General features: G+C 70.8%; 48 protein-coding genes and 5 pseudogenes (2 of these 53 only partly in view). 23 read left to right on the top strand and 30 right to left on the bottom strand.

Annotated features, from left to right (window positions below; all coding sequences use genetic code 11):
- Positions 1-168 carry the start of an adenosylcobinamide-GDP ribazoletransferase gene (locus OHA30_RS07495; protein ID WP_328913011.1) on the bottom strand. Its footprint begins 636 nt before the window's first position, so the window shows 168 of its 804 coding nt (coding positions 1-168); its start codon is at positions 166-168; its stop codon lies beyond the left edge, outside the window.
- Positions 165-866: a hypothetical protein gene (locus OHA30_RS07490; protein WP_328913010.1), complete on the bottom strand. Its 702-nt coding sequence runs from the start codon at positions 864-866 to the stop codon at positions 165-167. The genes OHA30_RS07495 and OHA30_RS07490 overlap by 4 nt, the downstream gene beginning before the upstream one ends.
- 306 nt (positions 867-1,172) lie before the next feature.
- On the opposite strand from OHA30_RS07490, the gene OHA30_RS07485 reads away from it, so the two are divergent.
- Positions 1,173-1,394 (top strand): hypothetical protein, encoded by a 222-nt coding sequence (locus OHA30_RS07485; RefSeq protein ID WP_328913009.1) that lies wholly within the window; start codon positions 1,173-1,175, stop codon positions 1,392-1,394.
- 25 nt (positions 1,395-1,419) lie between these two features.
- Here OHA30_RS07485 and OHA30_RS07480 read toward each other — a convergent pair whose 3' ends face one another.
- Positions 1,420-2,490: a nicotinate-nucleotide--dimethylbenzimidazole phosphoribosyltransferase gene (locus OHA30_RS07480; protein ID WP_328913008.1), complete on the bottom strand. Its 1,071-nt coding sequence runs from the start codon at positions 2,488-2,490 to the stop codon at positions 1,420-1,422.
- A gap of 76 nt (positions 2,491-2,566) precedes the next feature.
- Positions 2,567-3,772, bottom strand: a complete 1,206-nt coding sequence (locus OHA30_RS07475) for a bifunctional adenosylcobinamide kinase/adenosylcobinamide-phosphate guanylyltransferase (RefSeq protein ID WP_328913007.1) — start codon at positions 3,770-3,772, stop codon at positions 2,567-2,569.
- A 161-nt stretch (positions 3,773-3,933) separates the two neighbouring features.
- On the opposite strand from OHA30_RS07475, the gene OHA30_RS07470 reads away from it, so the two are divergent.
- Complete coding sequence (locus OHA30_RS07470; protein ID WP_328913006.1) at positions 3,934-4,185, top strand: hypothetical protein; 252 nt, start codon at positions 3,934-3,936, stop codon at positions 4,183-4,185.
- A 169-nt stretch (positions 4,186-4,354) separates the two neighbouring features.
- Here OHA30_RS07470 and OHA30_RS07465 read toward each other — a convergent pair whose 3' ends face one another.
- Both OHA30_RS07465 and OHA30_RS07460 read right to left on the bottom strand, forming a co-directional pair.
- Positions 4,355-5,455, bottom strand: a complete 1,101-nt coding sequence (locus OHA30_RS07465) for a S1C family serine protease (protein ID WP_328913005.1) — start codon at positions 5,453-5,455, stop codon at positions 4,355-4,357.
- 78 nt (positions 5,456-5,533) lie between these two features.
- A complete protein-coding gene (locus tag OHA30_RS07460) occupies positions 5,534-6,163 on the bottom strand; it encodes an LUD domain-containing protein (protein WP_328913004.1) in 630 nt (209 codons plus the stop codon).
- A gap of 158 nt (positions 6,164-6,321) precedes the next feature.
- Here OHA30_RS07460 and sigJ point away from each other — a divergent pair, with 158 nt between their 5' ends.
- Positions 6,322-7,260, top strand: coding sequence for an RNA polymerase sigma factor SigJ (sigJ, locus tag OHA30_RS07455; RefSeq protein WP_328913003.1), 939 nt, complete (start codon positions 6,322-6,324; stop codon positions 7,258-7,260).
- Between the two features lie 605 nt (positions 7,261-7,865).
- Here the strand turns inward: sigJ and OHA30_RS07450 are convergent.
- Positions 7,866-8,639, bottom strand: coding sequence for a methyltransferase domain-containing protein (locus OHA30_RS07450; protein ID WP_328917772.1), 774 nt, complete (start codon positions 8,637-8,639; stop codon positions 7,866-7,868).
- 272 nt (positions 8,640-8,911) lie between these two features.
- The gene (locus tag OHA30_RS07445; protein WP_328913002.1) at positions 8,912-9,496 is read right to left on the bottom strand and encodes a DUF3043 domain-containing protein; all 585 of its coding nucleotides are present in this window, start codon (positions 9,494-9,496) and stop codon (positions 8,912-8,914) included.
- 194 nt (positions 9,497-9,690) lie between these two features.
- Here OHA30_RS07445 and OHA30_RS07440 point away from each other — a divergent pair, with 194 nt between their 5' ends.
- From OHA30_RS07440 to OHA30_RS07425, 4 genes are all read left to right on the top strand, one after another.
- Positions 9,691-10,491, top strand: a complete 801-nt coding sequence (locus tag OHA30_RS07440; protein ID WP_328913001.1) for a PspA/IM30 family protein — start codon at positions 9,691-9,693, stop codon at positions 10,489-10,491.
- A gap of 31 nt (positions 10,492-10,522) precedes the next feature.
- Complete coding sequence (pspAA, locus tag OHA30_RS07435; RefSeq protein ID WP_328913000.1) at positions 10,523-10,801, top strand: PspA-associated protein PspAA; 279 nt, start codon at positions 10,523-10,525, stop codon at positions 10,799-10,801.
- Between the two features lie 173 nt (positions 10,802-10,974).
- Positions 10,975-12,279, top strand: coding sequence for a sensor histidine kinase (locus tag OHA30_RS07430; protein WP_328912999.1), 1,305 nt, complete (start codon positions 10,975-10,977; stop codon positions 12,277-12,279).
- Positions 12,276-13,025, top strand: a complete 750-nt coding sequence (locus OHA30_RS07425; protein ID WP_328912998.1) for a response regulator transcription factor — start codon at positions 12,276-12,278, stop codon at positions 13,023-13,025. The genes OHA30_RS07430 and OHA30_RS07425 overlap by 4 nt, the downstream gene beginning before the upstream one ends.
- Before the next feature lie 78 nt (positions 13,026-13,103).
- On the opposite strand, the gene OHA30_RS07420 is transcribed toward OHA30_RS07425, so the two are convergent.
- From OHA30_RS07420 to OHA30_RS07410, 3 genes are read right to left on the bottom strand one after another with little or no spacing between them, the layout of a single operon-like run.
- The gene (locus OHA30_RS07420; RefSeq protein WP_328912997.1) at positions 13,104-13,499 is read right to left on the bottom strand and encodes a hypothetical protein; all 396 of its coding nucleotides are present in this window, start codon (positions 13,497-13,499) and stop codon (positions 13,104-13,106) included.
- Between the two features lie 8 nt (positions 13,500-13,507).
- A complete protein-coding gene (locus OHA30_RS07415; RefSeq protein ID WP_328912996.1) occupies positions 13,508-13,972 on the bottom strand; it encodes an ATP-binding protein in 465 nt (154 codons plus the stop codon).
- Between the two features lie 37 nt (positions 13,973-14,009).
- On the bottom strand, positions 14,010-14,414 hold the full coding sequence (locus tag OHA30_RS07410) for a hypothetical protein (protein WP_328912995.1): 405 nt from the start codon (positions 14,412-14,414) through the stop codon (positions 14,010-14,012).
- A 303-nt stretch (positions 14,415-14,717) separates the two neighbouring features.
- Here OHA30_RS07410 and OHA30_RS07405 point away from each other — a divergent pair, with 303 nt between their 5' ends.
- From OHA30_RS07405 to OHA30_RS07395, 3 genes are all read left to right on the top strand, one after another.
- Entirely contained in the window at positions 14,718-15,602 is an 885-nt protein-coding gene (locus tag OHA30_RS07405) for a helix-turn-helix domain-containing protein (RefSeq protein WP_328912994.1), read from the top strand.
- A gap of 5 nt (positions 15,603-15,607) precedes the next feature.
- Positions 15,608-15,826: a DUF397 domain-containing protein gene (locus tag OHA30_RS07400; RefSeq protein ID WP_328912993.1), complete on the top strand. Its 219-nt coding sequence runs from the start codon at positions 15,608-15,610 to the stop codon at positions 15,824-15,826.
- A 91-nt stretch (positions 15,827-15,917) separates the two neighbouring features.
- Entirely contained in the window at positions 15,918-16,265 is a 348-nt protein-coding gene (locus OHA30_RS07395; protein ID WP_328912992.1) for a DUF397 domain-containing protein, read from the top strand.
- Between the two features lie 141 nt (positions 16,266-16,406).
- Here the strand turns inward: OHA30_RS07395 and OHA30_RS07390 are convergent, their stop codons facing one another.
- Positions 16,407-17,681, bottom strand: coding sequence for an MFS transporter (locus OHA30_RS07390; RefSeq protein WP_328912991.1), 1,275 nt, complete (start codon positions 17,679-17,681; stop codon positions 16,407-16,409).
- Positions 17,682-17,804: 123 nt separating this feature from the next.
- Here OHA30_RS07390 and OHA30_RS07385 point away from each other — a divergent pair, with 123 nt between their 5' ends.
- Positions 17,805-18,890, top strand: a complete 1,086-nt coding sequence (locus tag OHA30_RS07385) for a DUF5937 family protein (protein WP_328912990.1) — start codon at positions 17,805-17,807, stop codon at positions 18,888-18,890.
- Between the two features lie 230 nt (positions 18,891-19,120).
- Here OHA30_RS07385 and OHA30_RS07380 read toward each other — a convergent pair whose 3' ends face one another.
- On the bottom strand, positions 19,121-19,489 hold the full coding sequence (locus OHA30_RS07380; protein WP_328912989.1) for a DUF4180 domain-containing protein: 369 nt from the start codon (positions 19,487-19,489) through the stop codon (positions 19,121-19,123).
- Positions 19,490-20,002: 513 nt separating this feature from the next.
- Between OHA30_RS07380 and OHA30_RS07375 the strand changes: the two genes are divergently transcribed.
- Both OHA30_RS07375 and tgmC read left to right on the top strand, forming a co-directional pair.
- A complete protein-coding gene (locus OHA30_RS07375; protein WP_328912988.1) occupies positions 20,003-21,151 on the top strand; it encodes a methyltransferase domain-containing protein in 1,149 nt (382 codons plus the stop codon).
- Entirely contained in the window at positions 21,148-22,290 is a 1,143-nt protein-coding gene (gene tgmC, locus OHA30_RS07370; RefSeq protein WP_328912987.1) for an ATP-grasp peptide maturase system methyltransferase, read from the top strand. Before OHA30_RS07375 ends, tgmC begins: the two co-directional genes overlap by 4 nt.
- 100 nt (positions 22,291-22,390) lie before the next feature.
- Here tgmC and OHA30_RS07365 read toward each other — a convergent pair whose 3' ends face one another.
- Positions 22,391-23,089: a tectonin domain-containing protein gene (locus OHA30_RS07365; RefSeq protein ID WP_328912986.1), complete on the bottom strand. Its 699-nt coding sequence runs from the start codon at positions 23,087-23,089 to the stop codon at positions 22,391-22,393.
- Between the two features lie 281 nt (positions 23,090-23,370).
- On the opposite strand from OHA30_RS07365, the gene OHA30_RS07360 reads away from it, so the two are divergent.
- Positions 23,371-24,003 carry an SMI1/KNR4 family protein gene (locus OHA30_RS07360; protein ID WP_328912985.1) on the top strand — a complete coding sequence of 211 codons (633 nt, stop codon included), beginning with the start codon at positions 23,371-23,373 and terminating at the stop codon, positions 24,001-24,003.
- Between the two features lie 372 nt (positions 24,004-24,375).
- Here the strand turns inward: OHA30_RS07360 and OHA30_RS07355 are convergent.
- Positions 24,376-24,765: pseudogene (locus tag OHA30_RS07355) on the bottom strand (transposase); the annotation flags it as partial.
- 18 nt (positions 24,766-24,783) lie between these two features.
- Here OHA30_RS07355 and OHA30_RS33915 point away from each other — a divergent pair.
- Positions 24,784-24,964, top strand: a pseudogene (locus OHA30_RS33915) (IS5/IS1182 family transposase); the annotation flags it as partial.
- Positions 24,965-25,069: 105 nt separating this feature from the next.
- Here OHA30_RS33915 and OHA30_RS07350 read toward each other — a convergent pair.
- The 9 genes and pseudogenes from OHA30_RS07350 to OHA30_RS07310 all read right to left on the bottom strand — a co-directional run bounded on the left by OHA30_RS07350 (position 25,070) and on the right by OHA30_RS07310 (position 40,550).
- Positions 25,070-25,516, bottom strand: a complete 447-nt coding sequence (locus OHA30_RS07350; RefSeq protein ID WP_328912984.1) for a hypothetical protein — start codon at positions 25,514-25,516, stop codon at positions 25,070-25,072.
- 52 nt (positions 25,517-25,568) lie between these two features.
- Positions 25,569-26,585 carry an RHS repeat-associated core domain-containing protein gene (locus OHA30_RS07345; protein ID WP_328912983.1) on the bottom strand — a complete coding sequence of 339 codons (1,017 nt, stop codon included), beginning with the start codon at positions 26,583-26,585 and terminating at the stop codon, positions 25,569-25,571.
- Positions 26,586-26,716: 131 nt separating this feature from the next.
- Positions 26,717-27,379 (bottom strand): ATP-binding protein, encoded by a 663-nt coding sequence (locus OHA30_RS07340; protein WP_328912982.1) that lies wholly within the window; start codon positions 27,377-27,379, stop codon positions 26,717-26,719.
- Positions 27,380-27,426: 47 nt separating this feature from the next.
- Positions 27,427-28,110, bottom strand: a pseudogene (locus OHA30_RS07335) (DUF6879 family protein); the annotation flags it as partial.
- A 344-nt stretch (positions 28,111-28,454) separates the two neighbouring features.
- Positions 28,455-28,777: pseudogene (locus OHA30_RS07330) on the bottom strand (helix-turn-helix domain-containing protein); the annotation flags it as partial.
- Between the two features lie 118 nt (positions 28,778-28,895).
- Entirely contained in the window at positions 28,896-29,396 is a 501-nt protein-coding gene (locus OHA30_RS07325; RefSeq protein ID WP_328912981.1) for a hypothetical protein, read from the bottom strand.
- A gap of 63 nt (positions 29,397-29,459) precedes the next feature.
- Positions 29,460-35,969 (bottom strand): RHS repeat domain-containing protein, encoded by a 6,510-nt coding sequence (locus OHA30_RS07320; protein ID WP_328912980.1) that lies wholly within the window; start codon positions 35,967-35,969, stop codon positions 29,460-29,462.
- A 146-nt stretch (positions 35,970-36,115) separates the two neighbouring features.
- Positions 36,116-39,727: a LamG domain-containing protein gene (locus OHA30_RS07315; RefSeq protein WP_328912979.1), complete on the bottom strand. Its 3,612-nt coding sequence runs from the start codon at positions 39,725-39,727 to the stop codon at positions 36,116-36,118.
- Between the two features lie 400 nt (positions 39,728-40,127).
- Positions 40,128-40,550, bottom strand: a complete 423-nt coding sequence (locus OHA30_RS07310; protein ID WP_328912978.1) for a VOC family protein — start codon at positions 40,548-40,550, stop codon at positions 40,128-40,130.
- A gap of 154 nt (positions 40,551-40,704) precedes the next feature.
- On the opposite strand from OHA30_RS07310, the pseudogene OHA30_RS07305 reads away from it, so the two are divergent.
- Together OHA30_RS07305 and OHA30_RS07300 are read left to right on the top strand one after the other, a co-directional pair.
- Positions 40,705-41,163 (top strand): annotated as a pseudogene (locus tag OHA30_RS07305) (helix-turn-helix transcriptional regulator); the annotation flags it as partial.
- A 219-nt stretch (positions 41,164-41,382) separates the two neighbouring features.
- Positions 41,383-41,916 carry an EF-hand domain-containing protein gene (locus OHA30_RS07300; protein ID WP_328912977.1) on the top strand — a complete coding sequence of 178 codons (534 nt, stop codon included), beginning with the start codon at positions 41,383-41,385 and terminating at the stop codon, positions 41,914-41,916.
- Between the two features lie 206 nt (positions 41,917-42,122).
- Here OHA30_RS07300 and OHA30_RS07295 read toward each other — a convergent pair whose 3' ends face one another.
- Complete coding sequence (locus OHA30_RS07295) at positions 42,123-42,992, bottom strand: methyltransferase domain-containing protein (RefSeq protein WP_328912976.1); 870 nt, start codon at positions 42,990-42,992, stop codon at positions 42,123-42,125.
- 406 nt (positions 42,993-43,398) lie between these two features.
- Between OHA30_RS07295 and OHA30_RS07290 the strand changes: the two genes are divergently transcribed.
- Positions 43,399-44,370, top strand: a complete 972-nt coding sequence (locus tag OHA30_RS07290; RefSeq protein WP_328912975.1) for a helix-turn-helix domain-containing protein — start codon at positions 43,399-43,401, stop codon at positions 44,368-44,370.
- Positions 44,371-44,404: 34 nt separating this feature from the next.
- On the opposite strand, the gene OHA30_RS07285 is transcribed toward OHA30_RS07290, so the two are convergent.
- The gene (locus tag OHA30_RS07285; RefSeq protein ID WP_328912974.1) at positions 44,405-45,718 is read right to left on the bottom strand and encodes an enolase C-terminal domain-like protein; all 1,314 of its coding nucleotides are present in this window, start codon (positions 45,716-45,718) and stop codon (positions 44,405-44,407) included.
- Between the two features lie 143 nt (positions 45,719-45,861).
- Between OHA30_RS07285 and OHA30_RS07280 the strand changes: the two genes are divergently transcribed.
- Positions 45,862-46,719, top strand: a complete 858-nt coding sequence (locus OHA30_RS07280; protein WP_328912973.1) for an NAD-dependent epimerase/dehydratase family protein — start codon at positions 45,862-45,864, stop codon at positions 46,717-46,719.
- Positions 46,720-46,795: 76 nt separating this feature from the next.
- On the opposite strand, the gene OHA30_RS07275 is transcribed toward OHA30_RS07280, so the two are convergent.
- Both OHA30_RS07275 and nadA read right to left on the bottom strand, forming a co-directional pair.
- Entirely contained in the window at positions 46,796-47,710 is a 915-nt protein-coding gene (locus OHA30_RS07275) for a GNAT family N-acetyltransferase (RefSeq protein WP_328912972.1), read from the bottom strand.
- Between the two features lie 141 nt (positions 47,711-47,851).
- Positions 47,852-49,051: a quinolinate synthase NadA gene (nadA, locus tag OHA30_RS07270; protein WP_328912971.1), complete on the bottom strand. Its 1,200-nt coding sequence runs from the start codon at positions 49,049-49,051 to the stop codon at positions 47,852-47,854.
- A gap of 246 nt (positions 49,052-49,297) precedes the next feature.
- Between nadA and OHA30_RS07265 the strand changes: the two genes are divergently transcribed.
- Positions 49,298-49,651, top strand: a complete 354-nt coding sequence (locus OHA30_RS07265; RefSeq protein ID WP_328912970.1) for a HesB/IscA family protein — start codon at positions 49,298-49,300, stop codon at positions 49,649-49,651.
- A 128-nt stretch (positions 49,652-49,779) separates the two neighbouring features.
- Here the strand turns inward: OHA30_RS07265 and OHA30_RS07260 are convergent, their stop codons facing one another.
- Both OHA30_RS07260 and OHA30_RS07255 read right to left on the bottom strand, forming a co-directional pair.
- Positions 49,780-51,543, bottom strand: coding sequence for a hypothetical protein (locus OHA30_RS07260; RefSeq protein WP_328912969.1), 1,764 nt, complete (start codon positions 51,541-51,543; stop codon positions 49,780-49,782).
- Between the two features lie 172 nt (positions 51,544-51,715).
- Positions 51,716-51,931, bottom strand: a complete 216-nt coding sequence (locus tag OHA30_RS07255) for a hypothetical protein (protein WP_328912968.1) — start codon at positions 51,929-51,931, stop codon at positions 51,716-51,718.
- A gap of 205 nt (positions 51,932-52,136) precedes the next feature.
- Between OHA30_RS07255 and OHA30_RS07250 the strand changes: the two genes are divergently transcribed.
- The 3 genes from OHA30_RS07250 to OHA30_RS07240 form a co-directional block, all read left to right on the top strand.
- Positions 52,137-53,114, top strand: a complete 978-nt coding sequence (locus OHA30_RS07250) for a carbohydrate kinase family protein (RefSeq protein WP_328912967.1) — start codon at positions 52,137-52,139, stop codon at positions 53,112-53,114.
- A gap of 1,914 nt (positions 53,115-55,028) precedes the next feature.
- The gene (locus OHA30_RS07245) at positions 55,029-56,795 is read left to right on the top strand and encodes a hypothetical protein (protein WP_328912966.1); all 1,767 of its coding nucleotides are present in this window, start codon (positions 55,029-55,031) and stop codon (positions 56,793-56,795) included.
- Positions 56,792-57,671 carry the start of an amino acid adenylation domain-containing protein gene (locus OHA30_RS07240; protein WP_328912965.1) on the top strand. Its footprint extends 2,792 nt past the window's final position, so 880 of the gene's 3,672 nt are visible here — the first part of the coding sequence; the start codon lies at positions 56,792-56,794; its stop codon lies off the right edge, out of view. Before OHA30_RS07245 ends, OHA30_RS07240 begins: the two co-directional genes overlap by 4 nt.

Below are 57,671 nucleotides of genomic sequence, written 5' to 3'. Positions count from 1 at the left end.
TATTGCCGCGAAAAGGCCGACGACCAGGCCGACCAGGGGTGCGAACGCCATTCCGCCGCGCGCGGCCGTCCGGTCCCAGCGGGTGACCTTCACCGGCAGCACGGTGAGCGTTCCGAAGGCGAACCGCAGGGCGTCGAGCGGGGAGAGCGGGGGAGCGGTTTCGTTCACCGCGCGAGGCTACCGGTACCTCCGGTCGAGGTCACCGGGCCGCCGTAGCCCCTGCGACGTACCGCCTCGGCCGTGCTCAGCGCCAGGACGGCCACGACCCCGGCCAGGTGCTCGTACCCGGCGAGATTCGTCACCCACACGACCTCCACGCCTATCGCCAGCGCGACCGCGCCCGCCGTCCACCACGCGCGGCGGAGGCAGGCGACGTACACCCCGAGCGCGACGACCGCCGCCGAGGGGCCGGTGTCGCGGACGAGGACGGCCTGCGCGGTCAGGTTCGGCAGGACGTGCGGCCCGGTCCACAGGGACCAGCGGGCCAGGCCCGTGCCCGCGACGGTGGCGAGCAGGGCGACGCCGAGCGTCCGGCGGGCGCCGAGCGTGGTCTCCGCGATGCCGAAGACCACCACGACCTGGAGCAGCAGGCCCCACACGGGCAACGACGGGTCCGGCACGAAGAGCGAGAGCGGGGTGCGCAGCAGCGCCTGCCACCAGGGCAGCGTGGCGTACACCCCGCCGAGGCGGTCCACCCAGTCGCTCGCGCCCTGGGCGTGCTGGACGAGTTGGAGCAGGCCGATGCCCGCGCACGACGCCAGCGTCAGCGGTACGGCCCGAGGCCCGGCGGTCCGCAGCCGCCGCCACACCTCAGGAAAGACGGCCCTCCACTCGACGGCCAGCCGCGCCCGCAACCCATCCCACATGGCGGGCAGCTTATAGGCTTATAGCTATATTTCCCCCCATGTCGGCACGCGCGCGGTGACCCGCACTCTCCGGGGGCCGCCCCCGCGGGTCCAGGCGCCTCGCCCGCGGCGGCGGGATGAATCGCCCCCACCGCCCACCCGCGCGCGAGGCCGGCGCGCCAACGGCTGCCCCGCCGCCCGGCGGTCAGTCGCCGCGCTGCGGCGCAGGTGGTCCGAGTCGCGGGGCGCCAGGGGCGGTTCGGCGCCCCGGGCCCCGGTGGGGCCGACGGGTACCGCGCCGGAGGCGGACGGCGGAGGATGACGGCCATGCCCTTCCGTGCCAAGCCCCTGTGGTTCTTCTTCCTGGCGTGCGCCGCGCTCTTCACGGTCTTCGGCGTGGCCGGCGTGTTCTTCTTCGCCGTGGTCGCCGGGTGGTGGGACATCGTGCCGCACAACGCGCCCGGGTTCCTGGAGCCCGGTGCGTTCACCGCCGCGGGGGTCACCGGGTACGAGTGGCTGCGGCGGAGGCGCGCGGCGCGCGCCTCCTGAGCCCCCCGGGCGGGGCGTTGCCGCGTCACGCCGAGGCAGGCGTGGACGCGGGCTCCGGGGCCGGGGCCAGTTCGGCGGAGAGCGCGGCCGCGCCCTGGAGCAGGGGGAGGGCCAGCACCGATGCCACGCCGCCGCCGACCTGGACGCCCTGGTCGAGCAGCGCCTGGAGCGACACCCGGTCCAGCGCCTTCTCCTGCCCGGCCTCGCCGGTCTTCGCCGCCGCCACCCACCAGTCGGGCGCCCGGAACGCCACCCGCTGCGCGACCAACGCGCAGGCCGCGCTCACCACTCCGTCGAGGACGACCGGCATCTTCCGTACCGCCGCCTGGAGCAGAAAGCCCGTCATGGCGGCGAAGTCCGCGCCCGTGACCGCCGTCAGCAGCGCGAGCTGGTCGCCGAGCACCGGCCGGGCCCGCCGCAGACCGTCGCGGATCGCCGCGCACTTCCGCATCCACGTCAGGTCGTCGATACCGGAACCGCGCCCGGTCACGACCGACGCGTCCGTCCCGCACAGCCCGGCGATCAGCACGCCCGCGACCGTCGTGCCGCCGACGCTGAGGTCGCCCAGCAGCACGAGGTCCGTACCGGAGTCGGCCTCCTCGTCGGCGAGCGCGATCCCCGTACGGAACGCCTGCTCGGCCTCCTCGGCGGTCAGCGCGTCCTCGATGTCGAGGCGGCCGGAACCGCGGCGCACCCGGTGGGCGGTGACGTCGGCGGGGAGGTCGGCGGGGTCGCAGTCCAGGGCCATGTCGATGACGCGGACCTCGGCGCCGTACTGCCGGGCGAGTACGTTCACCGGCGCGCTGCCCTCGATCGCCGCGCGGGCCAGCACACTGGCCGTTCCGGCGGGGCGGGCCGAGACGTCCAGTTCGGCGATGCCGTGGTCGGCGGCGAAGAGGAGGACGCGCGGGCGGGCGATCGGCCGCGCGGGGACCTGTCCCTGCACGGCGGAGAGCCAGTCGGCCAACTCGGCGGGCTTGCCGAGGCGGGCCCCGGGGCCGATCAGTTGTTCCCAGCGCTCCTGCGAGTCCCGCCGCGCCCCGGCGTCGGGTCGCTCCACCAGGGAGCCGAAGTCGTCCAGATCAATCCCGGTCACGGGGGAACCCTACCGGCTGCCCTCCCGGCGGGTCCCGTCAACGTCCCCCACCGGACATCGCGGCCGCGACCGCCCCTCACGGCCGCAGCCGCACCACGTTTCCCGCCACCACCAGCAGGACGACCTCCGACTCGGCGGAGATCCCCGCGTTCAACCGTCCCAACTCGTCGCGGAACCGCCTCCCCGAGACGGTCTCGGGCACCACGCCCGACCCCACCTCGTTCGAGACGGCCACCACCGTCCGCCGCGTGGCACGCCAGGTGGCGACCAACTCGTCCACCCGACCCCGCACCCGCGCGAGCGACAGGCCCGGCTCCGCGCCCCACGCCCCCTCCTCGTCCATCACCCGCGTCAGCCACAGCCCGAGGCAGTCGATGAGCAGCGGCGCCCCGCCCCCCTCGCGCAGCAGCGGCAGCAGTTCGTACGTCTCCTCCGTACGCCACCCCGCCGGCCGCCGGTCCCGGTGCAGCGCCACCCGCCGCGCCCAGTCCGTGTCACCCTCACGGGTGCCGCCGGTCGCCACGTACAGCACGTCGGGGAAGGCCGCGAGCCGCCGTTCCGCCTCGGCGGACTTGCCCGAACGCGCTCCGCCGAGCACCAGCGTGCGCCGCGGCACGTCCGGCACCTCCTGGTAGTCACCGGCCACCAGCGTCGTACCGTCCGCCACCGCCCGCGCGCCCAACGCCGCGAGCCGCCGCGCGAGTTCGGGCCGCGGGGGAGCGTCGTGGCCGAGGTGGACGGCGACCACGTCCGTCGTACCGGCCACCGCCCCGGCCGCCCGCAGCCGGGCAAGGGCGTCGGGGCGGTCGACCACGTCGAGCAGCACGAGGTCGTACGGCGCCTCCGCCCGCTCCGACGCGCCCAGGCCCGCGGGGGCGCACCCCGGCGGCAGATACAGGGCACGCGTACCGTCGGGCGACTCGATCTCGTATCCCGTGCCCGGCGCGTCCACGGCCACCGACCGCACCCGGTGGCCGGTGAGCAGCGGCAGCCGCTGCCCGTCGGCCACGCGCGCGGGCGCCGGGATACCGGGCGGGATCTCGACGGCCGGACCGTCGTGGGGGTGCGTGAGCAGCACCAGCCGTAGCCCGCCCAGGCTCTCCCCGGCGCGGGCCGCGGCGAGCGCGAGGCCGGGGGTGAGGTCGAGGAGTACGACACCGTCGACCAGGACCGAGGTCGCCGCGCGCGCACCGGCGCCCACGGCGAGCGCGCAGGCCGCGCAGGGGCAGTGCGGCAGGGGCAGGCCCTCGGGGCCGCCGGTGCCGAGGAGAGTCAGTTCCACCCGACGATCGTCTCGCGTCCCGAGGCGACCGGCCGCGCGGGGTCCGCCATGCGGAAGGCCCGCGCGGGGTCCGCCCTGCGGAAGATCGCCGGTACGCTGCCAGGACGCGCAGCACAGCTGAGATGATCTCCAGGACGATCTCCAGGACCGAGGAGAAACACATGGCGTGGACGTGGCGGTTCGAGAAGGCGGACGGCACCGAGGTGCCGCCGGCGGTGGAGCCCGAGGAGTTCCCCACACAGGGGGACGCGGAGTCCTGGGTGGGCGAGGTCTGGAAGGACCTCTCGGCGGGCGGCGCGGACCAGGTCGTCCTCTTCGAGGGAGACACGAAGATCTACGGCCCCATGAGCCTGCACCCCGAGGAGCCGGTCGCCGCCCCGGAGCCCACGGTCTCCGAGGACACGGAAGCGTAAGCCGCGCCCGGCCGCCGGGGTGCGGCCGCCCGGCCGGACGCGAACGGCCCCTGCCCGGGAGATCCCGGGCAGGGGCCGCGTCGTCTGTGCCCCCCGGCGGGTCTCCCGGCCGGGGGCCGGACCGCCTGCCCGGCCGCCTTGGGCCTGCGGGCGCCCGCCGAGGCCCGGGCTACAGCGAACCCAGCGTGACCTTCGTCGACTTGGCCGTGCCGTCCCGGTCGTAGGACACCTTCACGACCTGCCCCGGCTTGTACGCCGCCAGCGTCTCCGTCAGCGACTGGAGTGTCGTGATCCGCGTACTGCCCACCTTCATGATCACGTCACCCGCCTTGAGCCCGGCCTTGGCCGCCGCGCCGCCCTTGACGACGGACACGATCGCCACCCCGGCGGGCTGGAACGCACCGCCCACCACGCCCCGCACGGTCACGTCGAGCGCCGCGCGCCCGGAGTTCGTCACCTTGCCGTTCTTGATGATCTGGTCGGCGATCCGCTTCACCGTCGAGGAGGGGATCGCGAAACCGATCCCCGGCGCGGCCCCGCTGCCGAGCTGCGGGTCGGTCGCCGCCAGGGTGGGAATTCCGATCACCTGATTGTTCAGGTCGACCAGCGCGCCCCCGCTGTTGCCCGGGTTGATCGCCGCGGACGTCTGCACCATGTCGGGGATGGTCGCCCCGGCCCCGCCGCCCCCGCCGCTGTCGGACTTCCCCTCGCTGACCGTACGGCCGGTCGCCGACACGATGCCCTGTGTCACGCTGCTGGACAGCCCCAGCGGGTTACCCATCGCGAGCACGATCTCGCCGACGCCGACCTTCCCTGAATCGCCGAAACTCGCGGGTTTCAATCCGCTCGGCACAGAAGAGAGGCGAATCACCGCCAGGTCGTTCGCGGGGAAGGTGGACACCAGCTTCGCGGCGAGGGGCCTGCCGCCCGTGGCCAGCGACACCACGAACGACTTCGCGTTGCCGATGACATGCGCGTTCGTGACGATGTCGCCCTTGGCGTCGTAGATCACACCGGACCCGAGGTCCTGGTCGGTGTTGATCTGCACGACCGACGGCAGCACGTTCCTGACCGTGTTCTGATACGCGCTCTGGAGCGCGTCGCCCCCGTTGGAGGCCGTGACGGCGGCGGGGGCCTCGGCCCCCGGGGCCGTCGACGTCCGGGACGCCTCGGAGCCGGACGAGCTGCAACCGGCGACGAGCAGCGCGGCCGCGCACAGCACGGCCGCGGACGGCACCACACGCGTACGGGCGATAAGTGATCCACTCATGCCCGAATTGTCCCGTCCCCTCCGCCCCCGGGCCCGCCCAGACCGCCAATCGTGTCCCGGGCCCGGCTGGGGGGCGGTTCAGAATCCGATGGCTTCGCGGAGCAGCAGGACGGTGCCGCGTCCGGGTTGGTACTCCCCGTTGAGGACGAGAAGGCGGTTGACGGCGCTGGGCCACCCGTAGGCCTTCTGGGTGCGGACGTTCTCCAGCGGGAGGCAGTGTTCCTCGACCCGCCGCAGCGCGGTGTCCAGGTCGGGCACCACCTTCTGCGCCCCGACGATCCAGATCGCGCGGGCGGCGCCACCGGCGTAGGCGGGCAGCTGGCTTCCGCTGCCCGAGGCGACCACGAGGGAGCCGGTCTCGGTGACCGCGGCGACGCTGCCCACAACGACGTCGGGGCCGGCGAGCAGCCGCCGGATGTCGTCGGCGTCCTTGGCGCGGTCCATGGCCAGGACGCGCGGCTTGATGGCCTGGTACCGCCCGCCGGCGTTGATGTCCCCGTCGATGCCGGACAGACGGAGGGTCTCGCTGGCCCCGGTGAACACGCTCGCGCCCTCCGGGATCAGATCCCTGACACGGGTACGCGCGGCGGCGACGTCGTCGAGGATTTCCACGGTGAAACCGTGTGCGGCCAGTGCGGCGGCCGCCCGCTCCACGCGCTGCGCGGGCGCCGGGTCGGCGAACGGTGTGGTCGGCGTCGGGGTCGTCATGATGTCTCTGAACTTCCTGTCCGCTGGATGATGTGTTCGTCTCAGCGCTTCGACAACGCAGCCCCCCGGAATGTGAGGCGACGCACCGGCCTCACATTCCGGCGCGCTGTCCTGTCGAACCGCTGAGAGCGGATGCGACCGAGGGAGCTGTCGGCACCATGACCACCCGATCCGGGCCGGGACAGGGCCGGCCCGATCCGGGCCTGGACGCGATCATGAGCGAGCGGCGCCAGCTGATCAATGTCGCCTACCGGCTCCTGGGCTCCCTGGCCGAGGCCGAGGATGCCGTCCAGGAGACGTACGCCCGCTGGTACGCCATGTCCCCGCGGCAGCGGGACGCCATCGCATCCCCCGGCGCCTGGCTGACGACGGTCGCCAGCCGCATCTGCCTCAACCTGCTCGGCTCGGCACGGGCCCGGCGGGAGACCTACGTGGGCGAATGGATCCCCGAGCCGCTGCCCGAACGTACGGAGTGGATCGACGGGCGGCCGGGCGGAGCCACGGCCGACCCGGCCGACCGGGTCACCCTGGACGAGTCGGTCAACCTGGCGTTCCTGGTCGTACTCGAATCGATGACCCCGGCCGAACGCGTCGCGTTCATCCTCCACGACGTCTTCTGCCACTCCTTCGCCGAAGTGGCCGAGATCGTCGGCCGTACGCCGGCGGCCTGCCGCCAGCTGGCCTCCTCGGCCCGCCGCCGTATCCGGGCCTCGCGGCCCTCCTCGACTCCGGCGGCCCAGCGCGCCGGCATCGTCAGGGACTTCAAGCAGGCGTGGGAGGCCAAGGACATCGACGCCCTCATCGGCCTGCTCGACCCCGACGCCACGGCGACGGCCGACGGCGGCGGCCTCGCGACGACCTTCCTGCACCCCATCGAAGGCGGCGAGCGGATCGCCCACGCCTGGATCGAGATCGCCCGCCGGAAGCCCGTCGACATGACGTTCTTGGAACGCACGGTCAACGGCCAGCCCGGCCTGGTGGCCCAGCAGGACGGCGTCACCGTGACAGTCTTCGCGTTCGACATCGCGGCCCCCCGAATCACACACATCTGGGTGATCCGCAACCCCCAAAAACTCCACCCCTGGACCCCGCGCTAACCAGTAGGGGCGCGGGGAACTGCGCGCTCAGCCGAATTGCAGGCGCACCCGGCATCCAACCGCCCGTGGCGCGGCGGACCGCCGTCAGGGGCACCGGGGGAGTGGGTCCCGTAGGGGGCGCTGGGGGTACCCCCGGGCGGAGCCTGGGGGCGGAACTGCGCGACAAGCCACGACGCATGGCGCACCCGGCATCCAACCGCTACGGGCATGGCGGATCGCCGTCAGGGGCACCGGAGGAAGGAGGGCCCCATAGAGGCGCTGGGGGAGGAGGGCCCCGTTAGGGGCGCGGGGAACTGCGCGCTCAGCCCAATTGCAGGCGCACCCGGCATCCAACCGCCCGTGGCACGGCGGACCGCCGTCAGGGGCACCGGGGGAGAGGGTCCCGTAGGGGGCGCTGGGGGTACCCCCGGGCGGAGCCTGGGGGCGGAACTGCGCGACAAGCCCAAGACGGGCCGCGCCCGGCATACCACCCGCACCCCCGCGGCGGTGAGCCGCAAAGGCGACGAACGCCCACCCCGCATACACCCGCACCCCCGCGGCGGTGAGCCGCAAAGGCGACGGACGCGCCCCCGTCCACCCACCACAACCCCACCCGCGCGAAGCGATTAGCCCCGTACCCCACAAAGATGCAACAACGCCGCCACCCCCCGGTAGGGATCCGTCCGCCCCGCCCTCTCCTCCGCGTCGAGCAAGACGCCCAGCTCCCGCGAATCCCGCGGCGCCCGCGCCCGATCCGAAGCCGCGTCCGTAAAGACCCGCACCCCGTACCACGCCCGCAACGGCACCCCGATCCCGTCCAGCGTCGCCGTCAACGGCTCCCGCCGGTCCGCCCGCGTCGCCAGCCCCAGCCGGTTCGTGTACGCGTCCGAGCCGAACGCTTCCACCGCGCCCGCCCAGTCCCCGAGCAGCCCGGGCCGCATGGCGAGCGCGTCACCGTTCCGTACGAGCAGCGACAGCATCCCGCCGGGCGCGAGCACGCGCGCGAGCGCGGCCAGCATCGGTTCGGGATCGGGTACGTACATCAGCACGCCGTGGCAGAGCACGACGTCGAAGCAGGCGGGCCCGAAGTGCCGCCCGGTCTCGCGGCCGTCGCCCCGCAGGACGACAAAACGTTCGCGTACGTCCGCCGGCTCGACCGCCACCGCCGCCCGCAGGGCACTGAGCATGGCCGCGTCCGGTTCGAGTCCGGTCACCACATGGCCCGCGCGGGCCAGCCGCAGCGCCTGCGTGCCCTGGCCGGGGCCGATGTCGAGCACCCGCAGCCGCCGCCGGGCATGGGCACCGGCGGGCTGCGGGAAGTGGAGTGCGAGCTGTTCGTCGAGCTGCCGGGCGACCAGCTCCTGGCGGACGGTGTTCCGCAGCCCGCCGAGCTTCGCCAGCCACTGGTCGGCCCCGCCGGGGAACCCCGCGCCCCCGGGCACCAGCTCGGCCCCGGGTCCGCCCCCCGGCCCTGTCACGGGCCCGGCGAAACCCTCGCCAAAGGGACCAGCGCCAGAGGGACCGGCGCCGAAGGACTCGCCACCAAAAGGCGCACCCCCGAACCCGGCCGCGCCGAAGCCCCCCTCGGCGAACCCCGGTCCCCCGCCCGCCGTCCCGTAAAACTCACCCGACCCCGCAGGGCCGCCCGCCCCGAGGTCCCCGTACTCCCCGCTCAGAGCTTGGTGCCGCGCTCGACCTGCGGCTTCGGCAGCCGCAGCCTGCGCATCTGAAGCGTACGCATCAAGCCGTACGCGACCGCACCCTTCGTGTTCTTGCCCTCGAACCGCTTGTGCAGCTCCGACCGCAGCCGCAGCCCCGTCACGAGCGAGTCGACGACGATCGCCACGATCACGATCAGCCACAGCAGCAGCGACAGGCTCTGCATCGAGCCGATGATGCTCATGACCAGGATCAGTACGGCCAGCGGCAGGAAGAACTCGGCCACCCGGGCCCGGGAGTCCACGTAGTCGCGGGCGAACTTGCGCACCGGACCCTTGTCGCGAACGGGCAGGTGGCGCTCGTCGCCGTTGGCCAGGGCCTCGCGCTGCTTGGCCATCGCCAGCCGGCGGGTCTCACGGGCCTGCTTGCCGGCCGCCTTGCGGTCGGTCGGCGCGACCACGGCTTTGCGCCGCTGCGTCTGCGCCTCGTTGCGCTTGGGAGTGGGACGACCCTTGGGAGCCTGCGGGTCACGGGGCTGTTCGTCCAGGACCGCGGTGCTGGAGGAAGCCTGCTCATCTTCGGAACGACGTCGGAACACACCTCCAGGTTACGTGCTCCCGCGCCCGCACCCCAGCCCCTCACCTACTCCCTGGGCCGGAGGTCATCGAACCGTGATCGTCCTTGCGGATGAGCGCATCCGGGACCGAACAGTGCGGTAATGGAACCAGGGCCCGTAGGCTGGGGTCTGTAGAGGTGCTGGAGCATTTGCCGAGAAGGGGGCGCGCGAGGCCCATGAGCGGTGTCATGAAGCGGATGGGAATGATCTTCCGCGCGAAGGCCAACAAGGCCCTGGACAGGGCCGAGGACCCGCGCGAGACGCTCGACTACTCGTACCAGAAGCAGCTGGAGCTGCTGCAGAAGGTGCGCAGGGGCGTTGCGGACGTGGCCACGTCCCGCAAGCGGCTCGAATTGCAGCTCACCGAGTTGCAGAAGAAGTCGGCGACCTACGAGGACCAGGGCCGCAAGGCGCTCGCGCTCGGCCGGGAGGATCTGGCCCGCGAGGCGCTGTCGCGCCGTGCCGCGCTCCAGCAGCAGGTCACTGACCTGGAGACGCAGCACACCCAGCTCCAGGGCGAGGAGGAGAAGCTCACGCTCGCCTCCCAGCGCCTCCAGGCCAAGGTGGACGCCTTCCGTACGAAGAAGGAGACCATCAAGGCCACCTACACGGCGGCCCAGGCGCAGACCCAGATCGGCGAGGCCTTCTCCGGCATCTCGGAGGAGATGGGCGACGTCGGCATGGCGATCCAGCGGGCCGAGGACAAGACCGAGCAGCTGCGGGCCCGTGCGGGCGCGCTGGACGAGCTGATGGCGTCCGGTGCCCTGGACGACCCGAGCGGTCTGGCCAAGGACGACATCCAGGCGGAGCTGGACCGGCTCTCCGGCGGCAGCGACGTCGAGCTGGAGCTCCAGCGGATGAAGGCGGAGCTGGCCGGCGGCAGTGGCTCCCAGCAGGCCATCGAGGGCGGCCAGGGCCAGGGCGGCACGAAGGCCCAGGGCCAGCCGCAGGACACCCCCAGGTTCGACAAGCAGTAGGCGTCACGCCACCGGCTACGAGGAGGCCGTCATGATCGTACGGATCATGGGGGAGGGCCAGGTGAAGTTGGACGACGCCCACTTCACCGGGTTGAACACGCTGGACGACCAGTTGCTCGCGGAGGTCCAGGCCGGCGACGAGGAGGGCTTCCGGCGGACGCTGGGCGCCCTGCTGGACGAGGTGCGCAAGCTCGGCAGCCCGCTGCCGGACGACGCCCTGGAGCCGTCCGAGCTGATCCTCCCGTCCCCGGACGCGTCGCTCGACGAGGTCCGCGAGATGCTCACCGAAGCCGGCCTCATTCCCGGCTGATCTCGGGCTGATCTCCGGCCGACCCCGCCCGCCGCGCAGCCAAAGCCCCGCCCCGGCCAAAGCCCCGCCCGCCCCGGCCAGACCCTCGCGCGGCCGGGGCGGCGGGCCCGGGGGCGAGGTAGGGGGTGCCGGGGGTACGGGGTGGGGGCGCGCGTCCCTTACCGTTGGCTACCGTGCCGTATCCGTCCCGGACGTCCCCCAAGGCCCTCAGCGGCCCGCGCCAGTGGCTGCACGCCCACCAGGGCACCGCGGACGCCGGGCTGGCCGCCACCGCCTTCGGGCTGATCGTCCTCGGTACGGTCGCGGGCGTCCACACCTACCGGCTCGGCCCGGTCGACACCGTTCTCGTCGCGCTCGCCTGCGCGTCCCTGTGTCTGCGCCGCCGCCTGCCCTGGGCGGTGCTCGCCTTCACCTGCGTCCTGTCCGCGCTGTTCATCGCATTGCGCCCGGTCGACGGCCCGATCCCCGTGATCCTCGCCGCGGCCGTCGCGGTCTGCACGGTCGCGGCCCGTACCGACCGTCCCACCACCCGTGTCATCGGCCTCGCGGCCTGCGTCGGCCTCACCGCGCTCGCCATGATCTTCGGCCCGGGACCCTGGTACGGCCAGGTCAACTTCGCCGTCTTCGCCTGGACCGGCATGGCCGCGGCGGCCGGTGACGCCGTACGCAGCCGTCGCGCGTACGTCGCCGCCATCGAGGAACGCGCGGCCCGCGCCGAACGTACCCGCGAGGAAGAGGCCAAACGCCGGGTCGCCGAGGAACGGATGCGGATCGCCCGTGAGTTGCACGACGTCGTCGCCCATCACATCGCCCTGGTCAACGTCCAGGCGGGCGTGGCCGCCCACGTGATGGACAGCCGCCCCGACCAGGCCAAGCAGGCACTCGCCCACGTACGCGAGGCCAGCAGGTCCGCGCTGGACGAACTGCGCGCGACTGTCGGCCTGTTGCGGCAGCAGGGCGAACCCGAGGCGCCGATGGAACCCGCCCCCGGGCTCGACGTGCTCGACCAACTCCTCGACGGCTTCCGCCGCGCGGGCCTCCAGGTCACCGTCGAGGAACACGGCACCCACCCGGCCACGCCGCTGCCCGCGAGCGTCGATCTCACCGTGTACCGCGTGATCCAGGAGTCGTTGACGAACGTCCAGAAGCACGCGGGCCCCGACGCGGCCGTGGTCGTACGCATCAGGCGCGAGCCCGACGAGCTGCAAGTGGTCGTGGACGACGACGGCGTACGGGGCCCGCTGTCGGCCCCACCGTCCAACTCGGCCGTCCCGCCCGGGATTCCGAGCCCGACGCAGCCGACGGACGCGCCCTTCGGCGGCCACGGCCTGCTCGGCATGCACGAACGCGCCAGCGCGCTGGGCGGTGTCTGCCGTACCGGCGCCCGCCCCGGCGGCGGCTTCCGCGTCTGGGTACGCCTTCCTCTCTCCACCGCTCCCCGCTCCCACCCCAACCCGCCGGCGGAGCCCGTGACATGACCGACCCCGCTGTGTCCGTCGGCGCCGACGCGCGCGGTGGCACCGGGCCGCGCCCGCCTCGGATCGATGTCGTACTGGCCGACGACCAGGCCCTGTTGCGCGGCGCGCTGCGCGTCCTCGTCGAGTCCGAGGCCGACATGGCCGTCGTCGGCGAGGCCGCGGACGGCGCGGAGGCGGTGTTCCTGACCCGCGCCACCCGCCCCCATGTCGTCCTCATGGACATCCGCATGCCCGGCACCGACGGCATCGCGGCCACCCGTGAGATCACCGCCGACCCTGATCTGCGCGGCACCGCCGTCCTCGTCCTGACCACCTTCGAGGCCGACGAGTACGTCGTACGGGCCATCCTCGCCGGGGCCGCCGGCTTCCTCGGCAAGGGCGCGGAACCCGATGAACTCCTCTGCGCCATCAGGACCGTTGCCGCAGGCGAGGCCCTGTTGTCCCCGTCGGCGACGAAGAGCCTGATCGCCCGCTTCGTCGCCCAGCAGCAGGCGGCCGACGGCGGTCCCCGTACCGTCCCCGGCCTCGACACCCTCACCGTGCGCGAACGCGAAGTGCTGGTCGAGGTCGCGGGCGGCCTGTCCAACGCCCTCATCGCCGAGCGGCTGGGCGTCAGTCCACTTACCGTGAAGACCCACATCAACCACACGATGGCCAAGCTCGGCGCGCACGACCGCGCGCAACTCGTCGTCGCGGCCTACGAGTCGGGCCTCGTCCGCCCCCGCCCCGCCGCGCCTGCGGGCTGAGCGGTACGGCCGGGTCGTACGGGACCGTACGGCCGTGTGCGGTCCTGCGCGTTGTGCCGCTGCCCGCCCAAGGGCCCCTCACGGCAGCCGACTTATCCCCATCCGCAGCCGATCCGCCGCCGACGCCCGCGCCAGATAGGCGCCGACCTCCTTCGGCTCCGCCTCCCGCGCGAGCGGCGCCATCCCGACGATCACCGCCGCCGGCCCGCCCAGGAGAAGGAACCGCGACCAGTGCTCGCCCACCGGCACCTGCATCAGATGCGTCGCCCCGTCGAACCGCAGGGCCGCCCGCTCGGCCGACAGTACGGTCACCCGGTCGCCGATCTCCGGCAACCGCCGCCTCGGCTTCGCCAACCGCAGCGAACGCGCCAGCCAGTCACCCACCGCCGGGTCCGGATGGACCAGCAGCAGAAAGGCCGCGTGCCCGAACCCCGTGCGATCCAGCCACGACCACACCGCCGTCTCTCTGATCACCCCCGGCGTCATGCCCCGGCCTCCCACGTCAACTCGGCCCAGACGGCGGTCCCGTACGACGGGTCAGCCCCCGCGCAGCCGTGCCCCCAGCGGGCCGCCAGCGCGTCCACCAGGAACAGCCCGCGGCCGTTCTCGTCGTCGTCACCCGCCGTACCCGCCGTGGGCAACGGCCGGTAGGGCGTGCTGTCCGACACCGTGAGCGTCACCCCGCCCCCACCCGCGCGCATCCGTACCCGCACCCAAACCCACTGGGCGCAGCCGTACTTGACGCTGTTGGTGACCAGTTCGCTCGTGATGATCCGCGCCGCCTCGACGACGCACGGCGGCACCCGCAGCCCGATCAGCACCCCCGCGACGTAGTGCCGGGCCAGGCCGGGCGCGTGCGAGTCCCTGGTCAGTACGGTGCCCGAGTCCTCGACGCTCCCCGCGCCGGAAACGGTGTCGCGCTCTTGCCTTACGGCGGGCTGACGCATCGGCCCCACCTCCTTGCTGGGTTCGGTACGCGTGACGTCAGGCGAGGGCGTTGTGCCACGGGTCCTCCAACTGCCAGGTGTGTCCGCCGGGGTGCCCGGTGAACTCCTCGCACACGTCCTTCCCGTCCTCGGTCCGCCCGTCGCAGTCCGGTAGTACGACCACGGCCTCCGGCGCTTCGTCGGTCCGCCACCGTGTCCACACCGATCCGCTCTCCGCACCCGCCAGTTCCATCACGAACCCGTGGTGTGCCCCGTCGTGGTGCTTCTCCAACCCGCAACGCAGCTGCCGCTGCACGTCCTCGCGCCCGTACGTCCCCTCCGCGTGCGCGGCCAGCGCGAGCGGCACGAGGGCCGTCGGCAGATACGCCATGTTTCCGCAGGTGGGAGGGGTGTTGCCGCCCGCCGTCAACGGCGCCGGGCGCGTGGTGGGGGAGTCCGTCATCGTTCCGCTCTCCTGTCGTCCAAGGGGGGCGCGTGGCGCGCCGAAAGGGGCGCGCGCCAACGTCTTCACCACGCTCGGCGAGGAGTTGGCTGCGCAATGTGACCAACTGCATGTCATCATGGCAGCAGAACTACTAAGCTAGTAGCGGGCTCGGGAATTCTGCTCGCCAATCTTCTGCGGGACCTTCTATGCCCGGACGGTGGCCTCACGTGCCCCTGCGGCACCTCCCGTTCTGGCGCAGAAGGTTCCTTGCAGGGTTGGAACTCCGGCCCACACACTGGATGTTGCGCAAAGGAGAAGCGGATGCTCACAGACGTGGAGGCGGCGACGCCCGCCCTCTGCCGTCTGCAACTCGGCAGCGAGTTGCGCCAACTCCGGCTGTCAGCCGGAATCAAGGGCGCGCAGGTGGTCAAGAAGCTGATCTGGAGTCCGTCGAAGCTGACCCGGCTGGAGACCGGGGAGAACACGGTGGTCGAGCCCTCCGACGTTGTGGCGTTGTGCTCGATCTATCGCGCTGACCTGGAGACGACAGACCGTTTGCAGTCGTACGCGGCTGTAACCAAAACCAAGAAGGACTGGTGGCTGTCGCCCAACTATCGCCCGGTCATTGGCCCTGGTCTCAAGGCGTTCCTCGACCTGGAGGCGACGTCGGTGGCGGTTCAGACGTACCAGGCCGAATTCATCCCCGGCCTGTTGCAGACCGAGGCATACGTCCGGGTGGTCCACCGGTGGGCTCACGCGTCGCTCTCCGCCGATGATGTCGACCGGCATGTGGCCATTCGCATGATGCGGCAGGAGGTTCTCAGCCGCTCGATCTCGCCGCTAAGGTTCACAGCGATCATCAGCGAGGGGGTGCTGCGCCGACCTGTGGGGGAGTCGCCCATCATGCGGGACCAGCTCACCCACATTGTGGACCTCGTGGAGTCGCGCCCCAACGTACGAGTGCAGGTCCTGCCGTTCCGCGCTGGTGATCACGCGGGGATGGACGGGTCGTTCGTCATGCTTCAATTCCCCGAGAAAAGTGCACTGAAGCCGATGGTCTACCTGGAGAACCTGGCAGACGCATGGGTCAAACGGGCTGACCGTGATGTCGAGCGGTACGCGGACGCGGTCTCCGATCTGCAAGCCCTTGCTCCGGGACCACAGGAGTCCCTGAGCATGATCAAGGAAGCAATCAAGGAGCATTGATACCGATGACCATCAAGGCTGACGCCCTCACCGACGCCGACTGGTTCAAGTCGAGCTACAGCAACGGCCAGGGCGGCGAGTGCGTCGAGGGTGCCCGCCTTGAGGGCGGGGCAATGGCGGTCAGGGACTCGAAGGACCCCCACGGCCCCGCCCTGGTCTTCCCCGCCGACTCCTGGACCGCCTTCACCTCAGCAGTCAACGCAGGCCGTTTCCCCCTGGCCTGACCTCTCCCCGAAAGGGGCGACGCATCCTGGCGGCCGGGGCTGTACGAGCGCACACTCGTCCCAACAGCCCCGGCCCGAGGGAGTGTTGACCGTGAACAATGCACTGGCCGCCGCGAACTGGTTCAAGTCCAGTTACAGCAACGACCAAGGCGGCGCATGCGTGGAAGCCGCGCGCCTTGACGTCACCTGGTTCAAGTCGAGCTACAGCAATGGGCAGGGCGGCGAGTGTGTGGAGGCCGCCCACCTGGACGCCGAGTGGTTCAAGTCGAGCCACAGCAACGACCACGGCGGCGAGTGCGTCGAGGGTGCTCGTATGCCGGACGGAGCCATGGCCGTACGCGACTCCAAGGTGCCCGACGGCCCCGCCCTGCTCTTCCCCGCCGCCGCGTGGACCGCCTTCGCCTGGGCCGTCCGCGAGGGGACGTTCGTCGCGGGCTGAGCCGGCCGTAACGGATCTCTCCCGGGCCCTGCCGCACGGCAGGGTCCGGTCCGTACGGCCGGAAATGGTGGAACATGTGTCACGTGCGTACCGGGGCTTGAGGAACAAGTCCCGCCACAAGAAGCCGGAGAACGTCCGCCGCTACTTCAAGCCGTCGCCAGAGGCGATTGCCGAGCTCACGATCCTGCTGGCGCCCGGCGGCATCAACCGCTGAGCCGCGCCTTGATCCTTCTCGGTTGCGACGGCGAAGGCGGAGAGGAGCGTCGCAGCGGCGAGGCTGCCCCAGAGGGCGGCCGAGCCGTGGGGTGCGAGAGCGGTGATGACTGCCGGGGAGACGGCGAGGCCGAAGCCCGTGGAGAGCTGGAAGCGGGCGAGGGCGCGTCCCAGGACATGGGCCGGGGCGAGGGCGGTGACGAGCGCGGTGGCGCTGCCGGCGTAGATGATCTCGCCGATGGTGCAGAGCACGGACACCGTGGCGACAGCGGGGGCGCCCCAGCCGTGCCCCAGTGAGGTGGCCGCGAGGAAGCCGAGGTAGGACGCGGTGAGTACCACGCCGGCGAGAGCCAGCACGGTCCGCCGGGAGAAGCGGGACATCAGGACGGTGACCGGAACCTGGAGGGTGACCACCAGCACCGTGTTCGCCACGAAGATGGCTGCCGACCACACCGGGGATGCGTGCAACTGCGTCACCAGGACCAGGGGGAGCGCGATTTCGGTGATGTTGAGGCAGAAGACGTAGACCACGTTGGCGGCCAGCAGCGCGCGCATCCGAGGCGCGGGCCCGTCGGCCCTGGCCTTGGCCGAATGAGCGGCCGGACGGGCGTGCAGGTGAACCGACCATGCCAGGGCCGCCGCAGTGAGATAGGCGAGCCCGGTGACGGCTGCCAGCACCTGCATTGCGGTCGTGCCGGCCGCCAGGCACGCGGTGGCGAGGAGCGCGCCCGCGCCCAGGCCGGCGTTGCGCAGGGCGCGGCCTGCCGCGAGAGCGGCGTCGCGTTCCCGGCCGTGGGCGACCGTGGCCACGAGGGCTGCGTGGGCGGCCGGCCATGCCTGGTTGCCGATGCCGAGGAAGAGCGCCGCCGTCGCGAACAGCCAGACGTGTCCCGCCGGGGCGGCCAGCAGCAGCGCCACGCCCAGCACCCGTACCAGCATCGACGCTGCCACGACCGTGCTGCGTGCGCCCCGGTCCAGCCATCGGCCGACAGCGGGCATGCACACCAGACCCACGACGGCGCCGGCCGTCATGGCGACGCCGGTGGCCGATGCGGACAGCCTCAGCACCGTGAGCCCGTAGAGCAGCAGAAAGGGCCGCAGCAGGCCGGTGCCGAGCGCGTCCACGGCCAGGGCGATGGCATAGCGGGGGCCTCCGGAGGCACGGACGAGGGCGCGCGGCTGGATCTTGGTGGTGGTTGCCATGGCGTCAACGGTTCGTTCGGCCGCCGGGCTGGTCACGTCGGTTGACGGACATGGTCAATCGACGCGGCCGTCGGCCGTACGGCCAGTGATGTCGTCGGCCTTACGATCAGTGATGATGAGGGGGTGACGTTGAGGATTGACATCGGCGGCCTGCCTTCCGAGCGATTGCGGTTCGCCGCCTCCCCGCTGGCCGAGCTGACCGCGATGCTGCACGTGCTGGCCGAACCCGGGCATCATCCACGACTCACCGGCTGGGCCGGGGATGTCTGGGCCGGGCTGCGGCCGGAGCTGGCCGAGCGGTTGCGGGAGGCGGAGTTCCTCTGGCGTTCCTCGCGAGCCGATTTCCTGGTCCCCGCCCGTCCCCGGCCGACCCTCGTCGAGGAGTTGGACGACGTGGACCGGATCGACGACGAAACGTATGTGGCGTCCGCGCTCGTCACCACGTGCGGCAGCAACCGGGTCCACTTCGCCGCGCCGTCGCCGCTCGCCGACGCGACCGCGCGCGGGCGGGCCCTGGACCTGGCCCGGGCCCGCAGCCCGCTGCAAGAGGCCTTCGCAGAATGGCTGCTCGCAGATCCGGCCGCCGTGCGGGCACGGGTGCGCCGCACCCTCGAACAGTGCGTCGACGCCTTCTTCGACGCCGCTTGGACGGGCGTCGCCGTGCAACTGGCCACCGACCTGCGCCTGAAGAACGACCTGCTGAAGCGCCAGGGCATCGGGGCGGCACTCGCGTCGGTCTCCGACGCGGTCACCCTGGCGCCGGACGGCGACAGCATCATCGTGGACAAGCTGCAGGACAAGGCGATCGCCGCGCACGGCACCGGGGTCACCTTCATCCCCAGCGTCTTCGGCTGCCCGCACCTGGTGATGGTCCACGCGCCCGGGTGGCATCCGGTGGTGCAGTACCCCGTGGCCGAGCCGAGTCCATCGGAGCCGGTGTCACTGGAAACGGTCACACTACGGCTGGATGCACTCGCGCATCCGATGCGGCTGCGGCTACTGCGTACGCTGGCCCGCGGTCCGCACACCACCGGTGAGCTGGCCCACGCCTGGGAACTTTCACCCCCGGAGGTTTCCCGCCACCTCGCTGTCCTGCGCCGCGCCGGGCTCCTCACGGTCCGGCGGCGCGGTCGCTACGTCCACTACACCCTCGACCTGTCCGCGACGACGACGCTGGGGGCCGACCTGCTGGCGGCCGTACTGCGCTGAGTGGCTTCGGTCTGCCAGAACACGGGCGCCGGCGCCTTCGCGACATCGTCCGACTCGGCCCAGCCGCCCGATCAGCACCTGGGCCATGGGCGAACGCCTCCGCAAGGTCGGTATCCGCCTCGCCGAGACCCGCTCCACCGCGCTGTTCCAACTCGCCGCCGAACCGCCCGCCGCCCGCCGCGAGCCGCGACGGCGATCACCTGCAACGAGCTGGACCCGCCCGGGGCCGCTCAGCTCTCCGCGAGCCGCGCGCCCAGCGCGTCGATGTCGGGCACGAACCAGATCTGCGTACCCCGATTGCACTCGCGGACGAAGTCCCGCAACGCGGTGCCGGCCTCCAGGTGCTGGGAGATGTCCCCGACGACGGCGAGCTTCAACCGGTAGGTGGCGAACTTCTGGACGATGTCGCCCGCGACACGCGTACGCAGCCGGAAGAAGTCGTCCGTAAGCCGCTCGACCGGGACCGCGACCCACGCGGCCCCCTGGTAGTACCCCTCCCCGATCACCTCGGTCGCGTCCCGCTCGTCCCGCAGCGGAGCGCCGTCGGAGGCGCATACGAACACCGGTGTGCCTGCGAGGTGTTGGAGTGTGTCGGGCATGGGACGGGGTTTCCTTCGCAGCGAGAAGTCGGCCGGGCACCGACGCCGTGGCCGGCCCGCAACAGCCGATCGCGTCGCCGCACGGCACCCATCGAGCCGCCCGGCACCGCCGCCCCCGATCCTACGAGTGCGATCCGCACCGCGTACGACCCCGGGCTGGCGTCCTTGGGCAGCAGCGGCACGCTCCGATCTCAGCGCCCCGCGACCCACGGCGGCGGGGCGCACTTGCGTACCGCCGCGTGCACCGGAGTGCGCAGTTTGGTGCGAAGTCTGCCTTCCGAATGCGAGCCAATTGCGCCACGATGGGCGTGGACAGCGCGTTGTGCGCAGGACGTGCGCAACGGTTGGTCAAACCCTCGCTTCGACGAAAGGGCCATGATGGGTGAGCACGAGAAGCCGCCGCCGGACCCCGGGCAGGGCGAGCCGCCGCCCGGGAACGCGGACGGGCAGGTACCGCCGTCCCCGCCCTCGGACGGCAAGCACAAGAAGTAAGTACGAGAAGCGGGAGCGTTCGTGATCGACCTTCGCGCGCGGCGGGCGCGCCTCGCGGACGAGATGGCGCGCCGGGGTGCCTGGCCGGAGCGTTCGCCGTGGATTCGGGACGCCGTGGCCGCCGTACCGCGCGACCGGTTCGCGCCGGACCGGCTGTGGCACTGGGACGGCCGCGCGTACGTACCCGTGGACCGCGCCACGGACCCCGGGCTCTGGGCGGACGAGGTGTACGGCGGGCCGGACGACGCGGCCGTGACCCAGGTGACCGAGGGCCGCGCGTCCTCCAGCCTGTCGTGCCAGGCCGTCGTGGTCGACATGCTCGACTCCCTGCTTCTCGAACCCGGCCACCGCGTCATGGAGTTGGGCACGGGTACGGGCTGGAACGCCGCCCTGCTCGCCCACCGCGCCGGGGCCGGCCGGGTCACCAGCGTCGAGGTGGACGCCCACCTCGCCGCGCGGGCCCGCGCCCGCCTGGACGCGGTGGGCGCGGCGGTGGACGTCCAGATCGCCGATGGTGCCGCGGGCCGGCCGGAGGGCGCGCCGTACGACCGGGTCGTCTCGACGTACGCCGTCGAGCGGGTGCCGTGGGCGTGGATCGCGCAGACGCGTCCGGGCGGCCGGATCGTCACGCCCTGGGGCCGGTTGGGGCACGTCGCCCTGACCGTCGCCGCCGACGGCCGCAGTGCGACAGGCTGGATGCAGGGGCTGGCGCAGTTCATGCCCGCGCGGGGGACCGAACGGGGGCCGGTCCGCGGGTTCACGCAGGTCCGGGGGAGCGGCGCTGCCGAGGACGAACGTCCCGTCGAACGCGACCTGACGCCTCTGCATGCCGACGCGCACCTGCGGTTCGCGCTGCGCGTCGCGCTCCCGGACGTCGAGGCCCGTACGGCGACCGACGCGGACGGCGTGAACGCCTGGCTGCACGACGGCCTCACGTCCTGGGCGTCGCTCTCGGCGGTCGGCGACGGCCGGACCCTCGCGTACCAGGGCGGCCCGCGCCGCCTGGCCGACGAACTCGAACACGCCTGGGACACCTGGACCGCGGCGGGCGCCCCCACGGTCTACGACCACGGCATGACGGTCACCGCGAACACCCAGTACATCTGGACGTTCTCCCCGGACGCCAACCCCGTCGGCCCCGCTCCCAGCGGTGAGCGGGACCCCGTATGACCCCCAGCACCCCTGATCTCGCCGCCGCACTGCGCCGCGAACTCGCCGACAAGATCCGCGACAGCGGCTCCGCTGCCGACCCCGCCTGGCTGGAAGCCGTCGCGGCCGTCCCGCGCGAACTCTTCGTCGACGCGGCCTACTACCGTTACTCCTGGCCGAACTGGCAGCCGGTGCGCCGCTCCGAGATCGGCGACGAGGAGTGGCTGCGCCGGGTCTGTTCCGACACGACCTGGGTCACCCAGGTGGACGGCGTTGACGCCGCAGAGGCCGATGCCGCGCGGACGGGGAGCCCCACGTCGTCCTCGACGCTCCCCTCCCTGGTCGTACGGACACTTGAGGTGGCCGGCATCACGGACGGCGACAGGGTGCTGGAGGTCGGTACGGGAACCGGGTACTCCACCGCACTCCTGTGTCACCGGCTCGGCGAGAAGAACGTCACCTCGGTCGAGTACGACCCGGGTCTCGCCGCGAGCGCCGCCGCACATCTCCGGGCCGCCGGGTACGCCCCGGCGCTGGTCACCGGCGACGGGCTGCTGGGACATCAGGAGGGAGCCGAGTACGACGCCATCGTGGCGACCTGCTCCGTGCGCTACATCCCCCGCTCGTGGCTCTGGCAGGTCCGCGACGGCGGCACCATCACCACCACGCTCAACGGCTGGATGGGGGCCTCGGGCCTGATCCGCCTCACACTTGACGAGGAGGGGGTCGCCACCGGGCGTTTCGAGCGCGACGAGGTCTCGTACATGCTTGCCCGGCCCCACGAGCGCCCGCCACGACCGGCGTTCTACCGGGCCGCCGGGCACACCCGTACCAGCAGCGTCGATCCCCGGCTGCTGCAGAACTGGACCGGGCTGTTCGTCGCACAACTCGCCGCGCCCTCCGCGGAGTTCTTCACCGCGGGCGACGACGGCACGGTGGCCCTCGTGGACGTGGCCACCGGCTCCCAGGCGTGGACCGAGGGCAGCGAAGTCCACCAGCACGGGCCGTTGCGGCTGTGGGACCAGGTGGAGAACGCCCTCACCGTATGGCAGGCGGCGGGCGCCCCCGACCACACGGCCTTCGGGATGACCGTCACCGACGAGGCCCAGACCGTCTGGCTCGCCCACCCCGACGGCCCGAACTGGCCCCTCCCGGCCTGAGGTTCCATCCCACGCGCTCCCCGGTGACGTGGGCGCGCGGGTGCGGGGGAGGGGCCCCGGGGGAGTGGCCGGTGGCCCCGTATGTCGGTGTCGGTGGAGGTCAGCTCGGCTGGTCCCCCGTGTAACGGTAGATCGCGTGGGCGGAGTTGACGCCCCACACCGTGCCGTCGACGCCCGCGCCGATGTCGCTGAGGGAGCCGGGGATGTTCACCCAGGGGTTGGTGTCGTTGTTGGTGTAGCGGTAGATGGCGCCGGCCGCGTTGACGCCCCAGACGTTGGTCCTGGAGCCGGCGGAGATGCGGGTGAGGCTGCCGGGGATCTTGACCCAGGGGTTCGGGCCTTGGTCGCCGGTGTAGCGGTAGATGTCGTTGCCGGAGTTGACTCCCCATACGGTGCCGTCGGCGGCGGCTCCGATGTCGCTGAGGGAGCCGGGGATGTTCACCCAGGGGTTCGCGTCGTTGTTGGTGTAGCGGTAGATGCCGCCGGCGGAGTTGACGCCCCAGACGTTGGTCCTGGAGCCGGCGGAGATGCGGGTGAGGCTGCCGGGGATCTTGACCCAGGTGTTGGCGCCTTGGTCGCCGGTGTAGCGGTAGATGTCGTTGCCGGAGTTGACTCCCCATACGGTGCCGTCGGCGGCGGCTCCGATGTCGCTGAGGGAGCCGGGGATGTTCACCCAGGGGTTCGCGTCGTAGTTGGTGTACCGGTAGATGCCGCCGGCCGCGTTGACACCCCACACGGTGGTCCTCGACCCGGCGGAAATCGCCGTGAGGCTACCGGAGACCGACGTCCAATCAGCCATGTCCGAACCTTCTTCCCCTCGTACCGAACTCTGTACTCCCTTCTTCGGCGAGATCAGAACCACCCAAACAGGCTAATATAGTGACTGGTTGCCCAACCAGGCCGGAAGTAGACGTTTGTGGCGCGGTTGGCCACGGTGGACTGGGCGGGCAAGCAGACGGGCAGAGGCGCGTATGTCCGGAAATGCCGTACCTCGTACGAAGGATCGACAGCGCGCTCGGTCTGTGCAGTCGGCTGCGGTCGCCGACGGGCTTGTCAGTGGCGCACCCTAGGTTTTACGGCATGACTCGCACCGACCTCGTGGCGTTCGATCAGGCGTGGGGGCGCTTCTCGTCCCAGCTGTCGGCGTACTCGCCCGCCGACTTCGTCGCCCTCCAACCGGCCGCCAGCGTCGAGGAGTTGACGAGGCTCGAAGCGCAACTCGGCTTTCGGCTCCACCCGGAGGTGAGGGCCTTGCTGGAGCGGCACAACGGTGTCGCCGAGCTGCAACCCACGGGGGACCGGGACCCGTTCCAGCCCGGGGCCTTTCTGCTGGGGTACCGGCTCAACCACACGGACCGCATCGCCTCGGAGCACGTGAACCTGGTGGACTTCGGGGAGGAGAACATCGCGTCGGACCTGTGGGAGGAGGGCGAACTCAACGGCCACCCCCACCAATGGGTGCCGATCGCGCACTCCAACGACGCGGGCGTTGTCTTCGTCGACCACCGCCCCGGGCCGACGTACGGTCGCGTCTACGAGATGGGCATCGGGTCGGGTGACATCGACGCCACGGAATGGGCGTCCGGCGTCGCCGAGTTGCTCGAACGGTTCGCCGACTGCTTCGAAGCGGGTACGCCGTTCACGGATTACCGGCCCCGGAAGTACGCGCACTCCTCCGGGCGGCACAGCGTCGACTGGGAAATCCACCCCTGAGAAGCTGCTCCCGCAGGGCCGGGGTGAGACATGCAAATGCGAGTGTCTCATCTCAAGTTCGGAGCTTGGGACGTGGAAAGTCTCTTTGGGATGATCAGTTGCGGTCACGGAATTGAGAGTGGATGTACTTACCATCACCAGCGCGAAGTTGACCTGGCTGTTGGAGAAGTAGTGACCGCGCGTCAGCTCAGCGCCCCTCATGAGCGGGAGTGGCAAAGAACGGCGGCCCTCCGGGCAGTGTCCTCCTGCCCGGAGGCCGCGGATGATGTCAGACCACGAGCCCGTTGCGCCACTCCCAGGAGGACGTGCGCCGTGCTAGAGGTTGTTCCCGCAATTGATCTTCGGTGGGCTGGTTGGCCGGCGGGGTTTCCGTCATCCGGTGAGCGCGAGGTTATGCAGGCGTGCGATGCCGAGGACGGCGTGGTGGACGCCGTCGCCCTTGAGGCGGCAGTCGCGCAGGATCTTCCAGCTCTTCATGCGGGCGAAGACGTGCTCGACGCGCGCACGGGCGTGGCGGTGGCGGGCGTTGTGGTCCTGTTTCCAGTCGGCCGGGATCTTGTCCTTGTGTCTGCGGTAGTGCGGGATGACCGGGCCGGTGCTGTGGTAGCCGCCGTCGGCGATCACGGTGGGCGTCAGGCCGACTGCGTCCTTGGCGCCGGATTGCTCCCAGGCAAGGCAGTCGTTGCGGTTGCCGGGCAGCGGCTTGCCGACCGCGACGACGAGCCGGGTGTCGGCGTCGATGACGACCTGGTGGTTGAGTGACGGGAGTTGGCCGAACGGTTCGGGCACTGGTCCACTGTTTGCGGCCGGTTTCGGCGGTGGCGGGATGCCGGGGTGTTCACCGCGGTGTTCCAGGGTGCGATCGCTGAGGCGGCGAAGCGGGGCCTGGTGGACTTGTCGCTGGTCAGCGTGGGCTCGACCACAGTCCGGGCCCATCATGATGCTGCCGGGATGATCGTGGAGCCGCGGACCCTGGAGGCGTTGCCCCCTCCCAGCAGCAGCCCCGCTCCCGTGCGCCCCCGTGGAAGGGGACCGTTGCTGACGGCAAACGATGACATTGCCGCAGTCAGATGAGCGCGTCCAAGTAGACGTGGCAGGTCCCGGCTTCGTGCGCGAACATCGCAGTCAACTCTCCCAGGGCCGGGCTCTTCGGGCGCTCGGCGAAGACGTCGTCCGAGCGTCGACTCCAGCCGTGTTCCCTGGCATCCGTCACCACTGAGGCATCGGACAGTCCGGTCTGACCGTCGACGGCCAGTAGTCCGTTTATCTCCATCATTGACTGCACGTCGCCGCAAGGGAGCACGAAATCCAAACGCAGAAGGTGGTCCTCGACCTCGTCGTTCGCGTAGTACCCGACCCCCGACGCGGAAGACGGGATGGTGATCCTGTGCTCGGACAGCGCGCTATCGAGGGACACCGTGGAACCCCCGGCGGAATACTCATGCGGGAATCGGTCGGCGCGGATGAAAAAATACCAAACGCTCGTCCCGACCATGGCCGCTATAACAAGCACGGCAGCTCCTCGGCCCCAGCCCTTGCCCATTGAGCACCGTCCCTCGAATTTCTCACCCAACGTTGAATTTCGCTTCCCCAAGAACGTCGAAGTCCTGGGCCAGTCCCACGGTGTTGAGGTGAGCCATCTCATTTTGCACCAACTTCGGCCCCACTATGTGACCGTATATCTTTGCCCCAACGTCGGCGCGGTGTGTCCCGCCCGCAGGATTGCCCCAGTTGTAGCGCTTGTAGACATTCACCGTCACAGAGCCATGCAGCGTTCCGCCCTTCGAGTTGAGATGCCCTCGAACTCTGTACTGGTACCCATTCAAAGCGTAATACCAGTCACGTACAGAATGCGCGTTTGCATCGCTCCTGCCAATGTCCTTGACGACGCCAGATGATTTCCATCCTGAATCGAAGGTGCCAACGCGAAGGTATCCTCCGATGTTATCCCTCAAGGAGGGAAGATCGTTCATCATCTGCGTCACGTCTATATACATTGGAGTACCGTCGTTCTCCAGCCAGTGCTCGAGCAAGGTATACGCGTTGCCATTCTTCATGAAGGCCATGTAGCTCATGGCGAACACTGAAGCCTTGTAGAAAGTCTCATTGTCCTTACTTGTGGGCTTCTCAGATCCCCAAGGTTTCCGATTTGCGTCCTCCGCCTGCACCGGAGGATACTGGCCAGCGCTTTCATTGGATGTCTTGGGTGCCTGTCGATCACGGTCCTTGTGATAGGTCGACTTCTCGGTCGGTACGCCGTTGCTGCATCCGGTGATGACGCCAGTCATGCATTCCATGACACCCATGCCGTCGGGGTCGCTGAAGGTGGCGGGGTTGTTGGCGCTGTAGGTGTAGCCGTTGAGGGTTTGGGGTTTGTCGGTTTCCAGGAGGGGGTCGATGCTGAGGAAGCGGCCGATGGCCGGGTCGTATTCGCGGGCGCCGATGTGGGTGAGGCCGGTGCCGGTGTCGGCGGGCTGGCCGAGGAACGCCTTGTCGTCGGGCCAGGTGGTGGCAGCTGTGCCGCGGGGCGCGCCGAACGGGGTGCTGTAGCGCTTGGTGATGGCCTGGGTCGTGGCGTCCATCGCGAGGCTGGACGTTCCGTGCTGGTCCGCGGCCAGCCAGGAGAGCTGGGTCGTACCGCTCTGGTTGGATCGTACGGCGATGACGGAGCCCAGCAGTTCGACGGCCGCGTCCTCCTCCAGCGTGCCGAGCGTCAGGTGCCGCGCACCTTCGCGGACACCGAGACCGGTGAGCCGGTGACGGCTGGTGACGAGAACGAGGCACTGTTCGGTGCCGGGCAGCAGCGGACGTACCTGGGCGCGGTCGCGGCGTTGTCCAGTGCCAGGAGCAGTCTGCGGCCGGCCACCTGGGAGCGGAACGCGGCCGCCATGAGTTCGTTGTCGGCTGCGACCGCCGTCGGGGGTGTTCCCAAGGCCCGCAGAAACCGCTCAAGCACTTGCCATGGAGCGACGGGGACCTGCGGATCGTGGCCGTGGAGGTCCGCGTACAGCTGGCCGTCCGGGAAGCTCTCATGGGCGCCGCGGGCCCAGTGCAGCGCCAGGGAGGTCTTGCCGACGCCGGCGGTACCGGTGATCACCAGAATCCTGGCGCCGGAGGAGCCGTCGCCGGGTCTGCGGGCCACCATACGGTCCAGCGCGCGGCTCTCGGCGGCTCGGTCGACGAATCCGTGGACGCCTGCGGGTAACTGCCGGGGCACGGGGCGCGGGGATACGTCGGCAGGCGCGTGGAAGTGCAGTCCGCCGTGGACATCGCGGGCCTGGACGACCTCGTGGGCGATGCTGCCGGAGAGCGAGGAGCGGACGGTGCTGGTGTGCGAGGGCAGGGCGGCGGACGGTTCTTCTTCGCCGCCGGGCATCTTCCCCTTCTTCGTTTTGCCTGACCGGGGGTTCTTCGGCGCGAGCCTCAGGCGCCTTGCGGCGGATGCAGGACGGCCACCTGGCGGGCGAAGAACTCTTCCACGTCTTCGCCGAGTTCGTACAGACTGCCGATGAAGTCGGCCGTGCGGTTCCTGATGTCGGGGTCCACGTAGCGCACGGCTCCGTCGGCCTCGCCCTTGGTGTTGTACCCGATGTCGTAGACCGTGTCCGGGCCCGGAGTGATCAACTCCGGAAGCGGGTCGTTGTGTTCGTAGCGTGCGATGTGCTCCGGTCCGAAGACACTGATGAGTTCGCCGCATTGGGCCCGCACACGCAGCAGGTGCAACTCCCAGTGAAGGCAGGGCGTAAGCGGCTGTTCCACCACGCGGACGCGCAGCAGACGGCAGCGATGGTCGGCGGCAGTACGCGACAGATCGAGCAGGCTGTCCCGTTCGGCCTCGATCAGCTCGTCCAGCTCGGCCTGCATCTGCGCCGCTTCGACGTCGCGGGCGACGGCCTGGGCGAGCAGCATCCGCAGTACGAGCAGGATGAGCGCGACTCCCAGGACGGCCACGCCGATCCCGCCCATGATGAGGGTGACGCCCGGGTCGTCGCGCTGGTCGGGCGCATTCAGGGCTGTGACCGCGAACCACACGGGAGCGGCCGCAACGATCGCGCGGAACTCGTCACACGATCGCCGGGTTGGGGTCTTCAGCCGCCGCCAGCAGATGGGTCCCCAGATGAGTGCGACGAGGGCCTCGTGGAGGTCGAGGCGTCGTTGGCAGCGGGTCGCGAGGTGCCTGAACTCGTGCAGCAGGGCGGAGGTCGGCTCGACGACATAGCGGAGCATGCCCAGGCCGGCGGTGGCCGCCCTTGCGGGAGAGGACCGGCAGGATGCGCCGGAGCCGTGGTTCCCGGCGGTTGCGGTTGCTGTCTCCCCTTGTCGCCGTGCAGGGCGTCCGAGCGGTTGCGGGGTCGTCCCCTGCGGCCAACGACGGTGGGATGCCGTCGACCAGGGCGAGGGTCCGGGTGACGTCTTGCGCTGACATCACCTTGCTCAGGACGAGCGTCTATCAGGAACGTGCCGTTCAGGAGCACGGACGCCTTTGTCGACCCGGCGCGTACGGCGTCAGACAGGGTGTGGGGGCCAGGGCGGTCCAGAGGTCGACTGTCACGGTGACGTAGCGGTATACGGTCGTAATGCCGACGCCGAATCCGGCGGCGAGCTGGGCGTAGGCGTGTCCCATGCGCAGGTGGGCGAGCGCAAGGAGAACCTGACGGCCGGCGCTCAGCCTCCGCCAGCGGAAGCTGAGCGTACGGCGTTGCCGCCGCAGCTGCCTGGAGACCAAGCGGAGCGTGGAGCTGGACACGTCCACACCGGACGGGTGGACAAGCACACGAGGCCTCTGGTGGAGACGGTTCTCTTGGTCGAAAACCCATCTAGCAGGGGCTTCACCACGTTGTCAGCCCAAGTGCGCAGCTCCATCGGCAGGTCGGCAAGGGCTCATTGCCCTGTCAGTCCGATTTCCGCGCGGGTTCCTCGAGCTTGGTGAATTCTGCCCCGCCCCCGCACACCGCATCCGGGTCGATGGTGATGCACAGTGTGATGACACCTTTTGATTTATGAGCATCGAGATCGAAGAAACAGTCATTTTTCTTGCTGTCAAAGCCGAGGCCGAGAGTTGGCCCCGCCGTCTTCGAATAGTCGCTCACGCCGTGGTCCCCATCGCTGTAGAAGGCCCAGGTTCCGGATACCAGGCCGCGCTCGCAGCCCTCGACAATATCATGCCTGAACTTGAGGCCGGAAGTCGTGAATCGATGGTCGGACAACAGCGAGATTTTCCCCGCGTCTTTGCTTTCCCAGGTCCCGACTACCTGATCACGAGAGATCGAGAAGGGCTCTTCAGAACTGCAGGCACCGAGCAGGGCACCACAGGAAATAACTGCGAAGACCCCCTTGAAGATTCTCTCTGCAGTCCGAGGAATCTCCTTCGAAATGCCCATTGTGATCTCCAAGAATCCAACTCCAACTAAGTTCGCTGTACATGTTCGACCATCCCCTGGAACACCTGCTGGAGGTCAGTAGGGGCCGATGACAAAATAGGACGGATTCGGATGGAGCGTACCCACAGCCCATTGCTCGGTCCAGGTGAAGGTCTCGTCCGACCGCTCACCGAGCCCAAGGACCTTAGCAGATCCTTTGCGCCTGGGTATTATTTTGGTTGCGGAGTTCCAGTCCGATGTGTTCTTGATAGTGAATTGCAACCTTATTGTTCCCTTGTCTCCACCTGGGACCACATGGGCCCGGCCCGAGTACGAGCCTATGAACGCCTCAGCCCAGTTGGACTCTCCGGCGACCCCGTTGGACAGGGCGCCGGAAAGGTCCCACGGTGGTCCGGCGATATGACCGGCCAACTTGGCGGCGAATCCCTTCCAGTTTCCGTGCGGACCAACATCCGTGTGCCTGATGGATATACCTGATGAAGACCCTTGGGACAGGCCCTTCAGCAGACTGTCGCGAGCCGCGACCACATCCTTTGCCCCCGACAGTTCAGTGACGATCGCGTCGCCACCATGGAATACAGGATGAGAACCAAGGTTATTGAAGAGCCAGTGGTAGAGCAACATTCGGGACATGTCGTTGTTGTCCGCCGCAGGGTCATCAATGATTCCCTGATAAGGAAGGTTGCCGAAATCGAACTGGTACATGGGCCGATAGGGTGCCACATAGGGCTGCAGAATGCACCAGCCGCACGTCGGCGCGGCCGGTCCAGCCGGCGGGCCCGTGTAAATGGAAGCGGAGCTGCTCCCGGTACTCGAACCACTATGTGGGTCGCGCTTTTCGTCGTAGGTCGACGATGCCGTCGGCGTACCGCCGGCACAATTCGACAACGCACCGGTCATGCATTCCATGACACCCATGCCGTCGGGGTCGCTGAAGGTGGCGGGGTTGTTGGCGCTGTAGGTGTAGCCGTTGAGGGTTTGGGGTTTGTCGGTTTCCAGGAGGGGGTCGATGCTGAGGAAGCGGCCGATGGCCGGGTCGTATTCGCGGGCGCCGATGTGGGTGAGGCCGGTGCCGGTGTCGGCGGGCTGGCCGAGGAACGCCTTGTCGTCGGGCCAGGTGGTGGCAGCTGTGCCGCGGGGCGCGCCGAACGGGGTGCTGTAGCGCTTGGTGATGGCCTGGGTCGTGGCGTCCATCGCGAGGCTGGACGTTCCGTGCTGGTCCGCGACCAGCCAGGACAGCTGGGTCGTACCGGACTGGTTGGATCGTACGGCGATGGCGGGCCCGTCGGCGCCGGCCGTGTACGTACGGGTCGCCCAGGTCTTGGTCGTTCCGGACACCGTCTTGGTGTGCAGCTCGGTCGCGCCCAGGTACAGCACGGACTCGCCGCCGGCGCTCGCCCGCCGGAGCAGCAGGTTGCCGTCGGCGTCGTAGAGGTACCCGGTCGACTTCGTTCCCTCAGTCGTGGTGGTGAGATCGCCCTCGCTGTTCCACGCCAGGGTCTGACTTCCCGTGGCACCGGGGCGCGTGGTGGTGTTGCCGGTGTTGTCGTAGACGTACTTGGGAGTGACGCCCACGCAGCTCGCCGCGGCGGTGGTCGCGGTCACGGCGTGCGGATGCGCGGTGTCGTTGTAGCAGTAGTTCGTGGTGGTGGTGCCACCGGCGGGGTGCTGGGTCTCGCTCAGCCGCAGTCCTGCCGGGTTGTAGGTGTAGCCGGTCGAGTACGGCGCCGCTCCGCCCGTTGTGGTGGTGGCGCAGTTGGCGTCGGCCGGGGTCCAGGCGCTGGTCAGCCGACGGTATCCGTCGTAACCGAAGCACTGCGTGTCGGCCTGTGCGGTGCCGCCCAGTGTGGTGGGGTCGGTGATCTTGGTGACGTTGCCGGCGTCGTCGTAGGAGTAGTTGAGGTCCTGCGGCATCCAGGCGTGCGTCTGGTCGGTCACTGAGGAGCGGGTGAGGCGGCCGGTGCCCGCCTCGTACTCGTTGGAGATGTACGCCTTCTTCACGCCGGTCGCGGCAGAGGTGCCCAGGGTGAGCAGCTGAGGCTGCCCGAGCGACGAGTAGCTGACATTCTGCAGATAACCGCTGGCACCGGAGACCGTGTCGATCTGACCGGTGGGACGGTAGGTGTAGCTGACCCACTCCTGGGGCAGACCCGCGACCGCGGGCGCCTGGGCCTGGGTGAGGCTGCCGTCCACGCCGTAGGCGCTGGCGAAGGTGTAGCTGGACTGCGCGACCCCGGAGGTGACCAGCGGATCGGTCGGGGCCAGGTCCAGTTCGGTCTGCGTGGGGTGATACAGGGAGTCGTAGGTGAGGACCTTCTGGGTGTATGCCTTGCCGGCCAGGCCCCCGTCGTAGCGGGTGGCGGAGGCCAACTGCCCCTTGGCCACGCTGTCGTAGGTCCAGGCCGCGAGTTTGTTGGTGTCGGTCTTGCTGGTCTGCCACTCGCCGGTCTTGCGGCCAAGTGTGTCGTATCCGTAGAGGACGGTCTTCCCTGCGGAGTTCTGCGTGTAGTCGACCTGGTCCAGGGATGTGTACGCCGTGGTGGTCGTGCCCATGTCCGGGTCCGTGGCGGAGACCTGGCGGCCGAACAGGTCGTACCCGTAAGACCACTGCGTATTGTCGGGTCCGGTCACCGTTTTCGGCTTGCCGTCACGTGTGTAGCCGTAGAAGGTCGTGGTGTGGCCCGGCAGCGGTGCGGTGCCTCCGTAGTCGGCGTCCGCCGGGGATGTGCCGGCGTAGTCACGGCGCTCGGTGGTACGGCCGAGCGCGTCGGTGATCACCCGGGCGGCACTTCCGCCGGTGCGGGCGCTGGTGGCCGTGGAATCGCCGGTGTACGTCGTTCTGACGGTCGCGCCCTTCTGCACGCCGTACACGAGCAGGGTGTCCGAGGTGGTCCGGCCGGCGCCGTCGAAGGTGAACTCGTTCTGGGTGGGAGCGCCGCCGTACTCGGCCCGGGCGTATTCGCCGTTCGGCGTGCCGGCGCTGTCGAAGATGCCGGAGAACGTCTCGTACGCCAGACCCCGCGAGTCGTACCGGGTGTCGGTGAGCAGACGGCCGCCCGTCGGGGTCGGAGTCTGGGTCTGAAGCGGGCGGAGCAGCGCGTCGTAGATCTGATAGCTGGTGTTGCGGGTGCCGTTCAGACCGAGTGTCGAGGTGGTGACGTAGGGCTGGGCGTCGCGGCTCACGTGGTAGTCGAAGGTCGTGTTGGCGCTCTCGCTGGACTTGGACCGGTTCGGGAACCAGACCCCGGTCAGCCGGCCCAGTCCGTCGTAGGCCAGTTCGGTCTTCTTGGTGTTGACGTCGAAGACCATGGTGGGCAGGCCGCGCAGACCGTCGTAGAAGGTGGTCACCTTCTGGGTCGCGACGTTGGTGGCGATCGTGCGGGTCAGCGGACCGGCCCCGGTCGGGGTGTACGCCATGGTGCTGGGCGTGCCTGCGGCGTCCTCCGTGTACGTCACCCGGCCGAGGTCGTCGAGCGTCGACCTGCCCGTGGTCTGCCAACTGCTCGGGTACCGCTCGCCGTTGGCGTCCGGTGATGCCGGGTAGCCGCCCGGCCGTCCGGACCAGGTCGCCTCTCCCTTGGTGGGAGTCTGCGTGGCCGACCAGGCGGTCGCGGTCGCGCTGTCGTACACCGTCGCGGAGTCGGCGAGCACATCACCGGCTGTCGCCGTGGACGCGGGCAGGGACAGTGACGCCTCCGAGGCCGTGCAGGCCGCGCCCACCGTACGGACCCGGGAGGTGAGGGAGTTGATGCCCGCGCTGTCGTTGCGGGCGTACCAGGTACGGGTGCAGGTCTCGTCGCCGCTCTTGGCGGTGTCACCGGCGGAGTCCGCCTTGACGGCCATGCCGTAGGAGTCGTACGTGGTGGCGACCGAACTCGTACGCCACTTCGCGGGCACCGTGAGGTAGGTGTCGGAGTAGGTCTTGCCGGTGCGTATGTAGTACGCCTCGATGTCGGCGTACGACTTGTGCTGCGTGGCGGTCCTGGACGACCACGGGTCGTTGACGGTCGCGGAGACCGCCGTGGAGCCGTCGTAGGTCACCTGTTCACGGGTGAACCCTGCGTACTGGTCGGAGTCGGTGACGGCGGAGACCGTGAGGCCGGTGCCGCTGATGCCGCCGACCGTGACGCTGCGCGGAATGCCGCTCTTCTGCTTGTCCCCGTTCATGCCCTGCATGTACCGGGTGACGGTCTTGGACCGGACGTGGTCGCTGTCGCCGGAGAAGACGGTCACCGTTCCGTAGCCGCGCCAGACCGACCAGGTGCGCTCGTCCTCGGGCGTGAAGGGGCTGTCGTCATAGTGCCAGGCGGGGTCGGCGTAGCTGTAGGACTGCTCGACCGCTTCGTTGCCGGCGGCGGGGTCGGAGGTGAAGACCCCCTGCACCCGGTATTTGTGGAACCAGTCGAGGCCGGCGTCCTCGGCACCGTTGATGTGCCAGTAGACCGGATAGCACGACATGGTGTCGTTGTCCTCGGCAGCCGGCATGTGCGAACCCCGCACGCACTCGGCCGCCGCGAACGACACCGTGCTGATCGCTCCGGTCTCGGAGGTGATCGTGTCGATGCGCGGCCGGTTCAGCGGCAGGATGTCGTCCGTGGCATCGACCCGGTTCGGCAGCATCCGGTACGTGAAGGACACCGGGTCGAGCGCGGTCGTCGTGCCCGTCTGACCGGTGTGCTTGACGGACTTCAGTACCAGCGTCTGGTCCGAGGTGTCCCCGATGTCACCGGGGTCCTGGAATTCCTGCGTCAGCACCCACTTGTCGACCGGGGTGTACGTCGTGCCGGTGCCGGACCACACGGAGGTCTGCACCTGGGTCAGACGCTTGCGGGTGAAGAACGCGGGGGCCTCCGACATGCAGTCGGTGTCCGACGCGCCCGAGGCGCAGATCGTGTCGAAGGGCACGTCCGGCCAGTTGTCGGAGGTGGCATCGGTCAGGCTGGAGCAGCTTGTGGCGAAGCAGCGCTCCTCGTAACTGAAGGCCACCTGGTCGGTCGCGGTCGCGCTGAACAGGGTGTCGGACCGCTGTCCGTAGAGGATCTTGTCGAGGTGTCCGCCGCGGATGTACTTGGCGTTCGCGGTCGTGGCGCCGTTCTTCTTGTAGTAGTTGGTCTCCGCGGTGTACCAGTAGGTCTCCGCGTTGCCGTGTGTGTCGACGACGTAGTCCAGGTTCCAGCGCCATGCCTGGGTCAGCCAGCGGTCCGCGAACGCGGAGCCGTTGCTGTAGCCGGGCTCGCCGGAGTCGTCGCCGAAGACGGGGGCGGTCCATACGGAGTTGGTGCGTTCGGTCCCGGCGCCGGGCAGTTTGTTGAGGCCGAAGACGTATTTGGTGCCGTCGCCGGTGACCACGGTCCAGTACTCGCCGTCGTCGTCCCCGTTGTCGGCTCCGGTGGATTGGGTGACCGTCGAGGCGTCGTCGTCGGCCAGCCGCCACACTCCGCTGGTGTCGTCCTTGACGAGTTCGGTCGACTTGCCGTTGAGCACCAGCGAGGCGTTGTCGTACTTCCAGCACTGGTCGTAGACGTCCGCGTGCCCGTCGTCGTCACAACTGCCGTACTGCCGGGAGACATAGGAGTCGGTGGACAGCCCGAATCCCTCGCCGACCTGCGACCCCTGGTTGTTGGTCGAGGCGGTGCGGCCGTCGATGCTTCCCGAGTCGTACGACACCGAGACCGAGGGCGCCGGGCCGGCCGTGGCAGCCGGTTCCTGCATCGCGTACGACCAGGTGAACGATCCCGACGATCCGCCCGCCTCCCACTTCGACGACGCCGACAGGGCAGTGGCCGTGTAGTCACCGCTGCCCGTCGTCGATGCCCCGCTGCCCGCTGTCAGGGCGAACACGTTGAACGAGTTGGCACCCGCGCCTGTAGTCAGCGGGGCGCTCGCGGAAACCGACTGCGTCGAAAGGTCGTTGGCCGATGCCAGCGCCGTCTGGGTACGGCACTCCGCGAGATCCGGTGTCGTCAGCGCGCAGCCCGGCAACTCCACCAGCCGGAGCCGCCCTGACCAGCCACCGCCGTACGCCGAGGCGAACGACGTGTAGCCGACGGATAGCCTCGCTGTACCGGCGGTTTGCGGCCGGACCGAGAGTAGGACGCCCCGCACCCCGGCGGCAGCGGTGGCCGTCCGGTCCAGCACGGTGACCTCGGCGGTGCCGCCGGTGTCACTTCCCCCGGTACTGCTGACTGCCACCGGAAGGCCGCCCGCCGCCGTGGGGCCGGTGCCGCCCGCCATTCGTATCCGGGCCGTGCCGCCCTTCGGCCAGGCCGTGGTCTGCTCGGCCAGGGCGCGCCGGGCCCGCGAGTTGTCGGCCGCCTCGGCGTCGGCCACGTGCTTGCGTGCCTGTTTCGCGCCGGGTCCGACGGTGTGCACCTTGACCGACCGTTGCCCGGGGAGGTCCGGCCGGCCCAGCGGCCCCGGAGCGGCGTGCGCCATCGGGGTGAGGCCGAGGGGAACGGCGAGTGCGACAACCGCGACGACCGAGACCGCCCTGAGCCGGCCGGAGCCGCGAGCGCTTGCGTTCTTCGCCCCACGGAACGACAGCACGCTCCACAGCGGACGAGTGGTGCCGGACCGAGTACCCACGACGCAAACCCCCCAGTCGATGGCGTCCGGACATCTGCCACGGACGCTCCACGAACCGAATTACGGACAGCACACGCACAAGTTCTGTCGGCGCCGGTCGGAGGGCGGGGCGGCTGAAGCGGCCGCCCTCGCCCCACCTCCGGCGGTCAGTCGCCCACCACGACACCGATCTGGTCGGAGTCGGTCATCGCTCCGGACCACACCCTGATCTCCTCGATACGGCCGGGCAGATAGTTGCCCCACACTCCGTTGACATAGCCCCGGCCGGCGGTGAAGTCACCGGAACCCACCACCGCCGTGTACGACTGCGTGCTCTGCTCGATGTCTCCCAGATACAGGCTCGCCGTCGTCGACTGGGCATCAAAGACACCCGTGATCTGCCTCGAAACGTCCGTACTCGTACCGGACAGCGCCTCAACCGGTGATGCTGCGCCGGTCAATGACCCGTCGGTGTTCACCCGTCCGAACAGCCACTGCCCCTCGGGAACGTTGACGATATTGGCGTCGTCGTCAAGTACGGTCGCCGTCCCGGTGAGCTTGAACCACAGGCCCCAGGAGGCGCCGCTCGCCGAACGCTGGCCCGCCACTTGGGCGGTGTAACCGACGGGCTTCGTCAAGAGGGCGGTCTCGTCCAGTTGGGCGCGGGCTGTCACGGTGAACGAACCCAGGTCGTCCACGACCGAACCGGAAGTGCTCGCCGACCCGTTCGTGCCGTTCAGAACGACGGCATCGCCGTCGAGTGTTGCTCCGCCGGTCAGGGTCAGGGTGCGGCCGTAGCCGGAGGTGGTGTCGGTGAGGGTGGTGCCGCTGCCGCCTGCGGGGTTCCAGGCCGCGACGAGTTCGGTGTTCCCGTATCCGGCGGCGTCGAGGGAATGTGCCTCGGCGGTGATCTCCTCGGGTGTCAGCGCGCGCTGCCATACCCGGGTCTCGTCGATGCTTCCGTCGAAGTAGTCGACCGGGTTGCCGCCCCAGGTGTCGCGGCCGAACTGCAGCGGCCCGTTGGGTTCGTTCGGGGCGGACGCCGGCACCGAGGCCTGGAACGCGCCGTTGACGTAGAGCGAGAGCTGCCCAGCCGTCGCGTCGTACTCCGCGACCAGATGTGTCCACGCCCCAGGCACCGGTTTGACCGTGGAACGCGCTTTGTTCCAGGCGCAGGTGGTCGGTGTCGGGCAGGAGTAGACCCTGATGCTCCAGTCGTTGACGCCGTCGGCCGCGTAGGACAGGAAGAACGGGCTGACCGAGGTGCCCTGCTGGCTGACGATGCCCATCGTGCGGACCGTGCTCGTGCCCAGCCGGACCCAGGTCGAGACCGTGTACGACGCCCGCGCGTCGATCACGGCGTTCGCACTGGCGGCGTAACCGGAGGTCCCGTTCAGGAGCAGGCCCTTGTCCGTCACGGGGGTGGTCAGTGCCGCGCCGGCCGCGTCGTGCAGGATCTCGCCCCTGCGGCCGCGGTTGTCACGGGTGGCACCCGTGGGGGAGAGCGTCGCGTTGTCCTGCTCGGCCGCGACCGTGCTGGAGGAGTCCAGGGCGGCGCCGCTGTTCTCGTCGAAGTGCCACTGCCCGACCGGTCCGGAGCCCGCGGCGACGACGAAGTCCTTGACCGTTTCCGCGCCCGGCCGGCCCAGGCTGTCCTTTCCGCGTACGTCCAGCCGGTAGGTACCCGGTACCGGCGGCTTGACCGTCAGGGACGTCACGCCCGCGCCCAGGGTGACCCACGTGTCGCTGGGCGACAGCTTGTACTCGAAGGCGGTGACGGTCTCGCCCGCCGCCGCCGCGAAGGTGACCTTCCCGCTGATCCCCGGGCCCCCGCCGGGTACACACGCGTTGGGCAGGCACTCGGTGTAGGTGGTGGTGAACGTGACCGTGGGCGCCTTGGGCGCTGTCGAGTCGATCTTGAAGTAGCAGTAGCCGGAGGTGGAGGCGTTCGACGGGCCGGCCAGGTAGGTGGTGCCGTCGTCCTGGTACGAACGCGTCCAGGCGGCGTACCGGTACAGCGTGCCGTCGGTGAGCGTGGGCGCCGACACGCTACCCGGGGGCACGTTGTCGCCCGCGAACTGGGGAGCGCTGGGACGCAGCAGATCGCCGAAGGCGCTGGCCCATGTGCTCGTGGAGGCCGTGTACTTGTCCACGCTGAACACCACCCGCAGCCTGGCTCCCGACTCACCGCCCGCGGCCGTCTGGGGTACCGCGCTCAGTGCCGGGGTCGGGTCGGAGATCACCGACGGACTGGAGCTGCTGGTCGAGCACACCGTCCCGCTGCCCGCCACGACGCCGATCTTGGTGGGCAGCGCGGGCAGGCCCACGAAGTTCACCGACAGCACCGCGTTGTTCTTGAACCGCTTCCACGCCGAGGTGTCGCTCTCGTCATGGGCCCGCAGTTCCAGCGTCAGCTTCGCGAACTTGCCCGCCGCGAAGTCCGCGACCGTCGGCGTCAGATTCTCGTTGGTCTCGGCGGGGTTGTCGGTGAACTCGATCGGCGCCGCCGGGGAATCCGGGTCGCACGCCGAACCCCGGCCCGCCGAGAAGGACCGGTCCACCATCAAGTCCAGTTCCTTCGGCCGCGAGGACCACGTCGTGGACGAGGAGATGTTGTTCGTACGCTCCAGATCCGTCGTCCGCGCCGCACACTGGAACGCCCACGGCGACGTCACCCGGAACGTCGCCTTCAGCACCTTCTTGCCCTTCAGCGACCCCGGCGTGAACTGGAAGTACAGCCGCTGGGTGTACCCAGGACCGCAGTAGTAGCCGTTCCACGTGCCGCAGTGCCCGTCACCCTTGCCGCGGCTGTTGCCGTCCGAGTCGTCGTTGTCCCAGGCGTAGTCGCTGTAGCCGTCACTGCGGAGCAAAGTACGCGTCGGCGCCCCCGAACTCAGCGCGACGTCCGGATCGATGTACAGCGGGAACGCGTCCGCGTCGGCGGTGGACAGCATGCCGTGATCCGGGACAACCGTCAGCGTGCCGTCGGAGATGTCCATCGGCGCGGACGCCGTGCCGGCGCCAGGGCCGGGGGCCTCCGCCGACGACGCCGGGTCCTCGCCGGCCGACTCGGCGCTCCTCCCCGCAGCTCGCGCCTGGCCGGAACCGGTGGTGTCCGCGTGCGAATCCCACATCTGAGCGGGCGGAGAGGTGAAGACCTCCTGGCCGTCGTTGCCGACCGCGCTCAGCCCGCCGCCCGCCGTGCTTCTGACGTCCAGCCCGGAACTGCTCATGCCGAACTCGATCCGCCCGACCCTCGGATCGGCCGCTGCCGCCGGAGTCTTAACGACCAGCACCTCACGGTAGCCCCCGGCCGTCGCCGTCAGCCGCAGATCCACACCCGGGAACACATCGGCGTACACCGCGCTGTCACCGTCCACCGTCGGGACCGGCAGCGTGCCCGGCCACGTCAGCGACATCGCCCGGCCCGCGTGCCCGATCGACACCAGCGGAGCCGTACTGCCGCCACCCGAGAACACCAGGTCCACAACAGCCGCCCGGGGAGCCAGAGTTCCATCACTCCGGGCCTCCAGCGACGCGTCCGGCGCCGCCCACGAACCGTCCTGCCGCGCCACCCTCACCGGAACCGTCGACTGATCAAGAGTGAACGTGAAACCGTCGGGATTCGCGAACGTCGTGGTGTTCTCCGTCCGCTGCCCCACCACCTCGACCTGCTCACCGGACTCCTGCGCCTGCTCCAGCGCCCGCTCGGCCTCCGTGACGGACCCGCCGTCACCCGCCGCCGCGGCAGCCAGCGGCGACACACCCGTCCAGGCCATCGCCCCGACAGCCGCAACCGCCCCCGCTCTCCCCAAGGCACGCCAAAACAAACGGAATTCCACGTTCCCCCCACACCCCATCGCCCACAGTGAGCAGCGGAATCCTGGCCATGAGTAATGCGCGTGTCAAGGACAACTCAAATATTGGGTATGTGCGGCACTCGACGCGTGACAGGCTGTTGCGGATAGCGGGGGCAGAGAGGGCGGATCGATACATTCCGTGATCATCGAGTTTCCCTGCCCGTCGCCGAGGGCGAGGGTGGGCGCCGGCGAGCAGTTGCTCGACCGCGTCGAGCGTGCGCTCGCCTTCCGCTGCTCCACGTGTCCGGTGCCCGCGGCGTCCGCGCCGCCCGTGTGGATGCGGCGGCCCAGACGGCGCAGGCACGTCAGGTCAGGTGGTTCAGCCGTTGTACGGAGCGGTGACGTCCAGGACCCAGGTGACGCCGAAACGGTCGGTGAGCATGCCGTACAACGGCGCCCACTGCGCGGGCTCCAGCGGACTCACGACGGTCGAGCCCTCGGCGAGCTTTCCCCACAGGGCGCTGATCTCCTCGGCGTCGTCGCCACGCACGGAGACGAAGAACGAGTTGTCGCCCTGGTTCCAGGGCAGTTGCGAGGGGACGTCGTAGGCCATGACGTGGAAGCCGTTGTCGCCGGCCACCTCGCCCCACATCACCCAGTCCGCCTCGCTCTCGTTCCGCACGGCGCCCGCGTCCTTGTAGGTGACCGCGACGGTACGTCCGCCGAAGACGGACTGGTAGAAGTCAAGCGCCTCACGCGCGGTGCCCCGGAGGTTCAGGTGAGTGGTGGTCGTGACGGACATGACCTGCTCCTTGCCTCGATGTGACAGAAGTGCGCCGTCGGCCGTCGATGCCGAGCGGCGCTGCCGTGACCAGGGGCGATGCCTCCCGAACGGCTCGTATGCCACGATGGCAGGGGTAGAGGACAGGTTGTGTCCGGTACTCCAGGCAGTATGGGTGTCATGCATAAAACGTCCGCCCGGCGGCTACCGCCTGGAGGCCGGCACTCACCTGCCGCCCATGCTGTTCGACGACGGGCAGGCCGTCGCCCTGGCCGTCGCGCTACAGTCCGCGGCCACCGGCGCCACCATCGCCGAAGACGCTTCCCGCGCGCTGGCCACCCTCCGCCAGATCATGCCGCCCCGCCTGCGCCACCGCATCGACCTGTTGCGCATCACCGCCGTCCAACCGCCCGCGGCGGCCGACGACACTCCCCAGGTCGGCCACACCCCCCAGGTCGACGCCCAAGTCCTGATCGACCTGGGCCGCACCATCCATACTCGCGAGGAACTGCGCTTCGACTACGCCCAGGGCCCAAGCCCCTCGGCCGATGACGCCCGCCGCGAGGACTGGCGTGCCTTCCGCGTCGACCGCATCCGGCCCCGCACACCCGCCGGCCCTCCTCGGCCCCAGCCGCCGGACCTCCTCGGCTGCGGCCGTTCCGGACCCGAACAGCGCCAGGGCGGCGCAAGTGCCACCGCGCGCCGCGAGGGCAACTCGTACGTGAGAGCGGCCGATTCACCCTTTGTGATGAACGCTCATCATTTTGGCGGACGTACTGACCGCTACCCTCCCATAGTGAAAATGGCTGCTCAAATCGTAGCCCAGCCATAAACCGGCGAAAGGTGAGGCACGATGCGGACGGAAGCAATCAACCGAGTCAAGCTGGTGTTCAATCTGTTCGACGTCGACGGCAGTGGATTTCTGGAGGCCGACGATTTCGACCTCATGAGCCAGCGCGTCGTCCAGGCCGTGCCCGGCGCCGACGGCCTCGCGCGGAACGCGATGCTGGCCGCGTTCCAGAAGTACTGGACGACGCTGGTCACCGAGCTGGACGCCAACCACGACGGCCGGATCAGCTTCGACGAGTACACCGCCTGCGTCCTCGCCCCCGAGCGCTTCGACGCGGCCATCGCCCAATTCGCCGAATCGCTCGCCGCATTGGGGGACCCGGACGGTGACGGACTGGTCGAACGCCCGGTATTCGTCGCCCTCATGACGGCCATCGGATTCGCCCTCCCCAACATCCACGCCCTCTTCGACGTTTTCGGGCCGACGGATTCCGATCGGATCACCGTGCCGATCTGGGTCGCCGCCATCAAGGAGTTCTACCACCCCGACAAGGCAGGCATCGCGGGCGATCACCTGGTCGCGATCCCGGCGGTCTGACCGGGCCGCACACGACGCCCGACGCCCGACCCACGACACGCGAGAGGGCCGGGGACGGGAGCGGCGGATCGTACGTATGACCGTACGATCCGCGACGCGCCCCCGCCCCCGGCCGGCCGTGCAACGAGCCCTACAGCGAGCCGTGCAACGAGCCGAGCCCCGAGCCGGCCACCCCGCCCCCGCGAGCAGCCGGCCCGAGGCCCCCGTCACGCCTCCTTACGCCCCCACGCCGTCACCACCGTCAGCGACAGGTCGTGGAAGCTGGGCGCCGCCAACTCCCGGTACGCCGCCTCGAAGTCCGCGTCCGCCGCCAGCCCCGCCGCCACCATCGCCGGGCGCGACTGCTCCAGACACAGCTGCCACCACTGCGCCTCGTTGTCACCGCCGTGGATCAGCTGAACGCGCGCGTCGAACCCGACGTCACCGAGCCCCGCCCGCTGCAACGGCACCGGCAGCGTCCTGGCCCACACCGTGTCCGTACCCACCGACCGTTCGAGGTGGGTGCGGAAGGCGTGCATCACCGTGCGGTAGGCCGGGTGCGGGGAGTCCATGACCGAGAAGGACGCGGGCTCCTCCACCAGCAGTACGCCGCCGGGCCGCAGCCACTGTACGAGCCGCGCGATGGCCCGGTCCGGATCGGGCAGATGGACCACCACGTACCGGGCGTGGATGAAGTCGAACGACCCGGCCGGGAAGTCCTCGGTGTACATGTTGTGCCGCAGCACCCGTATGCCCTGCTCGGCCAGGTCGTCGAGATACGTGGTGTCCAGGTCGGTCACGGTCACCCGCGCGCCCTGCCCGGCCAGCCACCGGGCCACCGACCCCCGGCCGCCGCCGACTTCGAGCACCTCGTCGCCCGGCTTGAGGCCGAGCGCCTGTAAGCGGGCGCGGGTCGGCCCGTCCAGCACGGACTGCAGAAGGTCGAGCCGCTGCTGCTCGCTGCCGATCGCGTGGCTGAACATCCCCTCGCTGTAACGGTCCTGCGTCCACTCGCACCGGCCTTCCGCCGTCTGCGCTTCCGTCGGCTTCCGCTTCTGCTTCTGTTTCTGCTCCGTGGAAGAGGCATGCGTGTTCATGGGGGGCGGTCTCCTCTGCTGGGGCGGGCGTTGAGACAAGGGCAGGTCGCGCACGTACATACGAAAGGCCGGCGGGACACACCCCTACCGACCACGACAACAGGACCGAGAACGCAGCTACGTTCGCAGCCCCTCGCGCCGAACGGTACGTTTCCACCGATATTGGCTCAAACTCACTGCGGATCGCCGCCCTCCGCCTGCCTCCCCTCGTCGAACGCCCACCGAACGCCCGCCGAACACTCGCCCAACGCCCGCCGCGCGATCCCGCGGCCGTCCACCGCTCAACCATCCCGTCGCCCGCGGGTGACTACCCGGCCGCCGGTGGCCGGAAGCGAGAGGGACCGCCCGGCTCCGTAAGCCCCGCGCCGGTCGCACCGGTTAAAGTCGCGCCAAGGGGGTGCGACGAATGATCCAGACGCTGTTCCGGAGCGAGGACCTGCCGCCGGAGGAGCGGCTGAGCCGCCTCAGCGACCTCTGGGTCAACAGCGCGCACCCCATGCGTCCGGTCAGCGACACCTCCGAGGACCTGCGGGCGACCATACGCATGCTGGACCTCGCGGCCGTGAACGTCGTGGAGTTGACGGTGTCGACCTTCGACGTGCTGCGCACACCGAAGCTGATCCGCCAGGCCGACCCGGAACTGCTCTCGGTCATGCTCTCCCTGGACGGAAACGTCGTCGTGAGTCAGTCCCGCCGCGACGCGGTGCTGAACCCGCAGGAGTTCGCGCTGTACGACAGCTCGCGGCCCTTCCGGCTGCGGATCGTCCCGGGCGGTGAGACGGCGACGCTGGTGCGCGCCCATCTGCCCCGGGCGACGCTGGGGCTGTCGGGCCACGGCCTGGCGCGGTTGCTCGCCACGCCGCTGTCCGGGCGGACGGGGTTCGGGGCCCTGCTGACCCGGTTCCTGGCGGAGATGACCACCGACTCCACCGCCTACCGGACCGGCGACCTGCCCCGGCTGGGCGCGCTCGCGCACGACCTGCTGACCGCCGTCGTCGCCCACCACCTCGACGCCGACAGCGCCGTGCCGGAGGAGTCGCAGCAGCGCACCCTGCTGCTGCGCGTCGAGACGTTCGTACGGCAGCACCTGCACGACCCGGAACTGTCACCGGAGACCGTCGCCGCCGCCCACCACATCTCGGTCAGCTATCTGCACCGCCTGTTCCGGACCCGCGAGGTCACCCTCGCGGCCTGGATCCGCCAACAGCGCCTCGAACACGCCCGCCGTGACCTCGCCGACCCCGTGCAGCGCGACGTACCCATCCACCGGATCGCCGCCCGCTGGGGTTTCAAGGACCACGCCACCTTCACCCGGGCCTTCCACTCCGCGTACGGCGCCCCGCCCAAGGACTGCCGCCAGGTCCCCGTCCCCGTCTGACCGCGAACGGCCGACCGGCCCGACTCCGGCAGCACTAGGGCGCGTTGAGCCCGCCGTCGGGGTGGCGGACGCCCACCGCCCACCGCTCGTGGAGGAACTTCGTGGGGGCGTACCGCGCCGCCGCGGCCTCGTCCAGGTCGACCCCCCACCCCGGCGCGTCCGACGGATACAGGTGGCCCTCCCGCACCACCGGCGTCCCCGGGAACACCTCGTGCGTCGCCTCGTTGTACGTGTGCGACTCCTGGTAGCCGAAGGCCGGGGTCGAGATGTCGACCGCCAGATTCGCCGCCACACCGACCGGCGTGATGTCACCAGGGGAGTGGAACGCCGTCCGCACACCCACCAGTTCGGCCAGCGCCACCAGCTTGCGGGTCGGGGTGAGCCCGCCCACCGCCGACGTGTGCAGCCGCAGCAGATCGATCCCGCCGTCCCGGATCAGCCGCATCGCGTCCGTCACGCTGCCGATCTGCTCGCCCACGGCGATCGGCACCGGGGAGGCGGCCCGTACCTCCGGCAGCCGGTCGTAGTGCTCGGGCGCGATCACGTCCTCCAGGAACGACAGCCCGTACGGCTCCAGCGCGCGGGCCAGCACCACCGCCTGCTTGGGCGTCAGCCGGCTGTGCACGTCGTGCATCAGGCTGACCTCCTCGCCCAGCCGCTCCCGCGCCGCCTCGAACAGCCGGGGTGTGGCCCGCAGATACGCCGCCACGTCCCACCCGTCCGGGTGCGGCGAGCGCGGATAGCCGCCGCGGGTGCCCGGAGCCCCGTACGTGCCCAGGCCGGGTCCGCCGACCTGGAGGCGGATGTGCCGGTAGCCCTGGGCGAGCAGCGCCTCGGCCTCGTCCAGTGTCTCGTCCACCGTGCCGCCGGCCGCGTGCGTGTACACCTCGACGGCGGCCCGGCTGCGCCCGCCGAGCAGTTCGTACACCGGCATCCCGGCCCGCTTGCCCGCGATGTCCCACAGCGCCTGGTCGACGCCGGACAGCGCGTTGTTGAGCACCGGCCCGGCCCGCCAGTACGACGAGTAGTGCACCATCCGGGTGATGTCCTCGATGTCCGCCGGGTGCCGTCCGACGACCAGCGGCCCGACGTGCTCCTCGACGGCGGCGACGACGGCCGCGTACCGCTGGGTGAAGGTGGCGCACCCGAGGCCGTAGAGCCCGGGCTCCGAGGTGTCGACGCGTACGACGACCAGGGGCAGCCCCTCGGGCGCGGTGACGATCGCGCGCACGGCGGTGACCCGCAGCCCGTCGCGCGGCGCCCAGGGCGGGGTGGCCTGCGGCAGCGCGCCCGAGGCGTCGAGCAGGCGGTCGGGACCCGGGCTGGTGGGGTCGGAACCGGTGGTCATGGAAGTTCTCCCGTTCGTCGGACGGGACTCGATGCTAGGGGCATGTTAAATTTCCCGCACCCCCCGCCTCGTACCGCCGTGCCCGGCCCGTGGTTCCGGCCGGCCCACCGTGGCGCCCTCGCCGCGCCGAGAGGAAGTGCACCGTGAAGGTCCTGGTCACCGGGGCGGGCGGCACTCTGGGCCGCGAGATCGTCGCGCACCTGGGCGGCGCGGGCTGGAGCGTACGGGCGCACGACCGTACGCCGCTCGACCCCGCCGTCGCCGACGAGGTGCTGACCGGTGAACTCCTCGACCGCGAGCTGCTGGCCCCCGCGCTCGACGGTGTGGACGCGGTCGTGCACGCCGCCGCCCTGCCCTCGCCATACGTGGCACCCGAGCACGAGGTGTTCGGCAGCAACATCCAGGGCGCGTACCTCGTGCTGGACGCCGCGGGCCGGGCCGGGATCGGGCGGGTCGTCAACATCTCCAGCCTGTCCGCCAACGGCTTCGCCTTCTCCCGGCACGGCGTGTCCCCGCGGACCGTCCCGGTCACCGAGGAGCACCCCTTCGTCGGCGACGACGTGTACGGGCTGTCGAAGTACCTCGGCGAGACCGTCGCCGCCGCCGTCAGCCGCCGCTACGGCACGACCGTGGTCTCGCTGCGCTTCCCCTTCCTCGGCACGGGGGAACGGCTCAGCCGCCACATCGCCCGGGTGCACGAGGACCCGGGCTACGACTCGGGCTCGCTGTGGGGCTGGCTGGACAGCCGCGACGCGGCCCGCGCGATCGGCGCGGCGCTGACCGCCGGGATCGACGGCCATCCGGTGATCAACGTCGCCGCGCCGGACACCACCGCGCTCGAACCGACCGCGGAACTTCTGCGGCGCTACCACCCGACCGCCCGGCTCACCGAGCCGGTCGACGGCTTCGCGGTGCCCTTCTCGCTGCGCCGCTGCCACGAACTGCTGGACTTCGCCCCCGTCCACACCTGGCGGCCGGCGGCGGGCGGGCGGACGGCGTGAAGGGCCGGGGTAAGGACCGCCGTGCCAGGCGGGAGCCCCTTACCGGGTAAGGACCGCCGCTCTGGGACGGCACCCCTTACAGCAGATCGCTCGACGGCAGATACGGCATCGGCGGCCGCATCCCCCGTAAGCACACATAGCCCGCGTTGACGACGGCCAGACCCGCCGCGATCCCCACGTCCACCGCCCAGTCCTGCTCGGCCGTCAGATGCCTGACCCGCACCGACCGCCCCTGCGGCATCGTCAGCAGCGCCGCCGTGAGCAGCCGGGTGGCCAGCCGGCGGGAGGTGGCGGCGAGCAGTTCCACGCCGTCGTCGTCCGCGTAGCAGTAGCCGCTGCCAGCCAGGTCGTCCACCACGAACAGCCGGTGGGTGCGCAGCAGTTCCTCGTGGTCGGCGCCGTGCGCGCCGCCCCGGGTGCGCCGGTCCACCGAGTCCATCATGTCCCGGTGCCTGGCCGTCCCCCCGTGCACGGCGCCGTCCAGCGGCTTGAGCCCGGTGGGGTCGACCGGCCCCAGCAGCCGCATCGCGGGGTGCAGGGTGAAACCGGCCCTGCGGCAGGTACGCGCGGCCACCGGATGCCGCGGGCAGCAGATGATGCCGCGCAGACAGGCCCGCCCGTGCACCAGCGCCCGCGCCAGCAGGGCCTTGCCGACCCCCTTGCCCTGCGCGCCGGGCACCACGGCCAGCAGCGACAGCCCCCAGGTGCCCTCCCGCCGGGTCGACAGCGCCACGCCCACCGGGCCCGCCGTCTCGTCCTCGGCGAGCCAGCAGCCCCCCGGGTCGGTCCGGGCCAGATGCCGGAAACGGCCGTGCTCGCGGGCCAGGAACTCCGCCGTCGGCGCGGCCTCCGGCGTCGGTACGGACTTCGCCGCGGGCCCCGCGCCGGGCGTCTCCACCGTGAGGGGGTTCGGGGCGCCGAAGGCGGCGGCCGTGATCAGCCGCACGACCTCGGCGTCCTCTTCGTCGTCACGTACCGGTCGAAGGATCACCGGTCCATCTTCCCGGCAGCGGCCGGGCCGACGCCAGCGCCTTCGGAAAGGCCGAAGGGCCGAAAGACCGGAGAGCCGAAGGGCCGGAGAGCTGAAAGACCGGAGAGCCGAAGGGCCGCAAGGCCAAGGCGCCAACAGCGGCTACGGCAGCGCCAGCATCTGCTCCAGCGCCAGCTTCGCGAAGTGTTCGGTCTCCGCGTCGACTTCGATGCGGTTGACCACCTTGCCGTCGGCCAGCGACTCCAGCGTCCACACCAGGTGCGGCAGGTCGATCCGGTTCATGGTCGAGCAGAAGCAGACGGTCTTGTCCAGGAAGACGATCTGCTTGTCGGGGTGGGCCTTCGCCAGCCGCCGTACGAGGTTCAGCTCCGTGCCGATCGCCCACGCCGAACCGGCGGGCGCGGCCTCCAGCTGCTTGATGATGTACTCCGTCGAGCCGACGTAGTCCGCGGCGGTGACCACCTCGTGCTTGCACTCGGGGTGCACCAGCACATTGACCCCGGGGACACGGGCCCGTACGTCCTCGACCGACTCCAGCGAGAAGCGGCCGTGCACCGAGCAGTGGCCGCGCCACAGGATCATCTTCGCCGCGCGCAGCTGCTCGGGGGTCAGCCCGCCGCCCGGCTTGTGCGGGTTGTAGACGACACAGTCCTCCAGGGATATCCCCAGGTCCCGTACGGCGGTGTTGCGCCCGAGGTGCTGGTCGGGCAGGAAGAGCACCTTATCGCCCTGGGCGAAGGCCCATTCCAGCGCGCGCTGGGCGTTGGACGACGTGCAGATCGTGCCGCCGTGCCGCCCGGTGAACGCCTTGATGTCCGCCGAGGAGTTCATGTACGACACCGGCACGGTGACGTCGGCGATCCCTGCGTCGGCCAGCACGTCCCAGCACTCGGCGACCTGCTCGGCGCTGGCCATGTCGGCCATCGAGCAGCCGGCCGCCAGGTCGGGCAGGATCACGCGCTGCCGCTCGGAGGTGAGGATGTCCGCGGACTCGGCCATGAAGTGGACACCGCAGAAGACGATGTACTCGGCCTCGGGCCTGGCCGCCGCGTCCCTGGCGAGCTTGAAGGAGTCACCGGTGACGTCGGCGAACTCGATCACCTCGTCGCGCTGGTAGTGGTGGCCCAGGACGAAGACCTTGTCACCCAGCCGGGCCTTGGCGGCCCGGGCGCGCTCCACCAGGTCCGGGTCGGACGGCGCGGGCAGGTCGCCCGGGCAGTCCACTCCGCGCTCACTGCGGGGATCGGACTCGCGGCCGAGCAGCAGCAGCGCGAGCGGCGTGGGCTGTACGTCCAGCGGGTCGACGTCCAGCGTGTCTGTCGGCAATTCGGTGGTGGTCACGGGCCGGGAGCCCTTTCTTTGCAGAGCAGACCTTTTCGTCTACTTGACGCTATCTATCATAACCCGTTCGTGTCAGATTGACGATGCCGGTTTCGTCAATGTGACGCATCCCGCTGAGGGATGCCCGAGCCGGGCCGCCGTGTGCGAGCATGGAGACGAATTAGTCGCAGCGGACCCGGAATGAATCCGAGGGAGCACCGGTTAGCTACCGGTAGCCAGCAGTCCGTACAACCCGGGAGTGAGCACATGACGGTTCAGGACGAGACCACCACGACGGACGGCATCCTCCTGTCCGACGCAGCCGCGGGGAAGGTGAAGAGCCTGCTTGAGCAGGAGGGCCGCGAAGACCTCGCGCTGCGGGTCGCCGTCCAGCCCGGCGGTTGCTCGGGCCTGCGCTACCAGCTCTTCTTCGACGAGCGGTCGCTCGACGGCGATGTCGTCAAGGACTTCGGCGGAGTCAAGGTCGTCACCGACCGGATGAGCGCCCCCTACCTGGGCGGCGCCTCCATCGACTTCGTGGACACCATCGAGAAGCAGGGCTTCACGATCGACAACCCGAACGCCTCGGGCTCCTGCGCCTGCGGCGACTCGTTCCACTGAGTCCTGGCCCCGGGCCGAGTGCGAGCCTGAGGCCGCGCTGAATCATTCGCGCGCGCCGAAGGCCGTACCGCACGGACGGAAGCGGCGGCACCCCCACCGGGTGCCGCCGCTTTTTGTGCGACAACCGGTCACTGTCCCTTGACCGGCTGCCCGTCCGAGGTGTCCACGACCGTACGGCTGCCCAGCGGCGCGCCCAGTACGACCTTCTCGTTCTCACTGCGGGCGATGAGCGCGCAGACCGCGCCCGGCTTCTTCGCCGTCGCCGTCACCGTGACCCGCACCTGGCTCCCGCTCTCGCTCGCCGAGGCCCGGTAGGTGTCGCACACCCCGCCCCAGAAGGTGAGCGTGAGGGTGTCGCCGCTCACCCGGTAGCCGTTGACCGCCACCTTGCGCGGCGCACCCGGGGCGACCGGGGTGACGGGTACGTCGGGGCCGCCCGGGTTCACCGTCGGCGCGGGGTCGGCCGGGCCGGTCGGGTCCGCGGGGCCGCTGGACACCGGGCCCTGGAGAAGCGACGGGTCCACGGCCGGCTGCGCCACCACCGCCGTACGGCTCACCCCGGCGGGCGCGGTGTCGAAGAGCCAGGCCGGCACCAGGGCCTGTGTCCCGTCCAGGTACTCCAGCGCCAGCCCGAAGCGCGCGCCGCGCACCTGGACGGGGTGGCCGTTGCCCGGCGCGCACGTGACGACGCGGGGGAGGGTGCGCGGAAGGGTCTTGTCCTGGCCGGGCGTGGTGGGGCCGGCTGTGGCGTGGCCGGGCGGCAGGGCGGGCCCGGACCGGCTTGGTGCGGGCCGGGCGGGCGCGGCGGTGCTGCTCCCGTCCGAATCGCCCGGCTGCGGCGGTGTGCGCGGCTTCATGGGCTTGACGGGCCCGGCCGTCGGCACCCGGCAGGACACGATCCCGTGGTCCGGATGCTCGACCGACGTCCCGTTCAGCTCCTTGAGCGCCTCGGCCGCGCCGACGACGGGATAGCTGTCGCCCTTCGTGAGCGCCGCCAGCCGTCCGTACCCCGCCGTGATCACCCCGTCCGGGCCGACCTGCACCGAGGTGGTCCAGCCGTGCGTGGGGAGCCCGCCCACCAGCGGGTCGGCGCTCACCGTACGTACCGCGCCCACCGTCTGCCCCGCGTCCACGACCCGGCTCGCGTCCGTCCGGGCGCCCGTCAGCCCGAGGCCGTGGAGCAGGGGCCCGGCCACCGCCTTCGCGCGCGCCTCGGAGACCGGCGGAGAGCCGCCGGCCCACCCGGTGGAGCCGGTCGGCGCCGCCTGGTCCTGCCGGGTCGCGCCGGGACCCGCGCCTTGGACGGACCGCGCGCCGGCACGGCTGTACGACCAGGTGCCCGGCGCGTCCTTGCCGACCAGCAGCGCCGGGCCGGCGCCGTCCGCTGTCCCGTTGCCGTCCGCCGTACCGCCGAGGACCCGCCATGTACCGCCGTCCGAGGTGACCGGGCCGTCCATTCCGAGCAGCGCGGCCAGTTTCCGTACGGCCGTCTCGCCCACCTCGCCGCGCGCCCGGTAGACGGACGCCGACGCCGGGCCCTTCGGCAGCGTGCCGGTCAGCTCATAGGTGGAACCGCCGATGACCGCCGGGCCGCCGGTGACCGTTCCCGGTGCCGGGCCGCCGGTGACCGTTCCCGGTACGCCGGAGCCGTCGATCCGCAGCGGCGCGGGCAGCGCCTGCGGCTTGTCGTCGCTCCTGGCGCCGTCCGATCCGCCCGCCGAGGCCGCCGCCCACCAGGCGCCGCCGCCCCCGGCCAGCAGTACGGCGGCGGCCACCGCCACCACGGCGAGGCGCGGTCCGCGCTTCGTGGGGCCGTCGGGCGGCCGGTGTTCGTCCGGCGTCCCGTCGGCAGGGTCCTCACCGGCGCTGTCGTCGTCGCGTTGGGTGCTCACCGCGTACTCCTTCGGCTCCCGTTGACGTCAGGTGCCGATGTGACGCGGCGGCCCGCTTCCCGGTTCCCCCGCCCGGGGGAACCTCCCCCGGGCGGGGGACGGCCGGGCGGGGTGAATCAGCGGGCCGGGCTACGGGCTGCGCGTGTCGCGGGGAGCGCCGGGCGTGACCGCGTCAGGCGCCGTACTCCGCCATCCCGCGCACTGCCTGCGCGGAAGCGGCCGGGACCGTGATCCCGTGCAGGCCGGCCGGGGGGACCGCGGGCCGGGCCGCGGTAGCGGGCGTCTGCCAGTGCTCGGCCATCCGCCGGCAGTCGCCGATCATCTGTTCCAGCGAGTCCGGATCGGCGAGCGAGGAGGAGGGGAGGGCGACGGGCGGCTGTGACCTCATATTTCGACCCTAAGCACGGAGCGGCGAAGGAGAAAGCCCTACTATCGGGTAGTTCCGTGGCCCGCCGGCCGTCGGTTGTCGCGGATGACCGGCACCTCCGGTGGCCATCCGGCATCCTTGCTTCGTTCACCCGAACTCACCCGGATCGCCGAGTTCACCCGAGCCACCCGTCCGTACGATCCCGTTCCCCCAGGAGCCTGCCACCGTGCGTATCGCCGTCACCGGATCAATCGCCACCGACCACCTGATGACCTTCCCCGGGCGGTTCGCCGACCAGTTGGTCGCGGACCAGCTCCACACGGTGTCGCTGTCGTTCCTTGTCGACGCCCTCGACGTGCGCCGCGGCGGGGTCGGCGCCAACATCTGCTTCGGCATGGGCCAGCTCGGCACCCGGCCCATCCTGGTCGGCGCGGCGGGCAACGACTTCGGCGAGTACCGGGCCTGGCTGGACCGGCACGGCGTGGACACCGCGTCCGTACGGATCTCCGAGGTGCTGCACACCGCCCGCTTCATCTGCACCACCGACCAGGACCACAACCAGATCGGCTCCTTCTACACCGGCGCGATGAGCGAGGCGCGGCTGATCGAGCTCCAGGCCGTCGCCGAGCGGGTCGGCGGCCTCGACCTGGTGGTGATCGGCGCGGACGACCCGATGGCGATGACCCGCCACACCGAGGAGTGCCGTACGCGCGGGATTCCGTTCGCCGCCGACTTCTCCCAGCAGATCGCCAGGATGAACGGCGACGACATCCGGGTCCTGGTCGACGGAGCGGCGTACCTGTTCAACAACGAGTACGAGAAGGGGCTCATCGAGAGCAAGACCGGCTGGACCGCCGAGGAGATCCTGGACCGCGTCGAGACCCGCGTCACCACGCTGGGCGCGCGGGGCGTACGGATCGAGCGCAAGGGTGAGCCCGCGATCGAGGTCGGCTGCGCGGAGGAGCAGGCGAAGGTCGACCCGACCGGCGTCGGCGACGGCTTCCGCGCGGGCTTCCTGTCCGGACTGGCGTGGGGCGTCGGCCTGGAGCGGGCGGCGCAGGTCGGGTGCATGCTGGCGACTCTGGTCATCGAGACGCTGGGGACGCAGGAGTACGAGTTGCGGCGCGGGCACTTCATGGATCGGTTCACGAAGGCGTACGGGGACGAGGCGGCGGCGGAGGTCCGCACCCACCTCCGCGGCTGACCCTCCGGGCCACCCGCGACCCCCGGCCTCCGGCCCGGACCTCAGCGCCCCGCTCGAGGTGAGCCCAGCCGGCCTGGCGCCGGGCCGCGACCCCTCCGGGCTGGGGGCGGCGGGGGCGCCCGGCCCACGGCTGGCGCAGCGCCGGTCCCTCGGCGGGGCCGGGCCCCGGCGCGCCCGCCCGAGGTGAGGCCAACCCGGCCGGACCCCCGGCCCATGGCGCAGGGCCGCGACCCCGCCGTTGGGTTGGTCCTGGATGCGCTGGCCTCCGAACCCGCTCGGCCCGGGTGCTCCGAGGGCGGACGTGAACCCGCCGGGCCGCCGGGGCCGGGGCCGGGCTAACCTCGCCGTTGCGTCGGCCCCGGATGCGCTGGCCTTCGAACCCGCTCGGCGCGGGTGCTCCGGGGCGGACGTGAACCCGCCGGGCCGCCGGGGCCGGGCCAACCTCGACGACTGCGCCGAGACTTCCGGCCCAGGCGGCCCCGGGGGCGGGGGCCAATCCGCAGCGTCGGCCCCTGGACGCGGGCCGTCCACCCGGGCCGTTGCGCTGGGCCCCGGGCACTTCGGGTAAGCCCGGGAGCGCTGCCCCCGACCCCGAGTCACGACCTGACTCAGCCTCACCTCGGCCCCCCCGAAGCGGACTTTGCCCGGACCCAGCCTGGCCCGGGGCCGCGGGTCCGCTTCGCTCGGCGCGCGGTTCCGGGTGCAGGGCCGTGCCGGGCGCCACCCGCCCCGGGCCGGGGTTGGCTCTGGTTCGCGCGGGTGCGGGCACTGCGGTTGCCCTCGGGTCTGCTCCGAGCTCGGGTGGCCCAGGCAGGCGTGAGCCTGGCGCCTTTGGTCGGGGACGTGAGCCCACCCGGGGCCCGGTACCCCGGCCGTAGCGCCGGACTTCGAGCCCGCTCGGTTCCGGACCCGAGCGGCGGGCCTGGCTGAAGCTCACTTCGGCTCTCCGCCTCGGGGCCTGCCCGGACCGGGGCTTCGGGTCCGCTTCGCTCGACGTGCGTTTCCAGGCCCCGCCCCCGGCCGGGCAGCCCCCGGATTCCTCGGCCTCGTCCATCTCCCGCGTCCGGGAGCGTGCCGGCCCTGCCGGGCCGCGGACTCCGGCTCTGCTGACCGGGCTTGCCCCGGGCTCTCGGGTCCGGGACCCGGCCGCGGGTCCGGTTCGCGCAGCGCGCGTTTCCGCGTGCAGGGCCGTGTCGGGCTCCGCCCTGACTTCCGGCCGTGGGCCCGGCCCGCCCCCGGGCCGCGTCGGGCGTCGCCCGGCTCTGGCTGCGAGACCGTCCGGGGCCGCCCCGGCCCGTTGGCTCTGGTTCGGCGGGCGGGGGCCCGGCCCGCCCCCGGCCGCGTTCGCCCCCGGGCGCAGCCCGGCCCGCCCCTGCCCCGGCCTCCCGGCCGGTCGGTGCCGGTTCGCGTGCGTGCGGGCGCTGCCCCGGCGCTCGGGGCCCGGGGCGGTGTGCCCCGGAAAAGGGGGAGGTGGGGGCAACCGGCGTGGAGGAAGAACGGGTCCGCTCGCGTCCGCTTTGCGGATTCGAAATCCTGCTATCAGCTATTCGCAGAGCCACGTCGAATATCTCGCCGCCCCTTCCGTCACCATCCTTGACAGCTTCTCAGACCCCATGCAAAGCTCCGGATGGGAGCGCTCCCACAAAAGAGCGCCCAACGGGGGATGCAGGCACGCGAGGAACCGCTCCAGAGCCGTCCAGGGCCGTTCCCCGACGATGCGATTCAATTGTCATTCCCCTTTTCGCGCTGCCCATCCGGGTCGGATCACGCCCTCCGGTGGGTCGCATTCCGGAAAACCGCGCACAGGCGGGACGCCAGGCGCGGTTCGTATCGGCATGGGGGAAATGACCGGTGGAACGAAAGAACAAACGCGACGTATGGGTGGAACACCTTGACGGTGTTCGCAATCCCGAAGTGCTTTTCTCCGGATCCGCGGGCCAGGGCCTTCTGCAGTTGCTGACCCTGGACGGCTCCGTGCCGTACCAGTCGGCCGCCGCGGGCCTGACCATCCACGAACGCGCCCTGCTCCAGCACGTCCTCGGGCGCCGCGAATTCACGCTGGAGCCGCCCGGCGGCCCCGGCGGCCCCGGCGACGGCGCCGAGGGGTGCGACGTCCTCGTCGCCTTCTCGCCGCTGGGCAAGCTCACCCTGCACGTCACCGAAGACGACCCGCCCGACCCCGCCGACGTCGTGGCGGGCCTCAGACTGCCGCGCTGGCTGCTGGAGATGGCCGAAGAGGAGACCGCGGCCGAACAGGCCCTGGAGGACCGCGAGCAGGCCGGTCTCGACGCCATGCTGGCCGACTGGCGCGGCGACGGCACCCTCGGCGACCACCTGGAAGAGGTCATCGACTGGGTCGAACGCGTCGAGACCGTCTTCCTCTGGATCGGCCGCCGCGTCTTCTCACGCTCCGACAGCGGCTCCTCGACCCTGATCCGCGGCAACGCCCTGCCCGCGCTGCGGGACCGCGACCTCCCGGAGTGGACCTGGGAGGAACGGCTCCTGGTCGCCGGACTGCACCTGCTCTTCCGCAGCGGCGGCCCGATCAGGTTCGAGGAGTTCAACGGCCGCCAGCTCACCGCCCGGGCGCTGCGCACCACCCTGCTGCGACGTATCTGCGTCTACGGCCGGCACGCCCGCCCCGGCGCCGCCGCCGCGCTCTCCGCCGACATCGCCACCCTGCCGCTGGAACGGCTCGCGACGCTGGCCGGCGAACTCGCCGCCGACGCCGACAGCGGCCCCGGCATCCGCTACCGGCGGGTCAACGGACTGACCTACGCCAAGCAGGAGTTCATCGCGCCCTGGGACCCCGAGGACCGCCGGGTCCAGGACATCCCCCCGGTGCTCGCCGCCCTCGCCGCCCGTCGGCTCGGCGACACGGAGCCGGCCGCGGCGAACGTCCAGGACCTGGTCCGCACGGTGACCGCCCGCGCCGTCGAGGCCGCGGTGCTGGACGGCCGGGCCACCGACCTGGAGGAGGTGGTGGAGGCCATCGTGCTCGGCGCGACCCTGGCCACCGGCGGCGACTACGCCATGTCCAGCGGCATCCGCGACCTGTCCCAGCTGGAGGGCGGCGACATCGAGCCCGTACTCGACCTGAAGAAGGGCGACTTCTTCTGCTGCGTGCTCCCCACCCCCCGGATCGCCGAGGACCTGGCGGGCGACCGCCTCTCGGAGATCCTGTGGATGGTGGCCCAGCGGATGATGTACAACCGCTGGCACTTCATGCCCGGCAACTACTCGCGCGGCGCCATCCCCCGCAAGCGCCACTACTTCTTCTCGCCGATCCTCCCCGACATCGGCGAGTGGGGCGGGCTGCGGCACGGCGGCCATGTCCACTCCCAGGTCCGGTACACGCTGCGGGCGCCCGGCGCCGCGATGTGGATGCCGCCCTTCGCGCCGTACGGCCACCCCTACCGCGGCACGTTCGACATCCGGGTGGTGCGCATGGAGGGGCCGCCGTTCACCGTGGAGGACCTGCGGACGGCGTGTCGTTACACCCATCTCATCGACGTCTTCTGGCGCCAGCTCACCGACAGCGTCCGCTCCGGCGGCCTGGCGGCCCCGCAGATCACCGCTTTCGACGCCGACTGGTACCGCGGCGAGCGGTGGCGCGAGCCGCTGACCCTGGCCGCCGGTACGGCGTCCCCACTCACCCGTAAGGAGGTGACCATCCCGTGACGGCCGAAGTCGCAGGCCCCGTGGGCCGTGAGGCGTCCGCGGCGACCCACCAGGTCGTGGTCAACGCCGAGGAGCAGTTCTCCCTGTGGCCGCTGGACCGGCCGCTGCCCGCCGGGTGGAAACCCGAGGGAGCGGCCGGCAGCCGTGAGCGATGTCTCGCCCACATCGCCGAGACCTGGACCGATCTGACGCCCGCCTCGCTGCGGACCGGGGAGCGCGTACCGGCCGCGCGGGGCCACGACCCCCGGCCGGCCGACGGGCCCCCGCGCTGGTGGCACGAGACCGTCGAGGCGCCCTACGCCGAGCCCGGTGTCTCCGGCGCGGTGGGGGAGCGGGTGCCCGTCGACGACGTCGGCATCCACACGCTGATCGACGACCGCAACGCCCGCGCGCCGCACGAGATCGCCGTCCGCTACGGGCAGCAGACCATCACCCGGGCCGAACTCGACGCCCGCACCGCCGCGTTGGCCCGGCGGCTGGTCGGCGCCGGGGCCCGCCCCGACCACCCGGTGGCCGTACTCCTGCCGCGCTCCGCCGACGCCGTGGTCGCGATCATCGCGGTGCTGCGCTCGGGCGCGCCCTACCTGGCGCTGTCCGTCAACGACCCGCAGGCCCGGATGGCCACCATCCTGCGTGACGCGGGCGACCCGCTGGTTGTCACGGACGCCGCCGGCCGCGAAAGGCTCGCGGACTACGGCGGTACGGTCGTGATCCCGGCAGACGGACCGGCCGACGAAGCCGAGGAAGGTGCCGAAGGAGCCGCGAACGCCGACGCCCTCCCCACCGTCACCGGCGCGCACCTGGCCTACATCTCGTACACCTCGGGGACCACCGGCGCCCCCAAGGGCGTGCTCGGCACCCACTCCCAGCTGGTCA

Origin of the sequence: Streptomyces sp. NBC_00223 (assembly GCF_036199905.1) — a bacterium.
In the GTDB taxonomy this organism is placed as follows: domain Bacteria; phylum Actinomycetota; class Actinomycetes; order Streptomycetales; family Streptomycetaceae; genus Actinacidiphila.
The sequence above is the reverse complement of the archived record's forward strand: the minus strand, read 5'-3'. Positions and strand labels throughout refer to the sequence as shown.

Bases quoted from the DNA above. Each gene is read 5' to 3' on its own strand.
- OHA30_RS07490 (WP_328913010.1), bottom strand. From the start codon at position 866: ATGTGGGATGGGTTGCGGGCGCGGCTGGCCGTCGAGTGGAGGGCCGTC.
- OHA30_RS07485 (WP_328913009.1), top strand. From the start codon at position 1,173: ATGCCCTTCCGTGCCAAGCCCCTGTGGTTCTTCTTCCTGGCGTGCGCC.
- OHA30_RS07470 (WP_328913006.1), top strand. From the start codon at position 3,934: ATGGCGTGGACGTGGCGGTTCGAGAAGGCGGACGGCACCGAGGTGCCG.
- OHA30_RS07465 (WP_328913005.1), bottom strand. From the start codon at position 5,455: ATGAGTGGATCACTTATCGCCCGTACGCGTGTGGTGCCGTCCGCGGCC.
- OHA30_RS07460 (WP_328913004.1), bottom strand. From the start codon at position 6,163: ATGACGACCCCGACGCCGACCACACCGTTCGCCGACCCGGCGCCCGCG.
- sigJ (WP_328913003.1), top strand. From the start codon at position 6,322: ATGACCACCCGATCCGGGCCGGGACAGGGCCGGCCCGATCCGGGCCTG.
- OHA30_RS07440 (WP_328913001.1), top strand. From the start codon at position 9,691: ATGAGCGGTGTCATGAAGCGGATGGGAATGATCTTCCGCGCGAAGGCC.
- pspAA (WP_328913000.1), top strand. From the start codon at position 10,523: ATGATCGTACGGATCATGGGGGAGGGCCAGGTGAAGTTGGACGACGCC.
- OHA30_RS07425 (WP_328912998.1), top strand. From the start codon at position 12,276: ATGACCGACCCCGCTGTGTCCGTCGGCGCCGACGCGCGCGGTGGCACC.
- OHA30_RS07415 (WP_328912996.1), bottom strand. From the start codon at position 13,972: ATGCGTCAGCCCGCCGTAAGGCAAGAGCGCGACACCGTTTCCGGCGCG.
- OHA30_RS07410 (WP_328912995.1), bottom strand. From the start codon at position 14,414: ATGACGGACTCCCCCACCACGCGCCCGGCGCCGTTGACGGCGGGCGGC.
- OHA30_RS07405 (WP_328912994.1), top strand. From the start codon at position 14,718: ATGCTCACAGACGTGGAGGCGGCGACGCCCGCCCTCTGCCGTCTGCAA.
- OHA30_RS07400 (WP_328912993.1), top strand. From the start codon at position 15,608: ATGACCATCAAGGCTGACGCCCTCACCGACGCCGACTGGTTCAAGTCG.
- OHA30_RS07390 (WP_328912991.1), bottom strand. From the start codon at position 17,681: ATGGCAACCACCACCAAGATCCAGCCGCGCGCCCTCGTCCGTGCCTCC.
- OHA30_RS07380 (WP_328912989.1), bottom strand. From the start codon at position 19,489: ATGCCCGACACACTCCAACACCTCGCAGGCACACCGGTGTTCGTATGC.
- tgmC (WP_328912987.1), top strand. From the start codon at position 21,148: ATGACCCCCAGCACCCCTGATCTCGCCGCCGCACTGCGCCGCGAACTC.
- OHA30_RS07365 (WP_328912986.1), bottom strand. From the start codon at position 23,089: ATGGCTGATTGGACGTCGGTCTCCGGTAGCCTCACGGCGATTTCCGCC.
- OHA30_RS07360 (WP_328912985.1), top strand. From the start codon at position 23,371: ATGACTCGCACCGACCTCGTGGCGTTCGATCAGGCGTGGGGGCGCTTC.
- OHA30_RS07345 (WP_328912983.1), bottom strand. From the start codon at position 26,585: ATGGACGCCACGACCCAGGCCATCACCAAGCGCTACAGCACCCCGTTC.
- OHA30_RS07340 (WP_328912982.1), bottom strand. From the start codon at position 27,379: ATGCCCGGCGGCGAAGAAGAACCGTCCGCCGCCCTGCCCTCGCACACC.
- OHA30_RS07315 (WP_328912979.1), bottom strand. From the start codon at position 39,727: ATGGCCTGGACGGGTGTGTCGCCGCTGGCTGCCGCGGCGGCGGGTGAC.
- OHA30_RS07310 (WP_328912978.1), bottom strand. From the start codon at position 40,550: ATGTCCGTCACGACCACCACTCACCTGAACCTCCGGGGCACCGCGCGT.
- OHA30_RS07300 (WP_328912977.1), top strand. From the start codon at position 41,383: ATGCGGACGGAAGCAATCAACCGAGTCAAGCTGGTGTTCAATCTGTTC.
- OHA30_RS07295 (WP_328912976.1), bottom strand. From the start codon at position 42,992: ATGAACACGCATGCCTCTTCCACGGAGCAGAAACAGAAGCAGAAGCGG.
- OHA30_RS07290 (WP_328912975.1), top strand. From the start codon at position 43,399: ATGATCCAGACGCTGTTCCGGAGCGAGGACCTGCCGCCGGAGGAGCGG.
- OHA30_RS07285 (WP_328912974.1), bottom strand. From the start codon at position 45,718: ATGACCACCGGTTCCGACCCCACCAGCCCGGGTCCCGACCGCCTGCTC.
- OHA30_RS07265 (WP_328912970.1), top strand. From the start codon at position 49,298: ATGACGGTTCAGGACGAGACCACCACGACGGACGGCATCCTCCTGTCC.
- OHA30_RS07255 (WP_328912968.1), bottom strand. From the start codon at position 51,931: ATGAGGTCACAGCCGCCCGTCGCCCTCCCCTCCTCCTCGCTCGCCGAT.